The sequence below is a fragment of the Variovorax brevis genome (assembly GCF_030317105.1).
GTDB lineage: Bacteria > Pseudomonadota > Gammaproteobacteria > Burkholderiales > Burkholderiaceae_C > Variovorax > Variovorax brevis.
The window spans coordinates 225124-282794 of record NZ_JASZYG010000003.1; the positions used below are offsets into that span (position 1 = coordinate 225124).

At 65.2% G+C, this 57671-nt stretch carries 42 protein-coding genes and 1 tRNA gene (2 of these 43 only partly in view); 16 read left to right on the forward strand and 27 right to left on the reverse strand.

What is annotated here, in order from left to right:
• From carB to rpsB, 18 genes are all read right to left on the reverse strand, one after another.
• Positions 1 to 1346 carry the 5' end (the start) of a carbamoyl-phosphate synthase large subunit gene (gene carB / locus QTI66_RS09895; protein WP_286559332.1) on the reverse strand. Its footprint begins 1894 nt before the window's first position, so only the first 1346 of its 3240 coding nucleotides appear in the window; its start codon is at positions 1344 to 1346; the stop codon falls past the left edge of the window.
• Positions 1339 to 2511, reverse strand: a complete 1173-nt coding sequence (gene carA, locus QTI66_RS09900) for a glutamine-hydrolyzing carbamoyl-phosphate synthase small subunit (RefSeq protein ID WP_286559333.1) — start codon at positions 2509 to 2511, stop codon at positions 1339 to 1341. The genes carB and carA overlap by 8 nt, the downstream gene beginning before the upstream one ends.
• 119 nt (positions 2512 to 2630) lie before the next feature.
• Positions 2631 to 3440, reverse strand: coding sequence for a TrmH family RNA methyltransferase (locus tag QTI66_RS09905; RefSeq protein ID WP_286559335.1), 810 nt, complete (start codon positions 3438 to 3440; stop codon positions 2631 to 2633).
• Positions 3437 to 4144 carry a ribonuclease HII gene (rnhB, locus tag QTI66_RS09910; RefSeq protein WP_286559336.1) on the reverse strand — a complete coding sequence of 236 codons (708 nt, stop codon included), beginning with the start codon at positions 4142 to 4144 and terminating at the stop codon, positions 3437 to 3439. The genes QTI66_RS09905 and rnhB overlap by 4 nt, the downstream gene beginning before the upstream one ends.
• The gene (gene lpxB / locus QTI66_RS09915; RefSeq protein WP_286559337.1) at positions 4116 to 5261 is read right to left on the reverse strand and encodes a lipid-A-disaccharide synthase; all 1146 of its coding nucleotides are present in this window, start codon (positions 5259 to 5261) and stop codon (positions 4116 to 4118) included. The genes rnhB and lpxB overlap by 29 nt, the downstream gene beginning before the upstream one ends.
• An 8-nt stretch (positions 5262 to 5269) precedes the next feature.
• Positions 5270 to 6058, reverse strand: coding sequence for an acyl-ACP--UDP-N-acetylglucosamine O-acyltransferase (gene lpxA / locus QTI66_RS09920; protein ID WP_286559338.1), 789 nt, complete (start codon positions 6056 to 6058; stop codon positions 5270 to 5272).
• A gap of 13 nt (positions 6059 to 6071) precedes the next feature.
• Entirely contained in the window at positions 6072 to 6515 is a 444-nt protein-coding gene (fabZ, locus tag QTI66_RS09925; protein ID WP_286559339.1) for a 3-hydroxyacyl-ACP dehydratase FabZ, read from the reverse strand.
• Positions 6512 to 7498, reverse strand: a complete 987-nt coding sequence (lpxD, locus tag QTI66_RS09930) for a UDP-3-O-(3-hydroxymyristoyl)glucosamine N-acyltransferase (protein ID WP_286559340.1) — start codon at positions 7496 to 7498, stop codon at positions 6512 to 6514. The genes fabZ and lpxD overlap by 4 nt, the downstream gene beginning before the upstream one ends.
• A 26-nt stretch (positions 7499 to 7524) precedes the next feature.
• Positions 7525 to 8094: an OmpH/Skp family outer membrane protein gene (locus QTI66_RS09935; protein ID WP_286559341.1), complete on the reverse strand. Its 570-nt coding sequence runs from the start codon at positions 8092 to 8094 to the stop codon at positions 7525 to 7527.
• On the reverse strand, positions 8094 to 10502 hold the full coding sequence (gene bamA / locus QTI66_RS09940; RefSeq protein WP_286559343.1) for an outer membrane protein assembly factor BamA: 2409 nt from the start codon (positions 10500 to 10502) through the stop codon (positions 8094 to 8096). The genes QTI66_RS09935 and bamA overlap by 1 nt, the downstream gene beginning before the upstream one ends.
• Before the next feature lie 42 nt (positions 10503 to 10544).
• The gene (rseP, locus tag QTI66_RS09945) at positions 10545 to 11915 is read right to left on the reverse strand and encodes an RIP metalloprotease RseP (protein ID WP_286559345.1); all 1371 of its coding nucleotides are present in this window, start codon (positions 11913 to 11915) and stop codon (positions 10545 to 10547) included.
• Positions 11916 to 11939: 24 nt separating this feature from the next.
• Positions 11940 to 13130, reverse strand: a complete 1191-nt coding sequence (gene ispC / locus QTI66_RS09950; protein WP_286559347.1) for a 1-deoxy-D-xylulose-5-phosphate reductoisomerase — start codon at positions 13128 to 13130, stop codon at positions 11940 to 11942.
• Entirely contained in the window at positions 13127 to 13972 is an 846-nt protein-coding gene (locus QTI66_RS09955) for a phosphatidate cytidylyltransferase (RefSeq protein ID WP_286559348.1), read from the reverse strand. Before QTI66_RS09955 ends, ispC begins: the two co-directional genes overlap by 4 nt.
• 5 nt (positions 13973 to 13977) lie before the next feature.
• Positions 13978 to 14715 carry a polyprenyl diphosphate synthase gene (gene uppS, locus QTI66_RS09960; RefSeq protein ID WP_286559349.1) on the reverse strand — a complete coding sequence of 246 codons (738 nt, stop codon included), beginning with the start codon at positions 14713 to 14715 and terminating at the stop codon, positions 13978 to 13980.
• A gap of 1 nt (position 14716) precedes the next feature.
• On the reverse strand, positions 14717 to 15283 hold the full coding sequence (frr, locus tag QTI66_RS09965; protein WP_286559350.1) for a ribosome recycling factor: 567 nt from the start codon (positions 15281 to 15283) through the stop codon (positions 14717 to 14719).
• 65 nt (positions 15284 to 15348) lie between these two features.
• A complete protein-coding gene (pyrH, locus tag QTI66_RS09970) occupies positions 15349 to 16071 on the reverse strand; it encodes a UMP kinase (RefSeq protein ID WP_286559351.1) in 723 nt (240 codons plus the stop codon).
• A gap of 77 nt (positions 16072 to 16148) precedes the next feature.
• Entirely contained in the window at positions 16149 to 17081 is a 933-nt protein-coding gene (tsf, locus tag QTI66_RS09975; protein WP_286559352.1) for a translation elongation factor Ts, read from the reverse strand.
• 78 nt (positions 17082 to 17159) lie between these two features.
• Positions 17160 to 17915: a 30S ribosomal protein S2 gene (rpsB, locus tag QTI66_RS09980; RefSeq protein ID WP_286559354.1), complete on the reverse strand. Its 756-nt coding sequence runs from the start codon at positions 17913 to 17915 to the stop codon at positions 17160 to 17162.
• A 215-nt stretch (positions 17916 to 18130) separates the two neighbouring features.
• Here rpsB and QTI66_RS09985 point away from each other — a divergent pair, with 215 nt between their 5' ends.
• The 5 genes from QTI66_RS09985 to QTI66_RS10005 all read left to right on the forward strand — a co-directional run bounded on the left by QTI66_RS09985 (position 18131) and on the right by QTI66_RS10005 (position 24424).
• On the forward strand, positions 18131 to 19468 hold the full coding sequence (locus QTI66_RS09985) for an amidase (RefSeq protein ID WP_286559355.1): 1338 nt from the start codon (positions 18131 to 18133) through the stop codon (positions 19466 to 19468).
• Between the two features lie 87 nt (positions 19469 to 19555).
• Positions 19556 to 20047 (forward strand): MarR family winged helix-turn-helix transcriptional regulator, encoded by a 492-nt coding sequence (locus QTI66_RS09990; protein ID WP_286559356.1) that lies wholly within the window; start codon positions 19556 to 19558, stop codon positions 20045 to 20047.
• On the forward strand, positions 20044 to 21612 hold the full coding sequence (locus QTI66_RS09995; RefSeq protein WP_286559357.1) for an MFS transporter: 1569 nt from the start codon (positions 20044 to 20046) through the stop codon (positions 21610 to 21612). Before QTI66_RS09990 ends, QTI66_RS09995 begins: the two co-directional genes overlap by 4 nt.
• Before the next feature lie 99 nt (positions 21613 to 21711).
• Positions 21712 to 22968 carry a D-amino acid dehydrogenase gene (locus QTI66_RS10000; RefSeq protein ID WP_286559359.1) on the forward strand — a complete coding sequence of 419 codons (1257 nt, stop codon included), beginning with the start codon at positions 21712 to 21714 and terminating at the stop codon, positions 22966 to 22968.
• Positions 22969 to 22990: 22 nt separating this feature from the next.
• On the forward strand, positions 22991 to 24424 hold the full coding sequence (locus QTI66_RS10005) for an NAD(P)H-hydrate dehydratase (RefSeq protein WP_286559360.1): 1434 nt from the start codon (positions 22991 to 22993) through the stop codon (positions 24422 to 24424).
• Between the two features lie 25 nt (positions 24425 to 24449).
• Here QTI66_RS10005 and QTI66_RS10010 read toward each other — a convergent pair whose 3' ends face one another.
• Both QTI66_RS10010 and rnr read right to left on the reverse strand, forming a co-directional pair.
• Positions 24450 to 25214 (reverse strand): SDR family oxidoreductase, encoded by a 765-nt coding sequence (locus QTI66_RS10010; protein WP_286559361.1) that lies wholly within the window; start codon positions 25212 to 25214, stop codon positions 24450 to 24452.
• A 16-nt stretch (positions 25215 to 25230) separates the two neighbouring features.
• Positions 25231 to 27477: a ribonuclease R gene (gene rnr / locus QTI66_RS10015; RefSeq protein ID WP_286559956.1), complete on the reverse strand. Its 2247-nt coding sequence runs from the start codon at positions 27475 to 27477 to the stop codon at positions 25231 to 25233.
• A 99-nt stretch (positions 27478 to 27576) separates the two neighbouring features.
• Here rnr and QTI66_RS10020 point away from each other — a divergent pair.
• A tRNA-Leu gene (locus QTI66_RS10020) sits at positions 27577 to 27661 on the forward strand.
• 251 nt (positions 27662 to 27912) lie between these two features.
• Here QTI66_RS10020 and rimO read toward each other — a convergent pair.
• From rimO to QTI66_RS10035, 3 genes are all read right to left on the reverse strand, one after another.
• Positions 27913 to 29310, reverse strand: a complete 1398-nt coding sequence (rimO, locus tag QTI66_RS10025; protein WP_286559362.1) for a 30S ribosomal protein S12 methylthiotransferase RimO — start codon at positions 29308 to 29310, stop codon at positions 27913 to 27915.
• 115 nt (positions 29311 to 29425) lie between these two features.
• Positions 29426 to 30001, reverse strand: coding sequence for a polyhydroxyalkanoate synthesis repressor PhaR (gene phaR / locus QTI66_RS10030; protein ID WP_286559363.1), 576 nt, complete (start codon positions 29999 to 30001; stop codon positions 29426 to 29428).
• 99 nt (positions 30002 to 30100) lie between these two features.
• Positions 30101 to 30469 (reverse strand): hypothetical protein, encoded by a 369-nt coding sequence (locus QTI66_RS10035; protein ID WP_286559364.1) that lies wholly within the window; start codon positions 30467 to 30469, stop codon positions 30101 to 30103.
• A 209-nt stretch (positions 30470 to 30678) separates the two neighbouring features.
• Between QTI66_RS10035 and QTI66_RS10040 the strand changes: the two genes are divergently transcribed.
• Both QTI66_RS10040 and QTI66_RS10045 read left to right on the forward strand, forming a co-directional pair.
• Positions 30679 to 32958: an ATP-dependent DNA helicase gene (locus tag QTI66_RS10040; RefSeq protein WP_286559365.1), complete on the forward strand. Its 2280-nt coding sequence runs from the start codon at positions 30679 to 30681 to the stop codon at positions 32956 to 32958.
• A 115-nt stretch (positions 32959 to 33073) separates the two neighbouring features.
• Entirely contained in the window at positions 33074 to 33397 is a 324-nt protein-coding gene (locus QTI66_RS10045) for a hypothetical protein (protein ID WP_286559367.1), read from the forward strand.
• A 32-nt stretch (positions 33398 to 33429) separates the two neighbouring features.
• Here QTI66_RS10045 and QTI66_RS10050 read toward each other — a convergent pair whose 3' ends face one another.
• The 3 genes from QTI66_RS10050 to QTI66_RS10060 all read right to left on the reverse strand — a co-directional run bounded on the left by QTI66_RS10050 (position 33430) and on the right by QTI66_RS10060 (position 36994).
• Positions 33430 to 35502, reverse strand: coding sequence for an NAD(+) synthase (locus tag QTI66_RS10050; protein ID WP_286559369.1), 2073 nt, complete (start codon positions 35500 to 35502; stop codon positions 33430 to 33432).
• A gap of 95 nt (positions 35503 to 35597) precedes the next feature.
• Positions 35598 to 36449: a GDSL-type esterase/lipase family protein gene (locus QTI66_RS10055; RefSeq protein WP_286559370.1), complete on the reverse strand. Its 852-nt coding sequence runs from the start codon at positions 36447 to 36449 to the stop codon at positions 35598 to 35600.
• Positions 36450 to 36610: 161 nt separating this feature from the next.
• Positions 36611 to 36994 (reverse strand): hypothetical protein, encoded by a 384-nt coding sequence (locus QTI66_RS10060; protein ID WP_286559372.1) that lies wholly within the window; start codon positions 36992 to 36994, stop codon positions 36611 to 36613.
• Positions 36995 to 37243: 249 nt separating this feature from the next.
• Here QTI66_RS10060 and glgB point away from each other — a divergent pair, with 249 nt between their 5' ends.
• The 8 genes from glgB (at position 37244) to QTI66_RS10100 (ending at position 55517) form a co-directional block, all read left to right on the forward strand.
• Complete coding sequence (gene glgB / locus QTI66_RS10065; protein ID WP_286559373.1) at positions 37244 to 39133, forward strand: 1,4-alpha-glucan branching protein GlgB; 1890 nt, start codon at positions 37244 to 37246, stop codon at positions 39131 to 39133.
• Positions 39126 to 41186 (forward strand): alpha-1,4-glucan--maltose-1-phosphate maltosyltransferase, encoded by a 2061-nt coding sequence (locus QTI66_RS10070; protein WP_444814978.1) that lies wholly within the window; start codon positions 39126 to 39128, stop codon positions 41184 to 41186. The genes glgB and QTI66_RS10070 overlap by 8 nt, the downstream gene beginning before the upstream one ends.
• Before the next feature lie 11 nt (positions 41187 to 41197).
• The gene (gene treS / locus QTI66_RS10075) at positions 41198 to 44518 is read left to right on the forward strand and encodes a maltose alpha-D-glucosyltransferase (protein ID WP_286559375.1); all 3321 of its coding nucleotides are present in this window, start codon (positions 41198 to 41200) and stop codon (positions 44516 to 44518) included.
• A 25-nt stretch (positions 44519 to 44543) separates the two neighbouring features.
• Positions 44544 to 45338, forward strand: coding sequence for a mechanosensitive ion channel family protein (locus QTI66_RS10080; RefSeq protein ID WP_286559376.1), 795 nt, complete (start codon positions 44544 to 44546; stop codon positions 45336 to 45338).
• Positions 45335 to 47467, forward strand: coding sequence for a glycogen debranching protein GlgX (gene glgX / locus QTI66_RS10085; protein ID WP_286559377.1), 2133 nt, complete (start codon positions 45335 to 45337; stop codon positions 47465 to 47467). The genes QTI66_RS10080 and glgX overlap by 4 nt, the downstream gene beginning before the upstream one ends.
• Complete coding sequence (treZ, locus tag QTI66_RS10090; protein ID WP_286559378.1) at positions 47464 to 49320, forward strand: malto-oligosyltrehalose trehalohydrolase; 1857 nt, start codon at positions 47464 to 47466, stop codon at positions 49318 to 49320. Before glgX ends, treZ begins: the two co-directional genes overlap by 4 nt.
• Complete coding sequence (gene treY / locus QTI66_RS10095) at positions 49313 to 54211, forward strand: malto-oligosyltrehalose synthase (protein WP_286559379.1); 4899 nt, start codon at positions 49313 to 49315, stop codon at positions 54209 to 54211. Before treZ ends, treY begins: the two co-directional genes overlap by 8 nt.
• 922 nt (positions 54212 to 55133) lie before the next feature.
• Entirely contained in the window at positions 55134 to 55517 is a 384-nt protein-coding gene (locus QTI66_RS10100; RefSeq protein ID WP_286559380.1) for a hypothetical protein, read from the forward strand.
• Between the two features lie 49 nt (positions 55518 to 55566).
• Here QTI66_RS10100 and QTI66_RS10105 read toward each other — a convergent pair whose 3' ends face one another.
• Positions 55567 to 57671, reverse strand: the 3' portion of a protein-coding gene (locus QTI66_RS10105) for a response regulator (RefSeq protein ID WP_286559381.1). It continues 112 nt past the right edge of the window; 2105 of the gene's 2217 nt are visible here — the last part of the coding sequence; its start codon lies beyond the right edge, outside the window — the gene reads right to left on this strand; the stop codon is at positions 55567 to 55569.

Here is a 57671-nt window from a genome sequence, read left to right on the forward strand (position 1 = left end):
GCGAACACTTCATCCACCGACATGCCTTGCGCGAACGCGTCGCCCACGTACCAGATGCGCTCGGGGCCGGGCTCACCCAGTTCCTTCTCGAGCACTTCGCGGTCTTGCGTCTTCTCGTTCATGCCGTCGACGCCGACTTCGAGGCCACGAAGCGCCTTCTGGAACGATTCCTGGAAGGTGCGGCCCATGGCCATGACTTCGCCGACGGACTTCATCTGCGTCGTCAAGCGCGAGTCGGCCTGCGGGAACTTCTCGAAGGCGAAACGCGGGATCTTGGTGACCACGTAGTCGATCGACGGCTCGAACGACGCCGGGGTCGCGCCGCCGGTGATTTCGTTGCGCAGTTCGTCCAGCGTGTAGCCGATGGCGAGCTTGGCCGCGACCTTGGCGATCGGGAAACCTGTCGCCTTCGATGCCAGCGCCGACGAACGCGACACGCGCGGGTTCATCTCGATGACGATCATGCGGCCGTCCTTCGGATTGACCGAGAACTGAACGTTCGAACCGCCCGTGTCCACGCCGATCTCGCGCAGCACAGCGAGGCTGGCGTTGCGCATGATCTGGTATTCCTTGTCCGTCAGCGTCTGCGCTGGCGCGACCGTGATCGAGTCGCCCGTGTGCACGCCCATCGGGTCGAGGTTTTCGATCGAGCACACAATGATGCAGTTGTCCGCCTTGTCGCGGACCACTTCCATTTCGTACTCTTTCCAGCCGAGCAGCGATTCTTCGATCAGCAACTCGTTGGTCGGCGAGGCTTCGAGACCGCGCTTGCAGATGACTTCGAACTCTTCCGGGTTGTAGGCGATGCCGCCGCCGGTGCCGCCGAGCGTGAAGCTGGGGCGAATCACGGTCGGGAAGCCGACGGTCTTCTGGACGCCCCACGCTTCTTCCATCGAATGCGCAATGCCCGAGCGCGCCGAACCGAGACCGATCTTGGTCATCGCGTCCTTGAACTTCAGGCGGTCTTCTGCCTTGTCGATGGCTTCGGGCGAGGCACCGATCAGCTCGACCTTGTACTTGTCGAGCACGCCGTTGCGCCACAGGTCCAGCGCACAGTTCAGCGCGGTCTGGCCGCCCATGGTCGGCAGGATCGCGTCGGGGCGTTCCTTGGCGATGATCTTCTCGACCGTCTGCCACGTGATCGGCTCGATGTAGGTGACGTCGGCGGTGGCCGGGTCGGTCATGATCGTCGCAGGGTTGCTGTTGATCAGGATGACCTTGTAGCCCTCTTCGCGCAGCGCCTTGCAGGCTTGCACGCCGGAGTAGTCGAACTCGCAGGCCTGGCCGATGATGATCGGGCCAGCGCCGATGATGAGGATGCTTTTGAGGTCTGTGCGCTTAGGCATTTTTGTGTGTCTCCATCAATGCCGTGAAGCGGTCGAACAGATAGCTGATGTCGTGCGGGCCCGGCGAGGCTTCCGGGTGACCCTGGAAGCAGAAGGCCGGCTTGTCGGTGCGCGCCAAGCCTTGCAGCGTGTTGTCGAACAGGCTGATGTGGGTGGGGCGCAGGTTGGCGGGCAGCGTCTTCTCGTCGACTGCGAAGCCGTGGTTCTGGCTGGTGATGCTCACGCGGCCGTTGTCGAGGTCTTTGACCGGGTGGTTCGCGCCGTGGTGGCCGAACTTCATCTTGAAGGTCTTCGCGCCTGAGGCGAGCGCCATGATCTGGTGGCCCAGGCAGATGCCGAAAGTCGGAATGCCGGTTTCGATCAGCGTCTTGACAGCCTTGATCGCATAGTCGCAAGGCTCCGGATCCCCGGGGCCGTTGGCCAGGAAGATGCCATCAGGCTTGAGCTTGAGCACGTCCTCGGCCGAGGTTTGCGCCGGCACCACCGTGATGCGCGCGCCGCGCTGGGCGATCATGCGCAGGATGTTCTTCTTGACGCCGAAGTCGAATGCGACGACGTGGAACTTCGGCGTGATCTGCACGCCGTAGCCCGAGCCGAGCTTCCACTCGGTTTGCGTCCACTCGTAGGTTTGCTTGACCGAGACGACCTTGGCCAAGTCGAGACCCGCCATGTTCGGCGCGTCCTTGGCGGCGGCGATAGCCTTGTCGATCAGCGCCTGCGTCACCGTCTCGCCTTGCGCCAGGCCCAGGATGCAGCCGTTTTGCGCACCCTTGGTGCGCAGGTGGCGGGTGAGCTTGCGCGTGTCGATGTTGGCAATGGCAACGGTCTTGCCACGCACCAGGTAGTCGTTCAGCGTGGAAGTCTTGCGGAAGTTGGACGCAACCAGCGGAAGGTCCTTGATGATCAGCCCTGCGGCGTGGATCTTTTCAGCTTCGATATCTTCCTCATTGACGCCGTAGTTGCCGATGTGCGGGTACGTGAGCGTCACGATCTGCTGGCAGTAGCTCGGATCGGTGAGGATTTCCTGATAACCGGTGATGGCGGTGTTGAACACCACCTCGCCGACGGTGGCGCCAGCGGCGCCAATCGAATTGCCGAGAAAGACCGTGCCGTCTGCGAGCGCCAGGATGGCGGGCGGGAAAACTCCCTTGAGAGACAAAAGCACTGGGTTCTCCGGATGGATGACGCCCAAAGCGAACCCAAGACGTGACTCGGGGCTTGCAACTTTCGTCGAAGAGTTGGCTTGCGTGCGCGGTGGGCGGGGTGTAGCGGGATAGCCTCTGATTATAACCGGGCGATTAACGTTTCTACTGATCCTGCCGCACTGGCATGTAAGCAGATGGCGGCGGCGGCGGCCACGTTCAGGGACTCCTCGCCGCCCGGCTGCACGATGCGGATGAGGTGGGTGGCCCGGGACTGCAATTCGTGGGAGACGCCCTGCCCTTCGTGGCCCAGCAGCCAGGCGCAGGGATTGGGCAGGGTGCGACGCGCCTGCGCCTCGTGCAGCCACTGGCCGTCGTGCGAACTGGTGGCCAAAAGCGGCACCGCCAAGGTGTCCAGCGCGGCAATGTCCGCGCCCTCGATGAGGCGAAGCCCGAAATGCGCGCCCATGCCCGCCCGCAGCACCTTGGGCGCCCACAGCGCGGCCGTGCCCTTGAGGGCGATGACCTGCTTGAACCCGAATGCCGCAGCGCTACGGAGCACGGAGCCCACGTTGCCGGCGTCCTGCAGGCGATCGAGCACCACCGTCGGCGCATCCGCCGCCACCGCAGCCGGCGCGGGCAGATCCAGCACGAATCCCATGGGCGCTGGCGATTCGAGCCCGCTGATGCCCTGCAACAGCGCGTCCGGCATCACGACGGTTTTGTCGGCGCAACCCGCCCATTGCACGCGCGCCGTTTCCCAGAGGGATTCCGCAAAGATCGCAATGGCCGGCCGCACACCCCGCTCGCGCGCCGCCCGGCACAGGTGGTCGCCTTCCAGCCAGATGCGGCCCAGCTTGCGGTATGCGCCCGGGTCTTGCGCCAGCTTGCGCAGGTCTTTCAGGAGCGGGTTGTCGCGTGAAGTGACCTGGGTGACGTCCGGATTGGTCATGGCGAAACCGCGATGCTCGCCACCGTGACGTCATGCGTCGTCATGATCGACGCCATCTGCGTGGTCATGACCGCCGCCGTCCTTTGCGTCGCCATCACCGCCGCCACCGGACTGAAGGAGCGCCGGTGATGCACGCAAGCGCCGTGGATTCGCAGCGCCTCCAGGTGCTCGGGCGTACCGTAGCCCTTGTGCCCGGCAAAGCCGTAGTGGGGATATTCGGCGTGGAGTTGCTCGCACAGCCGGTCGCGGTGAACCTTGGCAAGTATCGACGCGGCAGAAATCGCCTTCACAAGGGCGTCCCCCTTGACGATGGCTTCCGCCAGCACGTCGAGCGTGGGCAGCCGGTTCCCGTCGACCAGGACTTTGCCCGGCTTCAGCCGCAAACCCTCGACCGCGCGCCGCATGGCGATCATCGTGGCCTGCAGGATGTTGTGCGTGTCGATTTCCTCGACCGTGGCCTGCGCCACGGAGCAGCACAGCGCCTTCGCCAAGATCTGGTCGTGCAGCTTTTCGCGCTGCAAGGCCGTCAGGGTCTTGGAATCGGCGAGGCCGCGAATCGGGCGCATGTCGTCCAGGATGACGGCCGCCGCCACGACCGGCCCGGCCAGCGGTCCGCGCCCCGCTTCGTCGACGCCCGCGACCAGGCCCGGCGTCTCCCAGACGAATGACGCCTGCTCAGCCTTCAAGAACTTTTTCGATCGCATCGGCGCAGAGTGTGGGCGTGTCGCGCAGCAATTCGCTGTGCAGTTCAGTGAATCTTTGTTGCAGTGCTTGCACCTTGTCAGGAGAGCGCAGCCAGTCGAGGGTCGCCGCGGCGAGTGCCTCCGGCGTCATTTCGTCCTGGATGAGTTCGGGCACCACGAATTCGCCGCAGAGGATGTTGGGCAGACCCACCCAAGGCTGCAACTGCTTGCGGACCATCAAGCGCAGGGTGAGCGAGTTCATGTTGTAGCCAATGACCATCGGCCGCTTGAAGAGGGCGGCCTCCAGCGTCGCGGTGCCACTGGCCACCATCGTGGCATCGCACGCAGCCAGCACCGCGTGCGACTGGCCTTCGACCAGCTTGACGTGGTCCTGCAGTCCACTGGCCTGCAGCATCTGCTGGGCCTCGGCGCGCAGGCTCGGCAGCGTCGGCATCACGAAACGCATCGTCGCGTCCTCTCGGCGGAGCAGCGCGGCGGCCTGGAAGAAGCGCGAAGCGATGTAGCGCAGTTCGGAGCGTCGGCTGCCCGGCAGCAAGGCCACGACCGTCGCCGCTGGATCCAGGTCGAGCGCGTTGCGCGCCGCAGCGCGGTCCGGCACCATCGGAATGACCTTGGCCAGCGGATGGCCCACATAGCTTCCCGACACGCCCTGCTCGGCCAGCAGGGCAGGCTCGAACGGGAAGATGCACAGCACATGGTCTGCTGCCGCGCGGATCTTTTCGATGCGTTCGGGCCGCCAGGCCCAGATCGAGGGGCACACGAAGTGCACCGTCTTCATGCCCCGTGAACGCAGCCCGGCCTCGAGGTCGAGGTTGAAGTCCGGCGCATCGACGCCAATGAAAATTTCCGGCCACTCGCGCAATACGCGCGCCTTGAGTTGGCGCCGGATCGCGGCGATTTCGGGGTAGTGGCGCAGCACCTCGATGTAGCCGCGAACGGCCAGCTTTTCCTGCGGCCACCAGCTTTCGAACCCACGCTCGATCATTCGGGGACCGCCGATGCCGGCCGCCTTCATGTCGGGCCATCGGGCTTGCAGGCCATCCATCATCAGGCCGGCCAGCAGGTCGCCGGATGCCTCGCCTGCGACAAGCGCGAATTGCCGCTGCTTCGCGTCCATGCCGGGCGTCAGCGGGCAATGCCGCGCGTCGCGCCGGCGAGGAAGGCGTTCATCATCTCGATGTCGGCCACGGCCTCCGGCATCTCGCCGGAAAGCGCAGTGATGGCGGCGCGTGCTTCTTCCAACGTTTTGCCCTGGCGGTACAGCAAGCGGTGCATCTGCTTCACGGCCGCCATGCGCTCCGGTGAGAAGCCGTGGCGGCGCAGGCCGATCGCGTTGAAGCCACGCACGGCCAGCGGGTTGCCGTCCACCAGCATGTAGGGCGGAATGTCCTGCGTCACTGCACTGGCAAACCCGATCATGGCGTGTGCGCCGACCTTGACGAACTGGTGGATGCCAACGAGGCCGCCCACCGTGACCCAGTCGCCGATTTCCACGTGGCCGGCCAGCGTTGCATTGTTGGAGAACGTGGTGTTGTTGCCGACCAGGCAGTCATGCGCGATGTGCGTATAGGCCATGATCCAGTTGTCATTGCCAATGCGCGTGACACCGCCGGCCGCCGGCACACCCAGATTGAAGGTGCAGAACTCGCGGACCGTGTTGCGGTCGCCGATGACAAGTTCGGTGTCTTCGCCCGCGTACTTCTTGTCCTGCGGCTTGGCGCCAATCGACGAGAACTGGAAAAACTGATTGTCCCTTCCGATCGTCGTCCGGCCTTCGACGATGCAATGCGGCCCGACCGTCGTCCCGGCGCCTATGCGCACCTTGGCGCCAATCAGCGCATAAGGACCCACGACGACCGTCTCATCCAGTTGTGCACCGGATTCGACAATCGCCGTCGAATGAATCTGCGTCATGCCCGCAAACGCTTCAGTTGATCTGGCGCATCGCGCACATCAGGTGCGCCTCACAAGCGAGTTCTGAGCCCACCAGGGCGCGGCCCTTGAACTTGGAGATGCCCGCCTTCATGCGCTCGATTTCGACTTCGAGCGTGAGTTGGTCGCCGGGTTCCACGGGACGCTTGAAACGCGCGCCATCGATGGCCGCGAAGTAATAGACCATGTTTTCGTCCGGCACGATGTCCAGCGAGTGGAAGGACAGCAGCGCGGCGGCCTGCGCCATGGCTTCGAGCATCAGCACGCCTGGCATCACCGGACGATGCGGAAAATGGCCATTGAAAAAAGGCTCGTTCATCGTGACGTTCTTGAGCGCCTTGATGCTCTTGCCCTTCTCCATCTCGAGCACGCGGTCGACGAGCAGGAAGGGATAGCGATGCGGCAGCAGCTTGAGGATTTGATGGATGTCGAGCGTCATGATGTCTTGTCTTGCGGAAGGCTTTTTTCGAGCGCCTTGATTCGCTCCCGCAATGAATGGAGGTGCCGCAGCGTCGCAGCGTTCTTCTCCCAGGACGCATTGTCGTCGATGGGGAACACGCCAGTGTATTGACCCGGCTTGTGAATGGAGCGCGTGACCAGCGACGCGGCCGAGATGTGCACGCCATCCGCCAGCGTCAGATGGCCGAGAACCATGCCTGCGCCCGCCACCGTGCAGTTCGCGCCGATGACGGCGCTGCCCGCGACGGCCGAGCAGCCCGCCATCGCCGTGTTCTTGCCGATGCGCACGTTGTGGCCGATCTGGATGAGGTTGTCGAGCTTGACACCGTCTTCGATGATGGTGTCGTCGAGCGCGCCGCGGTCGATGCAGGTGTTGGCGCCGATCTCGACGTCGTCTCCGATGCGCACGGCACCCAGTTGCTCGATCTTGACCCACTGGCCTTCGTGCGGCGCGAGGCCGAATCCGTCCGCACCGATGACCACGCCCGGGTGCAGCAGGCAACGGGCGCCAATCACGCAGTCTTCACTGATCGTGACGCGCGACTTGAGCACCGTACCCGCACCGATGCGCGCACCCCGCTCGACGACGCAGAGGGCCCCGATTTCGGCCGTGGGGTCGATGTCCGCATCGGGATCGATGACGGCGCTCGGATGGATGCGCTCTCCCCGCTTCGTCGAAAGACGTGCCTTCCACAATTGCGTGAGGCGCGCGAAATACAGGTAAGGGTCCGCAGTGACGATGAAGTCACCCCGCGCCGCCGCGGCGTCGCGCATCGCCGGCGAGACGATGACGCAGCCCGCGTGCGAGGCGGCCAGATCCTTCTGGAACTTGGGACTGCTCAGGAAGGCGAGTTCCGCCGACGTCGCCCGCTGCAAGGGGGCCAGACGCTCGATGGAACGGGTCGGATCGCCCTGCAATTCGCCCCCAAGGGCTTCAACGATGGCTGCGAGTTGCAGTGCCACGCCAATTCGCCAGCCTCGGCTGGGGCCTACCTGTTGCCGGCGGGTGCGCCGGGCGCGGCTGCCGCAGGCGCAAGAGGTCCGTTGCCGGAGGCGTTCAGCGCCTTGATCACCTTGTCGGTGATGTCGTGCTTGGGATTGATGTAGATCGCTTCCTGCAGGATGGCGTCGTACTTCTCGGCTTCGGCCACTTGCTTGACCACACGGTTGGCGCGCTCGTAGACCTGCTGGAGTTCTTCGTTCTTGCGGGCGTTGAGGTCTTCCTGGAACTCGCGGCGCTTGCGCTGGAATTCGCGGTCCTGGTCAATCAGCGCGCGCTGGCGTGCAGCGCGCTGGGATTCGGCCAGGGTCGGGGCCTCGCGCTCGAACTTCTCGGACGCCGCCTTCAATGCTTCGCCCTGCGCCTGGAGATCCTTGTCGCGCTTGGAGAACTCCGCTTCCAGCTTGGCCTGGGCGGCCTTGGCAGGTTGCGCCTCGCGCAGCACGCGGTCGGGGTTCACGAACCCGACGCGAAAGGTCTCCTGCGCCTGCGCCGGGCTGGCGCAAATGGCGAAGGCGGGTATCAGCAGCGCCGCGGCAGCACGATGCAATGAATTCATTAAAAGGACGTTCCGATCTGGAATTGCACGCGCTGAATTCTATCCTCGGGGATGTTATTCACCGCATCGAACTTCTGGTATTTGACCGGGAACGCATAAGCCAGGCGCAAGGGGCCCAATGGCGAGACCCAGCTAATGCCGATACCGACGGACGAACGCAGCATTCTTTGCGCTTCCCAGGCGGCGTCCGACATGCCGACGGTCCGGTCGGTGAACACATTGCCGATGTCGAAGAAGCCATACAGGCGCAGAGTCCGGTCATTGCCGGCGCCCGGGAATGGCGTATTGATTTCGGCATTGAAGATGGCCTTCTTGGTGCCGCCGAGCGCAGCTTGCGTCACGCTGTCACGCGGGCCCAGGGAGTTCTGTTCAAAGCCACGAATGGATCCCAAGCCGCCGGCATAGTAGTTCTTGAAGACCGGGAAGTCGTTCTTCACACCCTCCGTGGAGCCGTAGGCTTTGCCATAGCCAACCTCGGCATTCATGGCAAAGGTGTATTGCTTGCTCAACGGGATGAACTGCTGGATCTGGTAGCCACCCTTGAAATATTTCAGATCACCGCCCGTGCCGATCTCCAGGTTGGCGCGCTGCAAGCGCCCGCGGGTCGGTACCAGTGCGCTGTCGCGCGCGTCCCGCGCCCAGCCGATGGTGAATGGAATGCCCCAGACGCTGTCATTGGCGCAATTGGTAATGAACTGGCCGTCTGGCGAGGTCGCGCACTTGAAGAAGTCGCGATAGGCCTGTGGCGTGCCGCTGGCGATATTGGTCCCCGGATCGAAGCGATAGCTTTCGGCGCCAAGACCAAAGAAGACGGTATCCACTTCACTGAATGGCACGCCGAAGCGCAGCGTTCCACCCTGGTTCACCAAGGTGTAGTCACCGTCCTGTGCGTAGTACGGCCGCGTCGTCCGGTAGTAGACGTCGAAGGTGCGCGAGATCCCGTCCTTCGTGAAATACGGATCCGTACTCGTGATCTGGATGGTCCGGTTGTACTTGCTGGTGTTGACCTGCAAGCCCAGGTAGTTGCCCGAGCCGAACACGTTTTCCTGCGAGATGCCGAAGTTGAACGAGACCTTTTCGGCCGTCGAGAAACCTGCACCCAATTGCAAGGTGCCCGTAGGCTTTTCGACCACCGTCATCGCCAAGTCGACTTGGTCAGGCGAGCCGGGCACCTCCTGCGTTTCCAGATTGACTTCGGTGAAGTAACCCAGGCGGTCCACGCGGTCGCGCGAGAGCTTGATGCGGTCGCCGTCATACCAGGACGCTTCGTACTGACGGAATTCGCGTCGAACGACTTCGTCGCGGGTGCGGTTGTTGCCGTTCACGCTGATGCGGCGCACGTAGACCCGGCGCGAGGGCTCGGCCTGCAAGGTCAGCGCGACGCGGTTGTTGACGCGATCCACCTCCGGGCGCGCCTGCACGCGGGCAAAGGCGTAGCCGAAGGTACCGAAGTAGTCCGTGAACGCCTTCGTGGTTTCCGTGACCTGCTCGCCGTTGTAGGGCTCGCCTGGCTTGATGGTCACCAGCGACTTGAACTCCTCGTCACGCCCCAGAAAGTTGCCCTGCAGCTTGACGCCCGACACGACGAACTTCTCGCCTTCGGTGATGTTCACCGTGACGGACAGGTCCTGGCGGTCCGGCGAGATCGCCACCTGGGTCGAGTCGATCCGGAACTCGAGGTAGCCGCGGGTCAGGTAGTACGAGCGCAGCGTTTCCAGGTCGGCGTTGAGCTTGGCGCGCGAGTATTGGTTGGACTTGGTGTACCAGCTCATCCAGCCACCGGAATCCTGGTCGAACAGTCCGAGCAGGGTCGATTCGCTGAAGGCCTTGTTGCCAACGACATGGATCTCGCGGATGCGCGCCGTATCGCCTTCCGACACGGTGAAGGTCAGGTTGACGCGGTTGCGCTCCATGGGCGTCACGGTCGTGACGATTTCGGCGTTGTAGAGGCTGCGGCTGATGTACTGGCGCTTGAGTTCCTGCTCGGCGCGATCGGCAAGTGCCTTGTCGTAGGGCCGTCCGTCGGCCAGACCAACGTCGCGCAGCGCCTTCTTCAGCACGTCCTTGTCGAACTCCTTGACGCCCGCGAAGTCCACGTCCGCGATGGTCGGGCGCTCCTCGACGATGACCACGACGACGTTGCCGTTGACGTCGATGCGAACGTCCTTGAACAAGCCCAGATCGAACAGCGCGCGGATGGCGGCCGAGCCGCGTTCGTCGTTGTAGGTGTCGCCCACGCGGATGGGGATGGACGCGAAGATGGTGCCCGGCTCGACCCGCTGCAAACCTTCGACCCGGATGTCGCGAACGACGAAGGGCTCAACGGCCCAGGCTGCCAGCGTGGCGAATGCGCCTGCTACGAGTACGGCAACGCTGCGCAAGCGGAAGCGGCTGATTGTTGTTTTCATCTGAGAGTTTGGGACCGGCGCGCCAGAGGCGCCGGCAGGTAGTTAACCGAAAAGCCGAGTCACGTCGTTGAAGAGCGCAATCGACATCATGATCAGAAGCAGCGCGACGCCACCACGCTGAAATCGTTCCATCCATTCGTCCGAGACGCTCTTCCCCGTGAGGCCTTCCCAAAGATAATACATCAGGTGCCCCCCATCGAGGACCGGGAGTGGCATCAGGTTCAGCACGCCAAGGCTCACGCTGATGAGCGCGAGAAACACCAGGTATTGCGTGAGACCCAGGCTTGCGGACTTGCCCGCATAGTCTGCAATGGTGAGCGGCCCGCTGAGGTTCTTGAGTGAGGCCTCGCCGATGAGCATCTTGCCCATCATGCGCACCGTGAGCGCAGACACCTCCCATGTACGCACCAGGCCAAGCCACGGACCGTCGATGGGCCCCTGGCGCACCGTGACCGTTTCAGGCGGCGCGCCGACGTAGGCGCCGATGCGGCCCATCTTGACGCCAGCCTCGTCGCGCACATCTGGCGCGACATCGATGTCGACCATCCTGCCCTCGCGCTCGACGCGCCAGCGCTGGGAAACGGGCTTGTCGCCCGCGATCGACGTACGGATCACTTCGCGCAGTTGTTGTCCGTCGACGATGGGCGTGTTGCCGACGGCGCGGACCAGATCGCCGCGCTGCAGGCCCGCACGCTCCGCGGCGCCGCCGGACATGACTTCGCCAATCTCCGGGCGCGTCAGCGGAGCCAGGAGGCCGATACGCCTGAACATCTGCGCGTCGGCATCCTTGGCCTCGATCTGGCTGAGCGGCAGCGTGACCATGCGGATGCCGCCACGGCCTTCCTGATCGACTTCGAGTTCGAGATCGCGGCGCTCGAGCGCCCCGCGTGTGATGCGCCAGCGCAAGTCTTCGAAGGACTGGACGGGCTCCAGCACGCCCTCGAAGCCCGCGCGCAAGACGTGCTCGCCGCCGTGCAGTCCCGCCTGTTCCGCCAGCGACGAAGCCACCGGACGTGCGAGGCGCGCCACCGGCTCCTCCACGCCGATCCAGTTCACGGCCGTGTACAGCACCACGGCCAGCAGCAGGTTGGCGATCGGCCCCGCAGCGACGATGGCTGCGCGATTGCGCAGGCGCTGGGTGTTGAATGCGCGGTGCCGCTCCTCCGGGGCCACAGGCCCTTCACGCTCGTCGAGCATCTTGACGTACCCGCCCAGCGGGAAAGCGCCGATCACGAACTCGGTGTCCTGGCCCGGATGCTGGCGCTTGGGCTGCCAGCGGTAGAGCGTCTTGCCAAAGCCGATGGAAAAGCGCAGCACGCGCACCCCGCATGCCACGGCGACCCGGTAGTGACCGTATTCATGCACTGCGATGAGGACACCCAGCGCCACGATGAAAGCTACAACGGTAAGCATGTGGCCTCCGGATTGAATGCCGTGTCAGGCGGCAAATCGCAGCACCGCCGCGTTGGCTGCCGCGCGCGCGCTGGCGTCGAGCTCCAGCAGGTCGGACAGCGATCCCGGCTTCGCGGGCGCGACCGATTGCAATGTTTCCATGTTGACCGCGTGAATGCGATCAAAGCGCAGGCGGCGGTCAAGGAAGGCCTCGACCGCGATCTCGTTGGCGGCGTTGAGCACGGCCGTCGTGCCAGGCGCCGCGCGCAGCGCCTGCCACGCGAGGTCGAGCCCAGGGAACAGGGTGGCGTCGGGCGCCTCGAAGGTCAGCGCCGACAGGCTGCGGAAGTCGAGCCGCGTCGCACCGCTTTCAAGGCGCTCCGGCCAGGCGAGCCCGCAGGCGATGGGCACGCGCATGTCCGGCGTGCCGAGCTGCGCGATGACCGACGCGTCGGTGAACTGCACCATCGAATGGATCACGCTCTGCGGATGAATGACCACCTCGATCTGCTCGGGCGTGACGCCGAAGAGATAACGCGCCTCGATCACTTCGAGCGCCTTGTTCATCATGGTGGCCGAATCGACCGAGATCTTGCGGCCCATCACCCAGTTGGGGTGCGCGCACGCCTGCTCCGGCGTGACGTCGCCCAGCGATTGCGGATCACGCGTGCGAAACGGGCCACCCGACGCCGTGAGGATGATCTTGTCGATGCGTCGGGGCCACGTTTCCGGGTCTTCGGGCAGTGACTGGAAAATGGCCGAATGCTCGCTGTCGATGGGCAGCAGCGCTGCACCGCCCTGTCGAACAGCGTTCATGAAGAGATCGCCGCCGACCACCAGGGCTTCCTTGTTCGCGAGCAAGAGACGCTTGCCCGCACGGGCGGCAGCCATGCAGGGTGGAAGGCCCGCCGCGCCGACGATGGCGGCCATCACCGCATCGACCTCGTCGTGCGAGGCAATGATTTCCAGCGCGTCAGCGCCGGTCAGCACCTCGGTTTGCAGGTCGTTGTGGCGAAGTTTTTCGGCCAGCAAGGCGGCGTGGGGCGCACTCGCCATCACGGCAAAGCGGGGCGAAAAGCGGGCGCACTGGGCCAGCATGTCGTCCACCCGCGTGGCGGCCGACAGGGCGAACACTTCGAAGTGGCCGGGGTGGCGCGCGATGACGTCGAGCGTACTCACGCCCACCGAGCCGGTGGAGCCCAGGATCGTTACGCGTTTCTTGGTGGTCGGGTTCACAGGAAAGCCAGCATCATGGCAAGGGGAAGGGTTGGCAAGAGTGCATCTACGCGGTCGAGCACGCCGCCGTGGCCCGGCAGCAGGTTGCTGCTGTCCTTGGCGCCGGCGCTGCGCTTGATGAGCGATTCAACGAGGTCGCCCACCACGCTCATGGCCGACAGGAACACTACTCCAATCAGCAGCAGCCACCAGCCGCGCGCCAGCAAGCGCGTGTAAAGACTGGCAACCGAAGACTGCGCCGCACTGTCCGCCCAGATCCAGCACGCGGCCAGCACCACGACGCCCACCATGCCGCCCCAGACGCCCTCCCAGCTCTTGCCCGGGCTGATGGACGGCGCCAGCTTGCCCTTGGTAAAGCGAAGGCCGAAGGCGCGTCCGGCGAAATAGGCAAAGACGTCGGCCACCCACACCAGCACCAGGATGGACAGCAGGAAATTGATGCCGATCAGCCGCGCCTGCACCGCCGCCAGCCATGCCACCCACAGGGCCAGCAGCCCGCCCACCAGTCGCACGGCGCGAGGTACGGTGGGCCAGCCCGGAACGGCCGCCCGCAACAGGAGCGCGCCGCCCAGCACCCAGGCAGCGCCTGCAATGGTCCAGACGAAAGGCAATGGCTGCTCGAGCAATCCGAGCCACCACGACAGGGCGCACAGCGCCACCGCCTCCACGCCCAGGAAGACCGACACGCGCGGCCCGCAGCCATTGAGGCGACCCCACTCCCACGCCCCCGCGCCGATCAGCACCAGCATGACGCATGCGAAAGGAACGTAGGAGCGATAGAAAAGCGCAGGCAGCAGGATGGCCAGCAGGACCGCGGCCGTGATGATGCGTTGCTTGAGCATCGGGCTCAGGCAGACAACCGGGCGCGGGGCCCCGAAGCCTTGACCTGTGCGGAGGTCTTGCCGAAACGGCGCTCGCGGTTCTGGTAGGCGGCGATGGCCTCGTCCAGCCGGGCCGCGTCGAATTCGGGCCAGAGGCAGTCGCTGAAGAAAAGCTCGGAATACGCGCTTTGCCACAGCAGGAAGTTGGACAAGCGCTGCTCGCCACCGGTACGAATGAAAAGGTCGGGATCCGGCACATGCGCGAGCGACATGGCGCGGTCGAGGTTGGCCTCGGTCAGCGGCTCGCCGCGTTCGACCAGCTGTGCAGCCGCACGGGCGATATCCCAGCGTCCGCCGTAGTTGAAGCAGATGTTGAACAGCAAGCGCGTGTTGTGCGCCGTCGCGGCCTCGGCCTGCACGAGCCCCGAGATCATCTTCTCGGACAGCCCACGCCGCTCGCCGATGAAGTGCATGCGCACGCCGTCTTCGCAAAGGCGGGGCACTTCACGGTTGAGCGCGACGACCATGAGTTCCATCAAGCCGGAGACTTCCTCGATCGGCCGGTTCCAGTTCTCGGACGAAAACGCAAACACCGTCAGCACGCCGACACCGCGGTCGGCGCACGCCTTGACGCAGCGACGCAGCGCCTCGACCCCCTGCTTGTGCCCGGCAACGCGCGGCAGAAAGCGCTTGGTCGCCCAGCGACCGTTGCCATCCATGACGATGGCAATGTGGTGGGGGATGGACGCTACCTCATCGCTCATGTCATACCGCCATGATCTCCGCCTCTTTCGCCGTCACGAGCTTGTCGATTTCGGTGATGTGGCGGTCGGTCACTTTCTGGATATCCGCTTCGGCGCGCTTCTGGTCGTCTTCCGAGGCCAGCTTGTCCTTGACAAGCTTCTTGACCGCTTCGTTCGCGTCGCGGCGCAGGTTGCGCGTGGCGATCTTGGCGGCTTCGCCTTCGTTGCGAACCAGCTTGGTCATTTCCTTGCGGCGTTCTTCGCTCATCGGCGGCATCGGCACGCGGATCAGGTCGCCCATCGACGCCGGGTTCAGGCCCAGGTCGCTTTCGCGGATGGCCTTTTCGATCTTGGCGCCCATGCCCTTTTCCCAGGGCTGGACGCTGATCGTGCGCGAGTCGATCAACGAGACGTTGGCGACCTGGCTGAGCGGCACCGAGGAGCCGTAGTAGTCGACGTGCACCGTGTCCAGCAGCGCCGGGTTGGCCCGGCCGGTGCGGATCTTGGTGAGGTTGTTCTGGAAAGCAGCGAGCGACTGATCCATCTTGGTATCGGTCGCCTTGCGAATCTCGGCAATTGTTGTCGTCATCTCAATAGTTCCTGAAAGACTGGCGCCGAGCCGCCACCAGAGCGCTCGGCAGGCGCCATTTTGTATCAGGCATGCACAAGCGTGCCTTCGTCTTCGCCCATCACGACACGCTTGAGGGCGCCGTTCTTGAAGATCGAGAACACCTTGATGGGCAGCTTCTGGTCGCGGCACAGCGCGAAAGCCGTGGCATCCATGATGCCCAGATTCTTCGAAATGGCTTCGTCAAACGTCAAGGTCGAATAGCGCGTGGCCGAAGGATCCTTCTTGGGATCTGCGGTGTAAACACCATCGACCTTGGTGGCCTTGAGCACCAGTTCGGCGCCGATTTCCGCGCCACGCAGCGCGGCGGCCGTGTCGGTGGTGAAGAAGGGGTTGCCAGTGCCTGCCGCGAAAACGACGACCTTGCCTTCCTCGAGATATTGCAGCGCCTTGGGGCGCACGTAGGGCTCGACCACCTGCTCGATGGCGATGGCCGACATGACGCGGGCCACGAGGCCCTGCTTGTTCATGGCGTCTGCCAGGGCCAGCGAGTTCATCACCGTGGCGAGCATGCCCATGTAGTCGGCGGTGGCGCGGTCCATGCCGACCGAGCCACCCGCGACGCCGCGGAAGATGTTGCCGCCGCCGATCACGACGGCGACCTGCACACCCATGTTCACCACCTCGGCCACCTCTTCGACCATGCGAACGATGGTCGCGCGGTTGATGCCGAAGGCGTCGTCACCCATCAAGGCCTCACCCGACAGCTTCAACAAGATTCGCTTGTGGGCTGGGCGGGCGTCGTGCATGGGCTTTTCCTTCAATGGTGGCTGGGTGTGAAATTCGGAGGTGGAAGCGATGACGCCGCTTTCGCGGCGCCTGTCGTTCAGGAGGGGGCCTTTTCGCCCTTGGCCGCGGCGACTTGCGCTGCCACTTCGGCGGCGAAGTCGTCGACCTTCTTCTCGATGCCTTCGCCCACGATGTACATCGTGAAGCCCTTGATCGAGGTGTTGGCGGCCTTGAGCATCGCTTCGACGGTCTGCTTGTCGTTCTTCACGAAAGCCTGGTTGTGCAGCGAGACTTCCTTGAGGAACTTCTGCACCGCGCCTTCGACGCGCTTGGCGACGATCTCAGCCGATTGCGCCGGCTTGCCAGCAGCTTCGGCGGTCTTGCGGTCTTCTTCGGCCTTGCCAGCGGCAACGGCACGCTCTTTTTCGATCAGGTCGGCCGACACGTCGGCGGTCGACAGCGCGACGGGCTTCATGGCGGCGATGTGCATCGCGACGTCCTTGGCAGCCGTGTCGTCGCCTTCGTACTCGACCAGCACGCCGATGCGGGTGCCGTGCAGGTACGAAGCCAGCTTGGCGCCGGAGCTGAATTGCTTGAAGCGGCGGAACGTCATGTTCTCGCCGATCTTGCCGATCAGGCCCTTGCGCACGTCCTCGAGGGTCGGGCCGAAGCCGTCTTGCTCGTAGGCCACGGCGCCCAGCGCAGCCACGTCGGCGGGGTTGTTCTTGGCGACCAGTTCGGCAGCAGCCTTGGCCATGGCCAGGAAGCTGTCGTTCTTGGTGACGAAGTCGGTTTCGCAGTTGATTTCGATCATGCCGCCGACGTTGCCGTCGACATAGGCGGCCACAACGCCTTCAGCCGTCACGCGGGCCGAAGCCTTGCCAGCCTTGTTGCCCAGCTTGATGCGCAGCAGCTCTTCGGCCTTTTCCATGTTGCCTTCGGCCTCGGTCAGGGCCTTCTTGCATTCCATCATGGGCGCGTCGGTTTTTGCGCGCAGTTCGCCAACCATGCTTGCGGTGATTGCTGCCATTTCTAACTCCGTAAATCAGTATTCAGATTAAAAAAAAGGGGCAACAAAGCCCCTTCTTCAGGCTCCAGAGGGAGCAGATCAGGCGGAAGCGCCTTCTTCGACTTCGACGAATTCGTCGTTGCCGCCTTCGGCCACGGCCTTGACGACGTCGTTCACGGCGTCAGCACGGCCTTCGATGATGGCGTCGGCGATGCCGCGGGCGTACAGCGTGACGGCCTTCGACGAGTCGTCGTTGCCGGGGATCACGTAGTCGATGCCTTCGGGCGAGTGGTTGGAGTCGACCACGCCGATCAGCGGGATGCCCAGCTTCTTGGCTTCAGCCACGGCGATCTTGTGGAAGCCCACGTCGATCACGAAGATGGCGTCGGGCAGCGCGGTCATGTCCTGGATGCCACCGATGTCCTTTTCGAGCTTTTCGATTTCACGGGTGAACGTGAGTTGCTCTTTCTTGCTCAGGCTTTCGAGGCCAGCTTCTTGCTGGGCCTTCATGTCCTTCAGGCGCTTGATGGAAGTCTTGACCGTCTTGAAGTTGGTCAGCATGCCGCCGAGCCAACGGGTGTCGACAAAAGGCACGCCGGCGCGGCGGGCTTCAGCCGCCACGATTTCACGGGCCTGGCGCTTGGTGCCGACCATGAGGATCGTGCCGCGGTTGGCGGTGAGTTGCTTGGCGTACTTCATCGCGTCCTGGAACATCGGAAGCGACTTTTCCAGGTTGATGATGTGAATCTTGTTGCGATGGCCGAAGATGAACGGGGCCATCTTGGGGTTCCAGAAGCGGGTTTGGTGACCGAAGTGGACACCGGCTTCCAGCATTTCGCGCATGGTGGTCGACATTGAATTTACTCCAAAGGTTATGTCTAAAATCCGGCCCGTTTTGCGCCTCGGGATGAGGTCGCAACACCTTGAGGGGACCGGTTTGCGGATGCGTTTCAGGGCTGATGCTGTAAAAGCGGTGCTTGCCTCAAAACAGGAAAACACACAATCAGCGAAACCGAGCGAGTATAGCACTCCAATCCTTCGCCTTCTCCCCCTCCTCCCCTCGACCAGACATGCAACCAGACCTCTACGAAACCCGCCTTGCCATCCAGTCCGGCGCGACCAGCGCGCGCACCGAAATGGAGCGCGCCGTGGCAGTTGCCGCGTCGCCGGCCTGCGAGCACGCCTTCGTCCGGCCGATGTTTGAGCAGGCGCTGGAAGCCGCCGCGGCCGCCGGATCCGACCAGGCGCTGGCGGGACTGGCGGTCTCGGTCAAGGACCTGTTCGACATCGAGGGGCAGGCTACGGCCGCAGGCTCAGTCGTCCTGTCCCATACGCCGGCGGCGCGGGCTGACGCGATGGCGGTGGCGCGCCTGCGTGCCGCTGGCGGCGCGGTGATCGGTCGGACCAACATGACGGAATTCGCGTTCTCAGGAGTGGGCGTCAATCCGCATCACGGAACGCCTGCCAATGCGGCCGGCGCCGCAGACGATCCGGGGCCGCGGATTCCGGGCGGCTCGTCGTCTGGCGCCGCGGTGTCGGTGGCGACGGGCGCCGCCTTCGTCGGACTGGGGTCGGACACCGGTGGCTCGATCCGGATTCCGGCTGCGCTCAACGGCATCGTCGGCTTCAAGAGCACGGCGCGCCTTGTTCCCACCGCGGGCGCGACACCGCTGTCGACCACGCTCGACACGGTCTGCGCCATGACGCGCTCGGTGCGCGATGCCGTCACCGTTCATGAGGTTCTGGCAGCGCGGCGCGTGGAGGCCAATGCCCGCCCGCTTGCCGAATGCCGCCTGGCCGTCGTCAAGAACGTCTTCCTGGATGCGCTGGAACCCTCCGTGGCGGCGGCCTTCGAAGGCGCCGTGCGACGCCTGCGGGATGCCGGAGCGCGCATCGACGAAATCGAGCTACCCCCATTGGCGGACCTCGCGTCGATCAACGCGACCGGTGGCTTTTCCGCAGCCGAGAGCTACGCCTGGCATCGCCACCTGCTGGAGCGCAGCGCGGCCGGCTACGACCCGCGGGTGGTCATGCGCATTCTCAAGGGCGCGTCGATGACGGCGTACGAGTACATCGACCTCATCCACGCGCGTGCGGACTGGATCGCACGCATGGAGACGGCGCTCCAGCCCTTCGACGCGGTGCTTTCACCCACCGTGCCGATCACGGCCCCGCTCCTCGCCAGCGTCGCGCCGGGCGAAGAACGCGACGAGGAGTTCTTCCGCGTCAACGCCCTGCTGCTGCGCAATCCCTCCATCGTCAACATGCTGGATGGCTGCGCGCTCTCCCTGCCGTGCCAACCGGCGGGCGATCTGCCCGCGGGCCTGATGATCTGGCATGGCGCGATGCATGACGACGCCGTGCTGGGCATCGGGTTGCAAGTCGAGAAGTTGCTCGCCAACCGATAGCTCTCCGTCCCGCCGCCCTTGAGCGGAAAGGACAAGCGACATTTGATTTCAAACGATATAATTTCGTTTGAAATCATATTAAACGCCATGAGCCGCCCATCCCGCCTCGATCGCCTGCTGTCCGGCAGGCCACCTGAAGTTGCCAACGCGATCGCCGCGTCGCGCATGCTGTTTCGGGTCGCCCACCTGCTGGAGGCCCGCATCGACGAGGCCTTGAAGCCCCTGGGCATCGACATGCGCGAGTACCTCGCGCTGGTGCTCATTGCCGACGATGCGGTCGAACCCGTTCGCCCGTCCGACTTGAGCACGACCCTGGACGCGACGCGCACCCAAGTCACTCGCCTGCTGGACGGGCTCGAGAAGAAGGGACTCGCGCAGCGCCTGCCGGGCCGCGGCGACCGCCGCAGCCTCGAACTGTCGCTGACCGACGCAGCGCGCGACCTGTTGCGCCGGGCCGCGCCAAGCGTCCATGAGGGCTACCAAGCCGGCTGGGGCGCCATCGGCGCCGAGGGCACCCGCCAGTCGCTGGGCGTCCTGCGCCGCCTCCACAAAGAGCTGGCGCCGTCCGACGAATCATGAGCGCCGAGACTTCGCCCCGGGCCGCGCAACCGGAAGCGGCCGGTCTTTGGCGCGCCGACAAGAAGCGCCTCCTGATGCTTCTGCTCGGGCTCATCGTGGGCGTCGAGTTTCTCGAGAACGGCATGTTCGTCTTCGCCGCCAGCCACATCGTGGGCGCCATCGACGCGGCCCCGCGCGAATTCGCCCAAGTGCAGGCGGCGTATGCGATCGGCAGCATGCTGATGATCGTGCTGCAGCAGTGGCTGTCGAGGCACTTCGGTTATCGGCGCTATCTCAGTGCGGCACTCGGCTTGTTCCTCGTGGGCGCCTTGGCCTCGGCCGCGTCGAACGACCTGCCTACGCTGACCTTGGCGCGCCTGGTCCAGGGCTTCGGCGGAGGCGCATTCTTCACGAGCTGCCGGATCCTGGTCCCGATGCTGTTCGCCCCGAAAGACCGCCCGCAGGCACTGAAGCGTTTCATGCTGGTGGCCTTCGGTTTGGTCGCCACCGGCCCACTGCTCGCAGCCACGCTGGTCGACGCGTGGGGATGGCGCTGGGTGTTCCTGGCCATCGTTCCGCTCACGGGCCTTTCGCTCGCCGGCGCGTGGCTCCTGCTGCCCGACGACGTGGGACGCGGCGGCGAGCCGGTGAAATGGGCGGCGGGGCCGCTGCTCCTCTTCGCCGCGGCCATCACGCTCGTGCAGTTGGGCTTGTCGCAGGCGCGCTACGATTTCTTCGCGCATCCCTTGCATCTGCTGGTCATCGCGGTGGCGGGCGTCGGCTTGCTGGGCTGGTTCCTGACGCACCAATGGGGGCACGACGAACCGCTCCTGCGGCTGCGGGAACTGCGCCACCCGGCGTACATCACCGGCCTGGTGCTGTACTTCCTGAACTACTGCCTCTCGAATGCGAGCGGCTACCTGTTTCCGATCTATGCCGAGCGCGGGCTGGGCATTCCCATCCACGCCACCGGCCTGCTCAACACCTTCGCCGCGCTGGTGAGCTTTGGCTTCGCCTACCTGTACATCAAGCGCGGCGCGCGATTGCCGCAAAAGAAACCGCTGATGGTGACCGGCGCCCTGGCAATGGCGATCGCGGCGTGGCTGTTCGCGAGCATGCCGACGGGTGTGCCCTCCTCCGCCTTGCTCGCGGCGCTGGTGGCCAAGGGTGTCTTCGGTGTGCTGCTGGTCTTGCCGGTCGCGGGCCTGACCTTTCGCGAGCTCGGCGACGAACGCTTTGCCCACGCTTATCAGAGCAAGAACCTGATGCGGCAGATCGCCGGATCGTTTTCAACCGCCATCGCGGCCATCGCCTTGCAGGACTTTCAGTTTGCCAACTATTCACAGCTGGCCGCCACGCTCAGCCCTGCCAATCCACAGGCCACGGGCTGGCTGGACAGCTTGCAAGCGGGCTTCGTGGCGCACGGCCTTTCAGCCGCCCAGGCCCACGGCGCCGCGATGGCCGAACTCGCGCGCATCGTGGAGCAACAGTCGCTTCTCGTGTCCTGCGAAAACCTGTACCGCGTGCTGGCGGCGCTCGCGCTGGCCACGGCGGCTGTCGTGCTGCTGCAGCGCAGACTGAAGTAATAGGCACCAAAGCGGACAAAAAGCCTGTCCGCTCGTCTATGCTCGACACCTGTATGGGCGGGCCGACGGGGCTCGCTTTCTCTGTCCATCAAACATCCAATGAAGATCGCGATCGTTGGCGCCGGCATCATCGGCGTCACCACCGCCTGGGAGTTGACGGTCGACGGGCATGAAGTCGCCGTATTCGAACGCCGCAACGCGGCTGCTGAAGAATCCAGTTTTGCCAATGCGGGCGTCGTGGCGCCCGGCTACGTCACCCCCTGGGCCGCTCCCGGCATGCGCGGCAAGGTGCTGCGCTCCCTGTTGTCCACCCACGGCGCCGTCAAGTTGCGCTGGCCGCTGACGTCCAATGACTTCCGCTGGATGGCGCGCTGGCAGCGGGCCTGCGCGCTCGAAACTTATCTGCAGAACCGCTCGCGTATGCAGCGACTGGCCTTCTACAGCCGGCTGCGGCTGCGCGAGATCGTTCAGGAACGTGAACTGAACTACGAGCGCAGCGACGGCTACATGGTGCTGCTGCGTTCCAAGCGCGACCGCAAGATGGTGCAAGCCGGCCTGGAACTGCTGCGCAACGCCGGCACCAAGTTCCATGAGGTCGATGCCGACGAAGCACGCAAGATCGAACCTGCCCTGAGCACGGAAACCGACCTGGCCGGCGCCATTCACCTGCCGGACGACGAAGTCGGCAACTGCCGGCAATTCGCGATGCTGCTCAAGCGCGAAGCGGAGTCGTTGGGCGCGCAGTTTCATTTCGGCTGCGACATCGCGCCGCTCAATCGGGCGGCGCCGCGGTCCTTGTCACTGGCCGGCGGCTCGCCCGCGCACGAGTTCGACGCCGTCGTGATCTGCACCGGGCTGGCGTCGGCCGAGATGCTGCGTCCGCTTGGCTTGCAGATCCCGCTGGCGCCGGTGTACGGCCACTCGATCAGCGCGCAGATTCGCGAGCCGCTCAACGCCCCGCGCAGCGCCGTGATGGATGAGCGCTTCAAGGTCGCGATTTCGCGCCTGGGCATGCGGGTGCGCGTGGCCGGTGGAGCGGAACTGGGCGGCGTGCGCGACCAGATCAACCCTGCTGCACTGCAGACGCTGTACAAGGTTTTGCACGACTGGTTTCCGGGTGCCGTCGCCCTGAAATCCGGCGTGCAGCAATGGAAAGGCGCCCGCCCCATGCTGCCGGACGGGCCGCCCGTGATCGGCGCCAGCGGCATTCCTGGTATCTGGCTGAACCTGGGGCACGGCTCCAGCGGCTGGGCCCTGTCCTGCGGCAGCGCACGCGTGCTGGCCGACTTGGTCGGAGGGCGTGACGCCGGCATCGACATCGAGGGCCTCGGCGTCGAGCGCCTGCTCAACGGCTGACCTCAACAGCTTCGTCCACGCCATGCGCCGCATCACCACGGACAGCACCGCGCAACTCTTCGACGTGGCGGCGACGCGGCGCATCGAACAGGCTGCCGCGTTGAACTTGCCACCCCATGCGCTGATGCGACGTGCGGGACTGGCCGTGGCCAATCTGGCCGCAGCACTGGCACCTCACGCACGCACGATATGGATCGCCTGCGGGCCCGGCAACAACGGCGGCGACGGATTCGAAGCCGCCGCCGAGTTGCAGCAGCGCGGCTTTGCGCCCATCGTGACCTTTGCAGGCGACGCGTCGCGCCTGCCGGCGGACGCGCTGGATGCCTTGCAACGCGCAAAGGCTGCAGGCGTGAGCATCGTGGATGAGCCGCCCGCCACCTTTGACCTGGCCATTGATGCCCTGCTCGGCATCGGCGCGACGCGCACGCCCGCAGGCGTCCTTGCGCAATGGCTCGAACATATGGACAAGGGCGCGGTGTTGAGCGTCGATGTGCCTTCCGCGTTGAATGCCGACACCGGCGCTTCGAGCCTGGCCCTGCGAAGCAGCGCCCCACGCTACTGCCTCAGCCTGCTCACGCTGAAGCCCGGCCTCTTCACCGCACACGGTCGAGATGCGGCGGGCGAGGTGTGGTTCGAGGACCTGACCTGCGCGCCAGGCACGGAGCGCCCCGTTGCGCAACTGAATTCGGCGCCGGCCTTGGCGGAGCGACCACATGCATCCCACAAGGGAAGCTACGGCGACGTCGCGGTGATCGGTGGCGCGCCCGGCATGAGTGGCGCCGCCCTGCTGGCGGCCTCCGCGGCGCTGCATGCAGGCGCAGGCCGGGTGTTTGTCGGCATGCTCGATGGCAGCCGCACCATGCTCCATCCACTGCAGCCGGAACTCATGTTTCGAAGCGCTGATGCATTGGACCTCGCAGACCTCGCCACTGTCTGCGGGTGCGGCGGCGGCTTCGCCGTTCGCACCGTGCTGCCGCGGGTGCTCTCCACGGCAAGGCGCGCCGTCTTCGATGCCGATGCACTCAATGCCATCGCGAACGTCGGCAACCTGCAGACCCTCCTGGCCGCCCGCGGCAAGCGTGGATGGCAGACCGTGCTCACGCCTCATCCGCTCGAGGCGGCGCGGCTGCTGGGCACAGGCACGGACAGCATTCAGAAAGACCGTTTGGCGGCGGCCAATGCACTGGCGACGCGCTTCGAGGCAGTCGTGGTCCTGAAAGGCTCAGGCTCCATCATTGCCGGGCCGAACGCCACGCCCGCCATCAACCTGACAGGCAATGCCAGGCTCGCCACCGCCGGTACCGGCGATGTGCTCGCCGGCATGGTGGGCGCCGCACTCGCCAGCGGCCAGGACGCCCTCACCGCCGCGCGCGGTGCGGTATGGCGGCACGGCGCACTGGCGGATGTGTGGCCCGAAGGCCGGCCACTCACGGCCGGCGCCCTCGCGCAAAGCTAAGACCGGCCTGCTTCGCGCAGCGCGATCAACCGCGGCCGACGAAGGGCATCTTCGTGGCCATCACGGTGTGGAACAGGATGTTGGCTTCCAGCGGCAGGTTCGCCATGTAGAGCACCGACTGGCCCACGATCTTCACGTCGATCAGGGGTTCGATGGCCAGCTCGCCATTGGCCTGCGGCACGCCCTTGGCCATGCGCGCAGCCAGTTCCGTCATCGCGTTGCCCACGTCGACCTGCCCCACGGCGATGTCGTACTTGCGGCCGTCGAGCGACGCGGTCTTGGTGAGTCCCTTCACCGCATGCTTGGTCGACGTGTAGGCGGCCGAATTGGGACGCGGCGTGGTGGCCGAGATTGAACCGTTGTTGATGATGCGCCCACCCATCGGGCTTTGCGCCTTCATCGTTCGGAAAGCCGCCTGCAGGCAATAGAACATGCCGTTCAGGTTGATGTCCACCACGCCCTTCCACTGCTCGGGCGTCCAGTCTTCAAACGGGCCGGGAGGGTTGCCCACGCCGGCGTTGTTGAAGAGCAAGTCCACGCGCCCGAAGCGCTCGACGGTCTTTGCAAACAGCGCTGCGACCGACTGGGGGTCGGCCACATCCGTCGGCACGGCCAGCACCCGATCTCCCGCACCCGACTCGCTCGCCACCGCATCGAGCGGCTCGCTGCGACGCCCTGCGAGCGCGACGCTCCAGCCGTCGGCGAGCAAGGCGAGCGCCGCGGCGCGGCCGATGCCGGTGCCGGCGCCCGTCACGATGGCGATGCGGCTGTTGTTGGTTCCTGCTGTCATCGATTGAATCTCCTGTTTATCGGCGCGCGGTGCGCCCTTTGGTTTTCATCTTGTTGGCGGCCTTCTTGACGGCGGCCCGCAGCGCCTGGATGGGCGATTGCCCCGTTGTGCGCGTGGACTCCTTGGCGCCTTCCTTCTTGCGGCCCGAACGCTTGTCGGCAGCCTTGGTCGGCACGCCCTTGGGCGCCGGCAGGCCCTTGTCCTTCATGGCGCGGTTGGCGAGCTCTTCGCCCTCGCGCACCAGGCGGAAGTCGATCTTGCGGCCATCCAGGTCCACGCGGCTGACCTGCACGCGAACGCGCGAGCCGATGGCATAGCGGATGCCCGTGCGTTCGCCGCGCAACTCCTGCCGCGCCTCATCGAACTTGAAGTATTCGCCGCCCAGTTCCGTGATGTGCACCAGGCCTTCGACGTACATCGCGTCCAGCGTGACGAAGATGCCGAAGGTGGTCGCAGCCGTGACGACACCGCCGTATTCCTCGCCCAAGTGCTCGCGCATGTACTTGCACTTGAGCCAGGCCTCGACGTCGCGGCTCGCTTCGTCGGCGCGGCGTTCGTTGGCGCTGCAATGCAGGCCTGCGGCTTCCCATGCCAGCGTTTCCTTGCTGGGTGCTGCGGTCACCTTCTGCGGCTTGCTGGTCGGTGCCTTCACGCGCGCAGCCAGCCGCTTGGCCAGCTTGGCGTGCGCCTCGCCGGGTGTCGGCAGCATGGGCAACTGGTACTTCGTCTTGCCCAGGATCGCCTTGATCACGCGATGCACCAGCAAATCCGGGTATCGCCGGATCGGACTGGTGAAGTGCGTGTAGGCCTCATAGGCCAAGCCAAAGTGGCCGCTGTTGATGGGCGTGTAGATGGCCTGCTGCATCGAGCGCAGCAGCATCGTATGGATCTGCTGCGCGTCGGGCCGTTCCTTGGTGGCTTCGGCCACGGCCTGGAACTCCGCGGGCTTGGGATCGTCACTGATCGACATGCCCACGCCCATGGCCTTGAGGTAGTTGCGCAGGATTTCCTTCTTCTCCGGCGTCGGGCCTTCGTGCACGCGGAACAGGCCCGGGTGCTTGCCTTCGGCGATGAAGTCGGCACTGCACACGTTGGCCGCCAGCATGGCCTCCTCGATGAGCCGGTGCGCCTCGTTGCGCACGCGCGGCACGATCTTTTCGATGCGTCCCGCGTCGTCGCAGATGATCTGCGTCTCGGTGGTTTCGAAGTCAACCGCACCACGCTGGCCACGCTGCTTGAGCAAGGCCTTGTAGACGTCGGACAGGTTCAGCAGATCCTTCACGCGGTCCTTGCGCTTGGCTGCTTCGGGGCCGCGCGTGTTCGCAAGAATTGCCGCGACTTCGGTGTACGTGAAGCGCGCGTGGCTGAACATCACCGCCGGATAGAACTGATAGGCGTAGATCTCGCCGGTCGCCGTGACGAGCATGTCGCACACCATGCACAGGCGTTCGACTTCGGGGTTGAGTGAGCACAGGCCGTTGGAGAGTTTCTCCGGCAGCATCGGGATCACCCGGCGCGGAAAGTACACGCTGGTGGCGCGGTCGTATGCGTCGATGTCGATGGCCGTGCCCGTCTGCACGTAGTGGCTCACGTCGGCGATGGCCACCAAGAGGCGCCAGCCCTTCGCGCGTCCGACCTTGGCCGGCTCGCAATACACCGCGTCGTCGAAGTCGCGTGCGTCCTCGCCGTCGATGGTGACCAGCGGTATGTCCGTCAAGTCGACACGCGAGCGTTTGTCCGCGGGCCGTACCTTGTCCGGCAGCGCTTTCGCTTCCGCGAGGCAATCCTGCGAGAACTCATGCGGCACGCCGTACTTGCGCACCGCGATTTCGATCTCCATGCCGGGGTCGTCGATCTCGCCCAGCACTTCCTTCACGCGGCCAACGGGTTGGCCAAAGAGCGCCGGCGGTTCGGTGAGTTGCACGACTACAACTTGTCCCACCTTTGCGGGACCTGTTGCACCTTTGGGAATGAGTACGTCCTGGCCGTAACGCTTGTCTTCCGGCGCGACAAGCCAGACGCCGCCTTCGTGCAGCAGGCGCCCGATGATGGGCTGCTCCGGCCGCTCGGTGATTTCGACGACGCGCCCTTCGGGGCGACCGCGCCGGTCCTGCCGCACAACGCGCGCCTTGACGCGGTCTTTATGCAAGACCGCACGCATCTCGTTGGGGGGCAAATAGATGTCGGCCTCGCCGTCGTCCCGCTGCACAAAACCGTGTCCGTCGCGATGACCCTGGACGATTCCTTCAACTTCTTCCGGCAGAACGCCGGAGGGGCTTAAATTTTTGATATGATCTCCTTCTTTCCTGAAATACAAAACGTGTTGCAGGGTTAACTGAACAAGTTAATCAGCAGCATGTGGGCCCAGATGGCGGAATTGGTAGACGCACTAGTTTCAGGTACTAGCGAGTAACATCGTGGAGGTTCGAGTCCTCTTCTGGGCACCACCCCTACCAAACAAGGTCCCCTGCAATTCATTGAGTTGCAGGGGATTTTTGTTTTCTGTCGCTGACAAGTGCAAAGGTGCGCCTCAAGAATTCGTGCCGGATGCCGCTGTTGGACCCGCGCCACGGCCATCATGACACACGGCGCAGAAGGCTTGTAGCAATCCGTTCAGCATTCCTGCGCCGGCCACGAAGCATCGTGGCGTTGGCGCATCGGGCGTGCCCGTGCAACACGGGGCAAACAAGCGCAGGCTTCAGATGGGCACCGCGATCAGGTCGTGGCCTTCGGTGCCCACGATGCGAGCCCGCGTGAACTCACCCACCTTGAGTTGCTTGCTGATTTTTTCCGGCGGCAGCAGGCGCACGATGCCGTCGATTTCGGGCGCGTCCGCATAGCTGCGCCCCACTCCGCCCTTGCGTCCGAGTGCCGGCGCCGAATCCACCAGCACCTGCATCGTTGCTCCTATGCGACGGCGAAGGCGTGCGGTGGACACCTCTTCCGCCACTTCCATGAACCGCGAGCGACGCGCTTCGCGCTCCGCTTCCGGCAGCATGCCGGGGATGTCGTTGGCGGCAGCGCCATCCACGGGGCTGTAAGCGAAGCAGCCGGCGCGGTCGATCTCGGCGATGCGGATGAAGTCGAGCAGGTGCTCGAACTCTTCTTCCGTCTCACCGGGGAAGCCGGCGATGAAGGTGCTGCGGATGACCAGTTCGGGGCTGATCTCGCGCCAGCGGGCAATGCGCTCGAGGTTCCTTTCGCCGCTCGCGGGACGCTTCATGCGCTTGAGCACGGCGGGGTGGCTGTGCTGCAGCGGCACGTCCAGGTACGGCAGCACTTGGCCACTCGCCATCAACGGAATCACATCATCGACGCTGGGGTACGGATAGACGTAGTGCAGTCGCACCCATGCGCCGTAGGGCTCGGCGATTTCGCCCAGTGTGCGCACCAGGTCGAGCATGCGCGTCTTCACGGGCTTGCCGTCCCAGAAGCCCGTGCGGTACTTGATGTCGACGCCGTAGGCGGAGGTGTCCTGGCTGATGACCAGCAGTTCCTTCACGCCGCCTTCGAACAGCGCCTTCGCTTCCTTGAGCACGTCGCCGACCGGCCGCGAGACCAGGTCGCCGCGCATCGAGGGGATGATGCAGAAGGTGCAGCGATGGTTGCAGCCTTCGCTGATCTTGAGGTACGCGTAGTGCTTGGGCGTGAGCTTGATGCCCATCGGCGGCACGAGGTCGATGAAGGGGTCGTGCGGCTTGGGCAGGTTGGCGTGGACGGCGTCCATCACCTCCTGCGTGGCGTGCGGGCCGGTCACGGCCAGGACGCTGGGGTGCATCTGGCGAACCAGGTTGCCACCGGACTCGCCGGCCTTGGCGCCGAGGCAACCCGTGACGATCACGCGGCCGTTCTCGGCCAAGGCTTCGCCGATGGTGTCCAGGCTTTCCTTGACGGCATCGTCGATGAAGCCGCAGGTGTTCACGATGACGAGGTCGGCGCCTTCAAAAGTCTTGGAGGTCTGGTAGCCCTCCGCGCTCAGTTGCGTCAGGATCAGTTCGGAATCGGTCAGCGCTTTGGGGCAGCCAAGGCTGACGAAGCCCACCTTGGGCGCGGCAGACGGGGTTTCGGTTCGGGCGGGGGAGGCTACTTCACTCATATCCCCGTATTGTCCCAGCTAACGGGACGGCCGGCCGCGGCAGGGGTAACAGGGTCTGAACGAAGGGTGCTGCCATCACCCCGGCCCTCTCCCGCCCGCGGGAGAGGGAGCAAAGTCAGGGGCGCTTGATGCCGAAGGCGCCGAGCACCTGCTCGGTGTTTTTCTGCATCTGCTCCTGCAGTTGAATGAAGGCGTTCTTCGACTGCTCGGCGTAGTTGCCCATCAAGCCTTGCAGCATGGGCGACTGGATCGTCAGGAAGCGCGACCACATTTCGGGCGACAGGCTCTCGGCCTTTTCCGTAAGCTTGGCCTGCACCTCGGTCATGGCCTGGATGTTCTTTTCGAGATAGGGGCCCATGTAGCTTTGCATGGCCTGTCCATAGAAGCGGATGATGCTGGCGAGCACCTGCTCGCTGAACATGGGTGCGCCGCCCGCCTCCTCTTCGAGAATGATCTGCAGGAGGATGCTTCGCGTCAGCTCGTCGCCGGTCTTGGCGTCGCGCACGACAAAGGGGGTGCTGGACATCACCAGCTGCTTGATTTCGGCCAGCGTGATGTACGTGGAGGTTTCCGTGTCGTAGAGCCTTCGGTTCGGATACTTCTTGATCACGCGCTGCGCTGGCTTGCCGCCAGCCTTCTTGCTCTGCACTAGGAACTCCTTGAGGTATTCACGCCGATAGGCACAAACCATTCTATGGAGCGGTTTTGCTGCACCGCGACAAGGTTTACCCTGTTCGGGATTCCCTTAACCGGCTCTTGCGATACGCACACCCTCAAGCGTATTCCAGCGTCAATCCAGCGAGGTGGTGTATTCCGCGCCGCACACTTTGCAGTGGGCCGTTTCGGGCCGGTCCTCGCTCGCTTCGCGGTAGTGCAATGGATTCTTGACGCCATTGAAAACCCAGCAACGCGGGCAGTGCTCGTGGCCTGCCGCGGGAAGGTAGGCCCGCGCACGCTGCTCGGCCCGTTCGCGCGTCACCGGCACACCTTGTCGCTCGGTGCGCGCCACCTCTTCCGCCGCCATCGTGTCCGCCCGGCCGCTGGCGCGGTCGTTCAGGCCATACACCACCCTGGCGAATTCCAGCGGCGCCTGTCGCAGGAGCGCGGCAAGCCGCAACTCTTCCATCGCGGGATCGGGCGCGGCAGCAGGCGTATTCATCGTTTGGGTCGACATTCGGAATGGCCAAGTAGCGTTGCGGATCAAGTTAACACAACCTGCACGCCCGCGACTATCGGACGTTTTCGCTAGGGGCTCATGGGGCGCTATGCACATCGGCATAACCTGACCAACGCAAGCGCGGCACGACTTCACTGGATATGTGTACAGTTTGCCCCATGCCCGAGTCCGGCGCACCCGCAAAGCCCCCTGTGACGACGAACGACATCACCGTCTCGGTGAGGTCGCTGTGCGCGTTCGCGGCCAAGGCGGGAGACCTTGACCTGCGCTTCACGCCCGCGCCGAGCGCGACGGAAGGCGCCGCGGGTCATCGACTGGTGCAAATGCGCCGCGGCGCCGGCTACGAGGCCGAAGTCGGCTTGTCGTGGCGGGGCAACGGTTTGCACGTGCGTGGCCGCGCCGATGGCTTCGACGCCGCAGCCTCGCGACTGGAAGAAATCAAGACCTACCGGGGCGCCTTCGAGGCCATCAAGCCCAACCAGCGCGCGCTGCACTGGGCGCAGGCCAAGGCCTATGCGGCGATGCTGTGCGAAGAACGCGCATTGGCGGCCGTGAGCGTGGTGCTCGTCTATTTCAACCTGGACGACGACACGGAAACCTGCCTGCAGGAAGACATGGATGCGAGTGCCCTGCGCGAGCAATTCCAGGCGCTTTGCCGCGTCTACCTCGCGTGGGCAGGGCAAGAGGCGGCACGCGGTGAGCGCTTGACCCACGCCCTCGGCACACTGGAATTTCCGCGCAAGACCTTCCGTCCGGGCCAGCGTGAACTGTCCATGCGGATCTACCAGGCCGGCGTCGCGCGGCGGTGCCTGCTCGCACAGGCGCCCACCGGCATCGGCAAGACGCTGGCTTCGCTTTTTCCGCTGCTCAAGTGCAAGTCGACGCAGCGCATCGACAAGATCTTCTTTCTCACGGCCAAGACATCGGGCCGAGGGGTGGCGCTCGATGCGCTCAAGGAATTGCGCGGCGCAACGCTTCCGCTGCGGGTGGTGGAAATCGAGGCGCGCGAGGCGGCCTGCCTGCACCCGGGCAAGGCATGCCACGGCGACGCGTGCCCGCTGGCCAAGGGCTTCTACGACCGCCTTCCCGCCGCGCGGTCCGAGGCCGCGGAGGCCGGCTGGCTCGATCGCGCCAGCCTGCGCCGCATTGGCCTTGCACACGGCCTGTGCCCTTACTTTCTCGCGCAGGAAATGGTTCGCTGGGCCGACGTGGTCGTGGGCGACTTCAACTATTACTTCGACACCAGCGCCTTCCTGTACGCCATGACGCGGGAGGAAGACTGGCAGGTGGGCCTGCTGGTCGACGAATCTCATAACCTGCTGGAGCGCGCCCGCGCCATGTACTCGGCCACCGTGGCCACGGACATGATCGACAAGGCAATGGCCCTGGCGCCGCCCCGGATCCGGCGCGCACTGCAGTCGCTCCAGGCCGAGTGCAATCGCTTCGCACCCGGCGAAGGCGACTACCGCGTCGAAAGCGAGGTGCCCGAGCCGCTGGCCTTTGCCGTCAGCGGGGTTGTGGGCCTGATGTCCGAGCACTTCGCGGCGCATCCGCAGCTGAGCACCGGCGCGCTGCAGGAGGCTTTTTTCGAGATCCTGCACTTCGCGCGGATGGTCGACTCCTTCGATTCGCATTCCGTGCTGGAGTGGGCGGCGGCGACGGGCGCGTCGTCCGACCGGCTCTCCGTGCGCAACCTGATCCCCGCGTCCTTCTTGCGGCCGCGGTTTGCGGCGGCGCGGTGCGCGGTGTGCTTTTCCGGCACCTTGTCGCCCTTCGAGTTCTATCGCGACACGCTGGGCCTGGCGCAGGACACGGCCACTGTGGACATCGACTCGCCGTTTCGCGCGTCGCAACTCAAGGTCAGGCTCGTCACCGACCTCTCGACGCGCCAGAAGGACCGCGAAGGCTCGCTCGAACGGCTGGTCGACACCATCGGCGAGCAGTTCAATCGGAAACCGGGCAACTACCTCGCGTTCTTCAGCAGCTTTGCGTACCTCGAGACGGCGGCGAAGGCGTTTGCGATGCGCCATTCGGCGATTCCGGCGTGGCGCCAGACCCGGGGCATGCGCCACCACGAACGCGCTGACTACCTCGATCGCTTTCAGGTGGGCGGCCAGGGGGTGGGGTTTGCGGTGCTGGGCGGTGTATTCGGCGAGGGTGTCGACCTGCCCGGCGACCGCCTGGTGGGCGCTTTCATCGCGACGCTGGGCCTGCCGCAACACGACGCGCTCAACGAACTCATGCGCGAGCGCATGCACGAAAAGTTCGGCGAAGGCTACGCCTACACCTACCTCTACCCCGGCATCCAGAAGGTCGTGCAGGCGGCCGGCCGCGTGATCCGCAGCGAAAGCGACGAAGGCGTGGTCTACCTCCTGGACGACCGCTTTGCGCGGCCGGACGTCGCCCGACTTCTGCCAAAGTGGTGGGAGCCTGAACTTCTTCCGCTGCGCGAAACGCGACCCGCGCTCTGAAGCACGCTGAAAAGCCGTAGGGCCACGCCGACACCGATCAGGGACGGGTCCGCACAGGCAGATCGCCGCGGAAGGCGCGAAGTGAGGGTGTCCATACCTCAGTCAAGGAGACACCATGACAAAGCTCACCACCACGCTGTTGGCCACGTGCCTCGCTTTCGGATCAGCGGTTGCCGTTGCGCAAACGAGCGGCGCAAGCTCGACGCGCACTCCCGACCCGAATCCGACGGTGAACGGCCAGAAGGCGTCGAAACCCACGGATGGCGACCGCGACAAGACCGCCGCGGCCATCCAGCGTCCGGCGCCGAAGGATGCCACCACCAACGCCAAGGAAATGGAAGACATGGCCAAGAACCCGGCCGTTCCCAAGACGTCAGCGGACAGCACGGCTTCAACTGACGGCAGCGCAAGCGGCAAGACCACGCCGGCTCCCAAGTAAGCGAAGGCAGGCCCGCAAGGCCGCCGCAGTGCTCAGTCGCTCTCGGGAACGCCCCGCAAATCGTCAAGCCACACCGTGGCTTCTGAATCGCTGGGCGCACGCCAGTCCCCACGCGGGGACAGCGAGCCGCCGGAACCCACCTTGGGCGCGTTCGGCACGCACGAACGCTTGAACTGGCTGGTCTTGAAGAAGCGGTAGAGGAAGGTGCCCAGGTGGCGCTTGATGTCCGCCAGCACGTACTCGTTCTTTTCTTTGAGATCGTCGGGCCAGTTGCCGCGCGTGCGGTCACGCCACGCGGTGTACGCCAGGAACGCCACCTTGGTCGGCTTGAAGCCGTAGCGCAACGTGTAGTAGAGGTGAAAGTCCTGCAGCTCGTAGGGGCCGATGGTGTCTTCCGTCCGCTGGCCGGGTTGCGAGGTGCCCTCACCCGCTCCCGCTATCGTGGGGATGAGTTCCGGGCTGACTTCCGTCTCCAGGATCGCGCGCAACACGGCGCTGCCTTCGACGCCGATCACGCCCTTGTCCGCCACCCAGCGCACCAGGTACTTGATGAGCGTCTTCGGCACGCTGGCGTTCACGTTGTAGTGCGACATGTGGTCGCCCACGCCGTAGGTGCACCAGCCCAGCGCCAGCTCGCTCAGGTCGCCGGTGCCCACCACAATGCCGTTGTGGAAGTTCGCGAGGCGGAACAGGTGGCTCGTGCGCTCGCCCGCCTGCACGTTTTCGAAGGTGATGTCGAACTGGTCCACGCCCTCGCCATAAGGATGCTGCAGATCTTCCAGCATCTGCTTGCAGCTTTCGCGGATGTCGATCTCGCGCGCGGTGCAACCCACCGCGGCCATCAACTGGTGCGCCTGCCGCAACGTGCGCTCGCTGGTGGCAAAGCCGGGCATCGTGAAGCCCAGGATGTTGGCGCGCGGCAGGCCGAGCCGGTCCATCGCCTGCGCGCAGACCAGCAGGGCGTGCGTCGAATCGAGCCCGCCCGACACGCCGATCACCACCGTCTTGATGCCCGTGGATTCCAGCCGTTGCACGAGCGATTGCACCTGGATGTTGAAGACCTCATCGCAGCGCTCGTCGCGCATGCTCGCATTGGCGGGCACGTAGGGAAATCGCTCCACCCTGCGCTGAAGCGGGCCGCCTGTTTGGGCGGGCACGACGACGTCGAAAGGCACGGTGCGCCACCCCGTCAGCGCGGCCTTGTGCTTTTGCACCGACACGCCAAAGGAGTTCTGCCGCATGCGCTCGCGCGAGACGCGCTCCAGGTCGATGTCCGCCGTGATGAAGTGCGAGCTGTTGCCAAAGCGTTCGCTCTCGGCCAGCATCTCGCCGCTTTCGTAGATCAGGCCCTGGCCGTCCCACGCCAGGTCGGTGGTCGACTCGCCGATGCCCGCCGACGAATAAAGATAGGCCGCCAGGCATCGCGCCGAATGCAGGCTCACCAGTTGATGCCGGTACGCCGACTTGCCGATGGTGATGTTCGAGGCCGAGAGATTCACCAGCACCGTCGCGCCGGCCAGCGCCGCATAGCTCGAAGGCGGAATCGGCACCCAGACGTCTTCGCAGATCTCGACGTGCACCTTCATGAGCGGCAGTTGCCGGCACTGGAAAATGAGGTCCGAGCCAAAGGGCACGCGCTCACCGCGCCAATCGATTTCCGTGGCAAGGGCGCTGTCGGCGGCGCTGAACTGCCGACCTTCGTAGAACTCGCCATAGTTCGGCAGGTAGGTCTTGGGCTGCACGCCCAGCAAGCGGCCGCCGCCGACCACCGCCGCGCAGTTGAATAGCCGGTGATCCACCCGAAGCGGCAGGCCGACGATGGCCAGCGCGCCCACGGAGGCCGAGGCTTCGACGATGGCTTGCAGTGCCGCCTCGCAGGCATCGAGCAGCGCAGCCTGATGGAACAGGTCGTCGCAGGTGTAGGCCGAAAGACCCAACTCCGGAAACGCCACCACTACCGCGCCGCTGGACGCGGCGTCCCGGTACAGCTTGATGGTCTCCTGCGCATTGAAGGGCGCGTCGGCCACGCGGTTGCGCGGCACGCCCACGGCCACGCGGGCAAAACCATGGCGGTACGGGTTCAGAAACGGCAGCTCGGGCGTCATGCAAATCCTCCGGGTCAGGCGACGCGCGCATCCGATGCCGCCAAGGCATGGCGAATGCGCAGCGCGTCATCTTGCCATTGGATCGCAAGGAGGGTTCAAGCCCGCTTCAGCGCGTGCGCACTGGCGTGCCTTGCCTGCGCTTCTTCCAGCAGCAAATCCAGGCACACGAGTTCGCGTAGCCGCTCATAGCAGATGCGGTAGGCGGCGCCGGTCGGGTGCATGCCGTCCGCGGCGAAATAGAGCTTGGGCTCGCGAGAGAAAACGTCCTCCCCGCGCTCGTGGAAAAAGCTGACGAAGACCGCGTCGTGGCGCTGCGACACCGCGTCGAACAGCTGCCACACGCGCCGCGCGCGGGCCGTTGCCCACCACGACCACGGCGGCACCAGGAGCGGTGCGAGCCCGATGTTGCCGCTGCTGATCCACACCAGCTTGCCGGCCAGCTTGCGCAGGTCGGGCAGCAGTGCCTGCGCCTCCACCTGCAGCCGCGCCATGGGCGTGAGGCGCAGCACGTCGTTGCCGCCGACGAACAGCAGGATCAGGTCGTAGCCGCCCTCTTCGCGCTCTTGAGGCGAGAGCGCTTCGATCTGCGCCCGCACGTCCTGCAGGCGCGAGCCGCTGACGGCGCGGTTGGTGATGGCCACCTGCGGATGCGAAGCGCCAAGCATGCCGGCCAGCGAATCACGCGGATCGTCTGCTCCCAAGCCAACGGCGGTGCTGTCGCCCAGCACCAGCACGCGGGCGCGCGGGTTGTTCGGCCGGCTTTCGAAGGGTTTGAAGCCATCCGGCGCAAGGCGCGCGTTCTGCAACGCGCGACGCAAGCGCAGCCACTGGGTCGCTGATGCGGAAAGAATGCCGAGCGCCGTCAGCGCCGCTGCGGCCCCCGCGACAGCCATCAAAGGGTGCCTGAGCGGAATGCGCAGCGTGCGCCTCGGGGCAGTGGGATCCATTGGCATTCGCAAGTCCGTGCACGAGTCCAGATCCGCACAGTATCTCAATCGGGCATGCAGTGCCATGCCGGCGACTTGGGAGTCTTCACGCAGGACTGCGCCTTGCATCGGCGCTTGCCGGCCGTCGGTTCCGGAAGGAGGGCGACGGCCCCAGGGCGCTGTCAGGAGGCCGTCGAACCGACAGCCTGCCGGGCTTCGGGCCCTGACGGCTCCACCAGCTCCGATTGAGCGACAAGATTCGCCATGGCCAGCGTGCGAACCACGCTGGGCGCCAACCCGACGCGCCCGATTGCTTCGAAATCGATGGTTTCCAGAAGCACCGTGACTTCCGGCGCTTCCCGATGACGCTTCAGCGCCAGCGCGTTGATCACACTCGCGTTTTCGTAATAGGCATCGACCAGTGTGTCGCCCGCCCCTTCCGCACCGAACAGGTCGCGCAAGGGATCCTCGCCGATTTCCGCAATCACCCGGGTGCCGCCGGGGCCTTGGGGATAGACCGCGAACCGCACGGTCGCAGTGTCAAAACAGTAAATGGCGTCGCTCATTTCGCTTGTCTCTGCATTGGGTTTTGGGGGCCGGATCCAAAAGACTACACCCACTTCGTGACCCTTGGACCATCAGACTTTTTCAGGCGCGAATGTCGGCGCAGTCCTACAGCAAAAGCATGCGCCGGCGCGCCCGTCCATCGTCGGCGGATGCGTCAACGTCCGACAGGCAAACGGGCGATTCGACACGCGAATGCGGTGCGGCGCAGTCGTACAAGTGAGTGCCACCCACCGCCAGAAAAATTCCCCGTGAACACCCTCGCATCTTTCGGTGAGACAGACGCCTACCTGTTTCGCGAAGGCACCCACGCACGCCTCTACGAACGACTCGGCTGTCACCTCGACGCCGACGGCGAAGGGGCCACTTTTGGCGTATGGGCCCCCAATGCGTCGTCGATCTCGGTGATCGGCGACTGGAACGGCTGGGACGCCACAGTCGATGCGCTGCATCCCCGCCCCGACACCACCGGCGTGTGGGAAGGCCGAAGCGATGGCGCCCGGCGTGGCGACGCCTACAAGTACCGCATCGTCGATCGCGCGGGCCACGTCCATGAAAAGGCCGACCCGCTCGCGCTATGGAGCGAATTGCCCCCGGCCACCGCCTCGCGTGTGTGGTCGCTCGAATACGACTGGCGCGACGCCGAATGGATGGGCAGCCGCGCACCGCGCAACCGTCTCGATGCCCCGATGTCGATGTACGAGGTGCATCCGGGTTCGTGGCGGCGCAGGAACGGCGAGCCGATGAACTACCGCGAGCTCGCGCACGAACTGGCCGAGTACGTCGTGTCGCTGGGCTTCACGCACGTGGAGTTGATGCCGATCACCGAGCACCCCTTCTACGGCTCCTGGGGCTACCAGACCACCGGCTACTTTGCGCCCACCTCGCGCTATGGCACGCCGCAGGACTTCATGTACTTCGTGGATCACCTGCACCAGCGCGGCATCGGCGTGGTGCTCGACTGGGTGCCGTCGCACTTTCCGAACGATGCGCACGGCCTTGCCGAGTTCGACGGCACGCATCTCTACGAGCACGCCGATCCGCGCCAGGGCTTTCATCCGGAATGGAACTCGGCCATCTTCAACTACGGGCGCGACGAGGTTCGAAGCTTTCTCATTTCATCAGCCCTGTTCTGGCTCGACCGCTACCACATCGATGGCCTGCGCGTGGACGCGGTTGCATCGATGCTCTACCTGGACTACGCGCGAAACCACGGCGAGTGGATACCGAACGAAGACGGCGGACGCGAAAACCTCGAGGCCATCGACTTCCTGCAGGACCTCAACCGCGCCGTGTACCGCGAGCACCCTGACGCCTTCACGGTCGCCGAGGAATCCACCGCGTGGCCGCGCGTCTCGCGCCCCACCGACATGGGTGGCCTGGGCTTCGGCATGAAGTGGAACATGGGCTGGATGCACGACACCCTCGACTACATGCGCGAGGACCCGCTGCACCGGCGCCATCACCACACCCGCATCACCTTTTCGATGATGTATGCCTTTCACGAGAACTTCGTGTTGCCGCTCTCGCACGACGAAGTGGTGTACGGCAAGGGCTCGCTCATCAACAAGATGCCGGGCGATGCGTGGCAACAGTTTGCCAACCTGCGGGTGCTGTTGTCGTACATGTGGGCGCACCCCGGAAAGAAGCTTCTCTTCATGGGCGGCGAGTTTGCGCAGCGCCGCGAATGGACGCACGAAGGCGAACTGGAATGGTGGGTGACGGAGCAACCCGAGCACCGCGGCATGCAGCACCTGGTGGGCGAACTCAACCGACTGCTGCGCGAAGAACCTGCGCTGCACGAACTCGACTTTTCCCCTGAAGGCTTCGAGTGGATCGAAGCCGACGACGCGCCCAACAGCGTGATCGCCTTCCTTCGCAAATCACGCAGTGGCGAGAGCGTGCTGGTCGTGTGCAACCTCACGCCGGTGCCTCGCCAGAACCTGAACCTCGGCGTGCCCACGGGCGGCGTGTGGCGCGAGATCTTCAACAGCGACGCGGTGGCCTTCGGCGGCTCGGGCTGGGGCAACCTGGGCGCCGTGCGCGCGGCGCCGGTCCGCGCCAACGGCCACCCGCATTCCGTGTTCCTGACGCTGCCGCCGCTGTCCACCCTCTTCCTGAAAGTGGCCGCCGATGAATAGGACGTTGACACCTGCAACCACGGCCGGCGTGCCGCGCGCCCCCGCTTCGATCGACGCGCCGGACGGCCGCAGCCGGGTGGTCATCGATGCGGTGATGCCCGTGGTCGATGGCGGCCGCTTCGCCGCCAAGCGCGTGGCCGGTGAAACCGTGCGCATCACCGCGCACGTGTTCACCGACGGCCACGACGCGCCGCGCGTGATGCTGCAATGGTGGAAGGAAGGCGCCACCGAACGGCATGAGTTGCCGATGAAGCTGCGCTACAACGACGAGTGGCACGCCGACATCGTTCCGCCGGCGCCGGGACGCTACCGCTTCACGGTGTTCGCATGGGTCGACAGCTTCGACTCGTGGCATCACGAACTCGAGCGTCGTACGGATCCGGAAGACATCCGCATCGCCGCCCGGGTCGGCGCGATGGAGATCACCGGCGCTGCAGCGCGCACTGAAGGCGAAGACCGCAACGTGCTCGCACGCTGGGCACGCGCGCTGGAGGAAAGCGCCGCCGACTCCGAAATGGAAGCCGCAGCCCTCAAGGCCCTCGCGCTGGACGAAGTGCGCGGCGAGACGGCACGCCGCCATCCCGACCGCAGCCTGCAGGCGACCTTCCCGGCCGAACTGCCTCTGGTGGTCGACCGCGCTCGCGCGCAGTTCAGCACCTGGTACGAACTCTTCCCGCGCTCCGCGGGCACGCAGCTTGGCGCACACGGCACTTTTCGCGACGTGATCGAGCGCTTGCCGCTCATCGCATCGATGGGCTTCGACGTGCTGTACATGCCGCCCATCCATCCCATCGGACGCATGCAGCGCAAGGGCCGCAACAACGCGCTCGTGACCGAAGCGGGCGACGTCGGCAGCCCCTGGGCCATCGGCGCCGCCGAGGGCGGCCACAAGAGCATCCTGCCGGCGTTGGGCACGCCGGAAGACTTCCGCGCGCTGGTCGCGGCCGCGTCGCAGCACGGGATGGAAATCGCACTGGACATCGCTTTCCAGTGCGCCCCGGACCACCCCTATGTGAAAGAGCACCCGGCCTGGTTCCGCTGGCGCCCGGATGGCAGCGTGCAGTACGCCGAGAACCCGCCCAAGAAGTACCAGGACATCTACCCCTTCAACTTCGAAAGCGAAGACTGGCCGGCGCTGTGGAACGAACTCAAGAGCGTGCTCAACCACTGGGTGGCGCAGGGCGTGAACATCTTTCGCGTCGACAACCCGCACACGAAGTCTTTCGCGTTCTGGGAATGGGCCATCGGCGAGGTCAAGCGCGCACACCCCGGCGTGATCTTCCTGGCCGAAGCCTTCACGCGGCCGAAGGTCATGCACCGGCTGGCAAAGCTGGGCTTTTCGCAGTCATACACCTACTTCACGTGGCGCAACACGAAGGAAGAGCTGACGGAGTACTTCACCGAACTGTCGCAGGGCGAAGGCGTGGAGTACTTCCGCCCCAACGTGTGGCCCAACACGCCGGACATCCTGCACGCTGCGCTGCAAACCGGCGAAGAAGCCGTCTACAAGTCGCGCCTCGTGCTCGCTGCCACGCTGGCCGCGAGCTACGGCATGTACGGCCCCGCCTATGAGTTGATGGAACACCTGCCGCGCGGCCCGTCGAGCGAGGAATACCTCGATTCCGAGAAGTACCAGTTGCGCCATTGGGACTGGAGTCCGGATGCAGGACTGCGTCCCTTCATCACGCGCGTCAACGAGATCCGCCATGCCAACGAAGCCTTGCACGCCGACCGCAGCCTGCGCTTCCTGGACATCGACAACGATCAGCTCGTCGCGTACATGAAGGCATCGCCGGATGGCAGCAACGTCGTCGTGACGGTGGTCAACCTCGACCCGCACAACGCGCACCACGGCTGGCTCCACCTGGACCCCGCGCTGGTTGGCGTCGCGGCCGACAAGCCCTTCCAGATGCACGACCTCATCAGCGACCAGCGCTTCACCTGGCGCGGCACGCACCACTACATCCTGCTCGATCCGCAACGCCTTCCTGCGCACGTCTTTGCCGTGCGCCGCCGCGTGCGCGACGAGCGCGACTTCGACTACTACCTCTGAGCCGATCCACCATGAACGCCCCACTGCCCCGCCTTGCGCTCGAGACCACCGAGATCGACACCGCGGGGGATCCGACCTGGTACCGCGATGCGGTGATCTACCAGCTCAACGTGAAGGCCTTCTTCGACTCCAACGGCGATGGCGTCGGCGACTTCAAGGGCGTGGCCGAGAAGCTCGACTACGTGAAGGACCTGGGCGTCAACACCATCTGGCTGATGCCCTTCTATCCGTCGCCCCTGCGCGACGACGGCTACGACATCTCCGAATACGAAGACGTGCACCCGCAGTACGGATCGCTGCAGGACTTTCGCGACATGCTGGAGCAGGCGCACAAGCGCGAGCTGCGCGTGATCACCGAACTGGTCATCAACCACACCTCGGACCAGCATCCGTGGTTCCAGGCGGCACGCAAGGCAGCTGCCGGATCGCCGGAGCGCGACTTCTACGTGTGGAGCGACACCGACCAGCTCTACCAGGGCACGCGCATCATCTTCACCGACACGGAGAAGTCGAACTGGACGTGGGACCCGGTCGCCAAGGCCTACTTCTGGCATCGCTTCTTCAGCCATCAGCCGGACCTGAACTTCGACAACCCGGCCGTGCTCGAAGCCGTGTTTCGCACCATGCGCTTCTGGCTCGACATGGGCGTGGACGGCTTCCGGCTCGACGCGATTCCCTACCTGATCGAGCGCGACGGCACGACCAACGAGAACCTGCCCGAGACGCACGTCGTCATCAAGCGGTTGCGCGCCGCCATCGACGCGAATTACGAGAACCGCTTCCTGCTGGCCGAAGCCAACATGTGGCCCGAAGACGTGCGCGAGTACTTCGGCGAAGGCGACGAATGCCACATGGCGTACCACTTCCCGCTGATGCCGCGCATGTACATGGCCATCGCACAGGAAGACCGCGACCCGATCATCGAGATCCTGCAGCAGACGCCCGACATTCCCGACGGCTGCCAGTGGGCCATCTTCCTGCGCAACCACGACGAGCTCACGCTGGAGATGGTGACCAACCGCGAGCGCGATTACATGTACACGACCTATGCGGCCGACATGCAGGCGCGCATCAACCTGGGCATTCGCCGCAGGCTCGCACCGCTGATGGAGAACAACAAGGATTCCATCAAGCTGATGAACAGCATGCTGCTGTCGATGCCGGGCTCGCCCATCATCTACTACGGCGATGAACTGGGCATGGGCGACAACGTGTTCGTGGGCGACCGCAACGGCGTGCGCACACCGATGCAATGGAGTCCCGACCGCAACGCCGGTTTCTCGCGCGCCGATCCGCAGCGCCTTTACCTGCAGCCCATCATGGATGCGATGTACGGCTACGAAGCGCTCAACGTCGAAGCGCAGTTGCGCGACAAGAGCTCGCTGCTGCACTGGACGCGCCGCATGCTCGCGGTGCGCAAGACCAGCCGGGCCTTCGGACGCGGGCGCCGCACCTTCCTGAAGCCCGGCAATCGCAAGATCCTCGCCTACCTGAGCGAGCATGGCGAAGACATCATCCTCTCGGTCTTCAACCTCTCGCGCGCCGCGCAGCCGGTGGAGCTCGACCTGTCGATGTACAAGGGCCGGGTTCCGGTGGAGATGCTGGGCCGCACTTCCTTTCCGCCGATCGGCGAACTGCCTTACATGCTGACGCTGCCCTCGCACGGCTTCTACTGGTTCAAGCTGACCCATGAAGCGCCGATGCCCAGCTGGCACCAGGAAAGCGTCGCGCTGCAGGACCGGCCGGTGCTGGTGCTCTTCGACGGCTGGACGAGCCTGTTCAAGGAAAAGGTCGTGCCGTGGCGCATCGGCTTTGCCGATCGACTGCGCACGCAGTTCGAAACCGATACGCTGCCGCCGCACATCGAGGCGCAGCGATGGTTCGCCTACAAGGGCTCCACGATCTCGCGCGCACGGGTCATCGACCACGCCGTTTTCGAGGCCGATGGCCACAGCTGGATGTTGCCGCTGCTGGGCCTGGAAGGCACGCCCGAACCGGCCAACTATTTCATGCCACTGGCCCTCGCGTGGGAAGACCATGAAGAAGAGCGGATGAAGAGCCTGCAACAGGCGGCCATCGCCAAGATCCGCCAGCAGGCCAACGTCGGCGTGATGGGCGATGCCTTCTTCGACGAATCCTTCTGCCGCGCGGTGGTGCAGGCCATCCTTCGCGGCGCAACGCTGCCCACCTCGCGCGGCAAGCTGCACTTCCGCGCGACGGACATCGCGCGCCATCTCGACGCGGCAGAGGTCGACGCCATGCCTGTGAGCCGCCCCACGCCGCTCAGCAGCAACACCGTCGTGATGCTGGATGAAACGCTGTTCCTCAAGGGCTATCGCCAGATTCGTCCCGGGGTGAATCCGGAACTGGAAATGGGCCGCTTCCTGACCGAAGACGCCGGCTTTGCCAACAGCGTTCCGGTGGTGGGCGCCATCGAATACCTTGGCAACGACGGCACCGTGATGACACTCGCGCTGCTGCAAGCCTATGTGCCCAACCAGGGCGACGGCTGGAGCTATACGCTGGACTACCTCGAACGCTATCTGGGCGAGATTCGCGACACCGACGGCGAGCCGCGCGTCGATCCGCATGGCGCATTTCTTGCACTGATCCGTGTTCTTGGACAACGCACCGCCGAGTTGCACAACGCGCTCGCCAAGCGCACGGGCAATGCGGCCTTCGATCCTGAACCCATGACGCAGGAAGAGTTGCTATCGGTCCGCGACCACGTGCGCTCGGAAGGCCAGGCCACGCTGGCACGCCTGCGCAGCAGCGCAGCCGGCTTGCCCGCCGCGTCGCACGACGACGCGGCACGCCTGCTCGAGAGCACCGGCGTCATCGACCACTTCATCGATGCGATGCGCTTCAGCACTGCGTCGGGCCAGCGCACGCGCTACCACGGCGACTACCACTTGGGGCAAGTGCTGGTGGCACGCAATGATTTCGTCATCATCGACTTCGAAGGCGAGCCCGCGCGGCCACTGGAAGAGCGGCGTGCCAAGCATTCGCCGCTGCGCGACGTGGCCGGCATGCTGCGCTCTTTTGACTACGCACGCTGGAGCGCCTTGCGCAGGGCGGCGCAGAATGCGGATGAACTCAAGCGCCTGGGCGCGGCGGCTGAGGACTGGCAAGCACAGACCATCTCCGCGTTCCTGGACGCCTACACCGCAACGCTGGCACCGGCCGCAGGCGCGGTGGATTCGCAACTGCTCGCGCTCTTCGAACTCGAAAAGGCTTTCTACGAGCTTCGCTACGAACTGAACAACCGGCCCGATTGGGTGTCCGTTCCGCTGCAGGGCATCCTGTCCCTGATCGACCGCGCTTCGCGCTGACATAACGAATTGAGGGAGATCCTTCATGGACAGCCTTTCCATCCACCTGGAGCCCCTGCGCGCCTTCCTGTACCAGGTCGGCGCCTACATTCCGCGGCTGCTCTTTGCGGCGCTGGTCGTCATTGGCGGCTGGCTCATCGCCAAGGTGGTGCGCTTTGCGGTGATCCGCGCCTTGCGCGCCATCAACTTCCACGTGCTGACCGAACGCGCCGGCATCGACAGCTTCTTGCGCCAGGGCGGCATGGTGTCGGATGCGACGGTGGTCTTCGGCGTGCTCGCCTACTGGCTGGTGATCCTGGCCTCGCTCATCATCGCCTTCAACGGCATGGGGCTGAGCTACGTCACGGACCTGCTCGGGCGCGTGATGTGGTTCGTGCCCAATGTCTTCGTGGCCTTGCTGATCCTGGCCTTTGGCGCCTACTTCGCGAAGTTCGTGGGCGATGCCGTCACCACCTATGGCCGCAATGCCGGCATGCAGGACGCGCTGCTGCTGGGCAAGGTGGCGCAGTACGCGATCCTGCTCTTCGTCGTGCTCATTGCGCTGGACCAGATCAAAGTCGGCGGCGACATCGTGCGCCAGAGCTTCCTCATTATCCTGGGCGGGGTGGTGTTCGCGCTTGCCCTGGCCTTCGGGCTGGCTGGAAAGGAATGGGCCGCCGAACGCATCGAGGAGTGGTGGCCGCACGGCGGTCCCCGGCGCAAGGCGCGCGGCCTGAATCCGCTGGATAGCGTTCGACGCGACACACCGCCTCCGCCGACACGGGTCGGCGGCGCCGTGTGGCCGAGTCGGCCCGCCGATCAGGACCGGGCGCATCCGTGACGCGGCGCGTCCACCTTGCACTCGACGCTGTCTGGCCCGGCCGCCCCTATCCCCTGGGGGCGACCTGGGACGGCGAGGGGGTGAACTTCGCCATCTTTTCCAAGCACGCCGAAGGCGCCGAGCTGTGCATCTTCGACGACAAGGGCCGTCATGAGCGGCAACGCATCACCTTGCGTGAACGAACCAACGACGTGTGGCACTGCTACTTGCCGCAGGCACGGCCCGGCATGGCCTACGGCTATCGCATCCACGGCAAGTACAAGCCCGAGGAAGGCCACCGCTTCAACCCGCACAAGCTGCTGCTGGACCCGTACGCCAAGGACCTGGTGGGCGAACTGCGCTGGAGCGATGCGCTCTACGGCTATTCCGTGGGCAGCAAGCGGCAGGACCTGTCCTTCGACCGCCGCGACAGCGCCGCCTTCATGCCCAAGAGCCGCGTTCTGGAACCCGCCTTCACCTGGGGCGAGGACCGTCGCCCCGAAGTGCCGTGGCAGGACATGGTGATCTACGAATTGCACGTGCGCGGCTTCACGATGCAGCACCCCGGCGTGCCGGAGCATTTGCGCGGCACCTACGCGGCACTGGGCTGCTCGCCCGTCATCGACTACCTGCAGCGCCTGGGCGTGACGACCATCGAGTTGCTGCCCGTCCACGCCTTTCTGAACGACCGGCACCTGGCGGAAAAGGGGCTGCAGAACTACTGGGGCTACAACACGCTGGGCTACTTTGCACCGGAGGTGCGCTACAGCGCCTCGGGCAAGGTCAAGGAATTCAAGACCATGGTCAAGAGCCTGCACTCCGCAGGCATTGAAGTCATCCTCGACGTGGTCTACAACCATACCTGCGAAGGCAACCAGCTCGGCCCCACGCTGTCGATGCGCGGGGTCGACAACTCCTCCTACTACATCGTGAACGCGGAGCATCGCCGCTACTACGACGACTTCACCGGTTGCGGCAACACCGTCAACCTGGAATCGCCGCGTGCGCTGCAGCTCGTGATGGACTCGCTGCGCTACTGGGCCGACGAGATGCACGTGGACGGCTTTCGCTTCGACCTTGCATCGGCACTGGCGCGCGAGGCGGGCAAGGTCGAGAACCTGGGCAGCTTCTTTGCCGCCATCCGGCAGGACCCGACGCTCAACAAGGTCAAGCTCATCGCCGAGCCCTGGGACCTTGGCTACGGCGGCTACCAGGTCGGCAACTTTCCGCCCGGCTGGGCCGAATGGAACGACCGCTATCGCGACGGCGCCCGCGGTTTCTGGAAAGGTGACGCCGGCGTGGTGGGCGACCTGGCGCACCGCCTGGCGGGCTCGCAGGACCTGTACGGCTGGTCCGGCAAGGGCCCGCACGCGAGCATCAATTTCATCACCGCGCACGACGGGTTCACGCTCAACGACCTCGTCTCGTACAACGACAAGCACAACGAGGCCAACGGCGAGGACAACCGGGACGGCAACAGCAACAACCTCTCGTGGAACTGCGGCGCCGAGGGGCCGACGGACGATGCGGAAATCAACGCGCTGCGCGAGCGGCAAAAGCGCAACCTGCTGGCCACGCTGGTGCTGTCGCAAGGCGTGCCCATGCTGCTGGCGGGCGACGAGCGCAGCAACTCGCAGCAGGGCAACAACAATGTTTATTGCCAAGACAACGAAACCGCATGGCTCGACTGGTCGCCCGACCCCAAGGCCGATTCGCTGCACGACTTCGTGGCGCAGTTGATCCATCTTCGGCGGCAACATCCGTCGTTCAGGCGCCGCACCTTCTTCCGCGGTCAGGCGCCCGATGCGAACGCGGACAAGGACGTGATCTGGCTGCGACCCGACGGCGAGGAAATGACGCCCTCCGATTGGGGCGAGCATGTGCGCTGCCTCGGCATGCTGTTCTCCGGCACCGGCCTGGTCGACGTCGGCCCGCGCGGCGAATCGCAGCGTGACGACGACTTCCTGCTGCTGCTCAACGCCCACCACGACGCCCTGCCCTTCCTGATGCCGCCGCGGACGCGCACGACATGGATGCGGCTGGTGGACACCGCCCTCAACGGAACACCTCCCGCCGAATTTGCCGAGCCAATGTATCCGCTGCAGGGCCGCTCCCTCACGCTGCTTCGCGGCACGCTGGACCCGCCATGAAGCACACCATGCCTTTCGGCGCAGAGCTGCAGGAAGGCGGCGGCGTGCGTTTCGCACTGTGGGCGCCCGCCGTGCGAAAAGTCGTGCTCGAATGGCGGCGCGGCGATGGCGACTGGCATGACGTCGCCATGCATCCCGATCCCGATGGCTGGTACGAATCCACGGTGGACGAGGCGCGCGCCGGCGACACCTACCGATTCCGCTTGCCTGACGGCCTGCAGGTGCCGGACCCCGCATCGCGCGCCAATCCACAGGACGTGCATGGGCCGAGCGAGGTGATCGACCCGCTGGCGTTCACTTGGCAACACACGCAGTGGAAGGGCCGCCCGTGGGAAGAGGCGGTCATCTACGAAATGCACGTCGGCACCTTCACGCCGGAGGGCACCTTTGCTGCCGCGCAGGCACGTCTGGAAGAGTTGGCGGCCGTGGGCATCACCGCCATCGAACTCATGCCGGTTGCCGACTTTCCGGGCCGTCGCAATTGGGGCTATGACGGCGTGCTGCCCTTTGCGCCTGATGCAGGCTACGGCACGCCGGCGCAACTCAAGGGCCTTGTCGATGCCGCCCACGGCGCGGGCCTGATGGTGCTGCTGGACGTGGTCTACAACCACTTCGGGCCGGAGGGAAATTACCTCCATGCCTACTGCCCGCAGTTCTTCAACCCGGCGCACCAGACGCCATGGGGCGCTGCCATCAATTTCGACGGCGAGGATTCGCGCACGGTGCGTGACTTCTTCATCCACAACGCGCTGTACTGGATCGAGGAATATGGCTTCGACGGCCTGCGCATGGATGCCGTGCACGCCATTCGCGACGACTCTGCCTTGCACATCGTCGAGGAGATCTGCACCGTGCTCAAGAACGGTCCCGGCCTGCAGCGACACATCCACGTGGTGCTGGAAAACGACCTGAACGAATCGCGTCGCCTGGCGCGCGAAACAGACGGTCATCCCCTGGTGGCGACGGCGCAATGGAACGACGACCTGCATCACGCGGCGCACGTTCTTCTGACGGGCGAGACGGACGGCTACTACGCCGACTACGCCGACAAGCCGCTCGAACGCCTCGGGCTCGCGCTGGCACGTGGCTTCGTCTATGCCGGCGAGCCGTCGGCCTTCCGGAACGGTGAGGCGCGCGGCGAGCCCTGCGACGGTTTGCCGCTCAGCGCCTTCGTGTCCTTCATGCAGACGCACGACCAGATCGGCAACCGTGCCTTTGGCGAACGCATCGACGCGCTCGCCGATCCGGCGATGCTGCTGGCGGCCCGTGCCTGCGTGCTGCTGTCGCCGCACACGCCGATGCTTTTCATGGGCGAGGAGTTCGCGGCGTCGACGCCATTCGAATACTTCTGTGACTTCGGGCCTGAACTGGCAGCGGCGGTCGCCGACGGCCGGCGTGCGGAATTCGCACGCTTCGCCGCATTCGCCGATCCCGGCGTGCGCGCCTGCATTGCGGATCCGAATGGTGAGTCGGCCTTCTTGGCATCGAAACTCCTTTGGGACGAACGATTGCAAGCGCCGCACGGCGAGGTGCTTCGCGAAACGATCGCGCTCCTGAAGACACGGCGTGATGAGATCGTTCCGCGACTCGGCGGCGGCGCCACCGTGCAGCAATGGCGATGCGAAGGCGATACCCTGTGGATCACCTGGCGATTGGTGTCGCGCGACACGCCGACCACTGCCTGGCTGCTGCACGTCGTCGCCAACTTCGGCGCCAGCGAACTGAGCAGCGCGCGTCCGCTGGGACGTGAGATCCACGCCATCCGCGGCATGCAAGGCGACGACAGTGTGGTCGCCCTGCACCTGCCCCCAGGCGGCGTGTTCGCCACGCTGCAGGAAGCGCCTGATGCGTGACGAGGGCGCGCAGCCGGCCGGCGAGGCGCCCTCCGACGACGATCTGCTGCGCCAGTGCGAGCGCTTCGGCATCGACACGGAATATCACGACATCTGGGGCGAGCGGCACGTCGTGTCCGCCGCTTCGCTGCGCGCATTGCTTCGTGAGACCGGACATGACGCGCAAAGCACGTCGCAAAAAGCATACCCTGCCCTTCCGCCCATCGTGTTCCTGAAGGAGGGAACGACTTCCTTCACCATCGGCGCATGGCTGCCCGCGGAAATGTCCCGCATCCAGTGGCGCCTTGTGGAGGAAGACGGCGAGGTTCATGCCGGTGTGATGGAGACCGGCCAGTTCACGCGCTCCGAACCCCATCCGGTCAACGGCGCGATGGTCGCGCTTTTCGACTTGAGCATTTCCGTGGCGCTGCCGCAGGGCTATCACCGCCTCGACGTTGACGGCGCGCCGGGCGACACCCTTGTCGTGTGCGCGCCCCAGCGGTGCTACGAGCCACCGTCGCTGGCTTCGCAAGGGCGGCTGTGGGGCATCGCCCTGCAGCTCTACGGCCTGCGCTCCGGGCGAAACTGGGGCATCGGCGATTTCACCGACCTCGCGGCCTTCGCGGCACAGGCCGCGAGCCGCGGCGCGAGCGTGATAGGCCTCAATCCGCTGCACGCCCTCTTTCCTCACAACCCCTCGCACGCCAGCCCCTACAGCCCATCCTCACGCGCGCAACTCAATGTGCTGTACGTCGACGTGGAGGCCGTTCCCGACTTCCAGGATTGCGACGAGGCACGCACGCTGGTGCGCTCGAGCGCATTCCAGGCGCGCCTTGTCGCACTGCGTGCCGCGCCGCTGGTGGACTACCCCGGCGTTGCCGCGGCCAAGCATGAAGTGCTGGCGCTTCTGCACACCCGCTTCCTTCGCCGGTCCGAGAACGATCCCGAGGTCTTGGCATTCCGGCAATTCCAGTTGCAAGGTGGCGATGCCTTGCACCAGCACGCCGTGTTCGAAGCCGTGCAATCGCACCTGCACCAGGCTGACCCGCAGGTCTGGGGATGGCCGATGTGGCCGCAGGCCTTGCGTGAGCCGTCGAGCGCGCAGTTGTCCCGCTTCATCGACGACAACGCGCAGCGCATCGCCTTCTTCGAATACCTGCAGTGGCAAGCCGCACGCCAGCTCGAAAGCGTCGGCGCGCAATGCCGGGCACAGGGCATGTCCATCGGGCTGTACCTCGACCTTGCGGTGTCGGTCGACCGCGGCGGCTCCGACACCTGGCGGCACCAGGACACCTTCGCGCTGGGCGCCAGCGTCGGCGCACCGCCGGATTTCCACAACCGCGACGGGCAGGACTGGGGCCTGCCGCCCCTGCGCCCGGACCGCCTGCGAGAAAGCCGCTACGCCGTCTTCATCGAAGCGCTGCGCGCCAACATGCGCGGCGCCGGCGCACTGCGCATCGACCACGTGATGATGCTGATGCGCCTGTTCTGGATTCCGCCGGGGGGCAAGGCCCGCGATGGTGCCTATTTGCACTACCCCTACGAGGATCTGTTCGCCATCCTCGCGCTCGAAAGCTGCCGCCAGCGCTGCCTCGTGGTGGGCGAGGACCTTGGCACCGTCCCCGACGCGATGCGCGAGGCCATGCGCCGCTTTGGCGTGCTGTCGTACCGGCTGCTGTACTTCGAACACGACGATGCCGGCAACTTCCGCGCACCGGCCGACTTCCCGCGCGATGCGGTCGTGGCGGTCAGCACGCACGACCTGCCCACGCTGGCTGGCTGGTGGTCCGGCGCCGACCTGCACTCGCGCCTGGACCTCGGGCTCTACGCGCAAGCAGACGCCTTCGAACTCCAGCGCAACGAGCGGGATGCCGAACGCCCGCGCCTGCTCGCCGCACTGCGCCAGCATGTGCCGCAGGCCACCGACGTCCCGACCGAAACGCTCCTGCACGAGCGCCTGACACCGGGACTGGCCGCGGCGGTACACGGCTACCTCGCTGCCACGCCGTCGAGCATCGTGATGGTCCAGCTCGAAGACATGCTCGCCCAGCCGTGGCAGGCGAACATTCCGGGAACCACCGTGGAGCATCCCAACTGGCAGCGCAAGTACACGCTCGACGTGCAGGCCATGTGGCGCGCACCGCTGACGCGGCAGTTGAGCACCACCATCGCCCGCGTCCGGCCCCGCGCCGACTCGCCAGCCGCCGCGCTTGACGACAGCCGACCACGCACCCGGATTCCGCGCGCCACCTACCGCCTGCAATTGCACAAGGGATTCACTTTCGACGACGCCGTGCGTGTCGTGCCCTACCTGGCGCAGTTGGGCATCAGCCATGTGTACTGCTCCCCCATCCACCGCGCACGGCCGGGCAGCATGCATGGCTACGACGTCGTCGCGCATGACGAGATCAACTCCGAACTCGGCGGGATGCCGGCCTTCGAGCGCTTCACGCTGGCGCTGCAGGCCCATGGCATGGGTCAGCTCATCGACCTCGTGCCCAACCACATGGGCGTGCTCGGAGGCGACAACCCGTGGTGGAACGACGTGCTGGAAAAAGGCATGGACTCTGCGTACGCCAACCACTTCGACATCGATTGGCATAGCGCCACGCCGGGGCTGGCGGGCAAGGTTCTGCTGCCGGTGCTGGGTGACCACTACGGGGAGGTGCTGGCGCGCGGAGAACTGCGGTTGCAATGGGATGCGTCCGTGCCCAGGCCGCTCGTGCAGTACTTCGAGCACTTCTTCCCCGTCGCGGCGCATACGCTCCCGGACGCGCTGCGCCATGCCAACGCCGACGATCCCCAGGCCATCGCCAACGCGCTGGCGCCTTTCGACGGAACCGAAGGCCGCGACGCGCTGCACGCGCTGCTCGAAGCGCAGGCCTACCGACTGGCCTACTGGCGCGCCGCGGCCGACGAGATCAACTACCGCCGCTTCTTCGATGTCAATGAACTCGCCGCCTTGCGGACCGAGCGCGAGGACGTGTTCGAAGCGACGCACGCGCTCGCGCTCGACCTTGCAGCGCGTGGCTGGGTCGAGGGGCTGCGCATCGACCATCCCGATGGCTTGCAAGACCCCGCTGCGTACTTCGAGCGGCTGCAGCAAGGCTATGCATCGCGCGTGCGCGCGGCGACTTGGGGATTCGACACCCTCGACGCCGCGGGCCGGCCGCTGTACGTCGTGGCCGAGAAGATCGCTTCGTCCAACGAAGACGTTCCGCAGTCGTGGGCCGTGCATGGCACGACCGGCTACCGATTCGCCAACGTCGCCAACGGCGTGCTGCTGGACCACCGCGCGGCCGAGCGCATCACCGACACCTGGAAGGCGTTCACTGGCAACGACCAGGACTTTGCACAGATCGTCTACGAGGCCAAGCTCAACGTCGCCCGCGGCACGCTGGCGTCGGACCTTGAAGTGCTGGCCACTGCGCTGCTGAACATCGCCAAGAGCGACCGCCGCACGCGGGACCACACGCTCAACACCTTGCGCGACGTGATTGCGGCGGTGGCCGCCAGCCTTGGCGTCTATCGAACGTACAACGGCGACGACGCGACCGCGCAGGACAAGCGGCTGGTGGCCGAAGCCATCGACGCGACGCGCGAGCGGCTTCAGTTGCCGGACCCAAGCGTGTTCGATTTCGTGCAGGACGCACTGCTGGGGCAAGCAGCGCCCGGCGCGGAGCCTGCGCTGCAATCGGCCGTGCGCCAGTTCGCGCGACGCTTCCAGCAATACAGCGCGCCCGTCGCCGCCAAGGGTGTGGAAGACACCGCCTTCTATCGCTACTTTCCCCTGAGTTCCCTCAACGAAGTGGGCGGCGAGCCGGACCGCATCGGCATGACGGTCGAGCAGTTCCATGAGGCCAGCGACGACCGGCAGCGCCGCTGGCCGCAGACCATGCTCGCGTCCTCCACGCACGACAACAAGCGCTCGGAAGACGTCCGCCTGCGCATCGACGTGCTGTCGGAAATGCCCGGCATGTGGGAAGACGCGTTGCGCGGGTGGAAGTCTCTCAACGCCCCCCTGCGGGGCGCCGTGTCCGCCACGCACGAATACCTGCTCTACCAGACCCTGCTCGGCACACTGCCGGCCGGGCCCATGACCGCCGATGAATCGCAGGCCTATGCGCAGCGAATCGTGCAGTACATGCACAAGGCCGCGCGCGAAGGCAAGATCGGCACCAGCTGGACCCGTCCCGAAGCCGACTACGAAAACGCGCTCGAGCAATTCATTCAAGGCCTGCTGGCACCCGGACAGGGCAACGCTTTCCTGCAGGCGTTGCAGGCGCTCGCAGCACGCCTGGACCGCTATGGTGCGCTGAACGGCCTGAGCCTGGCGCTGCTCAAGTTCACGTCACCCGGCGTGCCCGACATCTATCAGGGCTGCGAGCTGATCGACCGAAGCCTGGTCGATCCCGACAACCGCCGGGCGGTGGACTTCGATGAACGCCAAGACGCCCTGCAATCGCTGCAAACCTTGCACGACACGCAAGAGGTGGAAGGCGCGGTACACACGCTGGTCGCCACCGCAACGAACGGCCGCGCCAAGCTGTGGACCATCTGGCGCCTGCTCGCATTGCGATCGCGCTTGCCGGCGATGTTGCGCGAAGGAAGCTATGAACCCCTTGAAGTGCTCGGCGCACGGCGCGAACATCTCCTGGCATTCCTGCGTCGTCATGAGGGTTACGCGCTGATCGTCGTGGTGGTGCGCCTGTTTGCCACCTTCGAGAAAAAGCACGGCGCGATGAGCGCCTCAAGCTGGAAAGATACCCGCGTGGTCTTGCCTGCTGATCTCGATGAGCGCCTTTGCGAAGACCAGATCACCACCACACGCTACAAGCTCGCACGGGAGATCCACGCAGCCGATGTTCTCGGGGTCTACCCGGGCGCGGTCCTCGTCCTTGCGACCTGCTAATTGCCTCGCACCACAGCCTTCGCGCAGGTGAACGCAACTCCAGCACTGCGACCAGGCGTCGTGGGCGTCGGCGCCTCCTGCTTCTTCGCGGCCGCTGGCGCGCGAACCAGAACAAAGGGAATCGGATCGCGGTCGGGTCGTGGCAGCGGAATGGGCATGGCGTTCTCCATTTCTTGTTGGATGCCATGAAGACTCGCTCCAGCGCCACGATGGCGGTGTAGGCAGCTGTCGCGCCGCGCTGTTGCAAATTGCAATGCGTTCAATAGGCCCAATCCCACACGCCTCAAGAGGGCTGCGCCCATGCCTGAAATAAATTGGCACCAAATGGTGCGGGCGACTGCCGTCAACGAGGCCGCGAAGGTGCGAACTTTTCAATGCATAAAACGGCCCGGATCTTGCAACAGTTGCTCGGCATGCATCTTTATCGTGCGCCTTGCTGTGTGAGTGGTCGATACAGATAAGGCTGCTTTGTATGTGGTGTAACAACATACTTTGGCCACAGGTTTCGCACCGGGGCAAATCGCTCGTTTGCGAGTGAATCCAGCAAGGGCAATCATCCGTAAACCGAAGGCGATTACCTCCTACGACATATGTAAGCCAAGCGCGTGATCGTAGACATTTTTCCCTTTGCCTAGAGAAAGGCTGAAGCAGGAGTTGAATCAATGTTTCTTGCAACCCACCACCCTTTCGAGCGCGTCACGCCTAGCCGCCTGTCCGCCGCGATGCGGGAGCCGTTATGGATGGCATAACGCATCCGAGCGTGGGTTCCAACGGAAGCCACGAGCAACGGTTTACCGGGATGAACCAACACTTTTCCGATCGTGAAGCCGTCGCTGCTGCGTTGGTCTCACTGGTTCGTGCCCGCTTGAGGGCAACCCGTTCGCACAAGACCCTGCGCACTGCACTGCATGCACGAGTTCCCGTGAGTGAACGCCCCTCGGTGAGGCGCGGCCTGGACGCGTTGATCGACCACGGCGTGCTGGCCATGAGTGGTGAGGACATCGGATTCACCGCCAAGGGCCGGATGCTGCTGGCGTATGTGCAGCAGGCACGCGGTCAGGCACCCTCAGCCTACGAACACGACGACGACAGCCCGGCGGAGTTGGCCTCACTGCTCAGGGCCATTGAGCAGGATGAGCGCTTCGACCCCTACACCAGCCTCGAAGAAGTCGAAACGCTGCCCGCCCGGCTCGAGGCCGAACGTCGGCGCGCACAAAAGAAAGCATCCTCCAGCTCGTCGAAGTGGATCCTTGCGCTGTTGCTGATCATTGGCGTGGCGGTGTACTTCTATTCGCGCCACTTCTGACGCCGCTTGACGTCGCCCACGGGGCGAAGAGGCGCAAACTCAGGCGCCCTTATTTGTGGGACACCACAGCAGCCGGCCACTCGTCAATGCAGGCGAGCAGCAGCGCCGCGTCCGCAGGCTTGACGAAATGCCGGTCGAAGCCCGCATCGGTGGCCGCCTGCCTGTCGCTGCTTTGCCCGTAGCCGGTCAAGGCGATGAGCAGCACGCCTTCGCCCTGGGGGAGCTTGCGAATGCGCCGCGCCACCTCATAGCCGTCGAGCAGCGGCAAGCCGATGTCGAGCACGACGACATGCGGTGAAAATTCGACCATGTCGGCCAGCGCCTGCCGGCCGTCGCGCGCCACCCTGACCTCGTGTCCGTCCAGTTCCAGCACTGCCGCTATGGCCACTGCGGCGTCGTTGTTGTCGTCCACCACCAGCACCCGCTGCATGGCCTTCCGCGAATCGGCGTGTACGCCCACCACGCCGCGGATGGCAGCTTCCGGGTCCGCTTTCACACCCGGCAGGAAGACGCGGAACTCGGAGCCCTTGTCATGCCCTGCACTGTGTACTTCGATGTCGCCGCCGTGCAGTTGCGCCAGGCGACGCGCGAGCGTCAAGCCCACGCCCAACCCACCCTGTGAACGGTCCAGCCCGCGCTTGCCTTGTGCAAACAAATCAAAGATGCGCGGCAGCAATTCAGGGTCGATGCCCATGCCCTGATCGACCACCGAGATGACGGCACTGTCGCCCTCCACGTGCGAGCGCAGCGCAATGGAAGACTCTTCCGGGCTGTATTTGGACGCGTTGTGCAGCAGGTTGGCCACCACCTGCGTGAGCCGTGCCACATCGCCGTCCAGCCACACGGGATGCGGCGGCAATTCGAGCAGGAACTTCTGGCGCCGGCTCTCGATGAGGCCATGCACCGTTTCCACGCCTTGCGCGATCACCGCGTTCAAGTCGAGCCGCTCGCGCTTGAGCACGATCTTGCCCTGGCTGATGCGGGTGACGTCCAGCAGTTCCTCGATGAGCCGCGTCATCTGCCGAAGCTGTCGGTTGGCAATGTCCAGCGCCCACGTCACCTTGGGCTGTGCGGTGACGGTGCGCCGCACGACTTCAACAGCCATCTGGATGGGCGCCAGCGGGTTGCGCAGTTCGTGCGACATCATGGCCAGGAACTCGTCCTTGCGGCGATTCGATTCCTGCAGTTCCTCCTGCGCGGCCATGCGCTCGCGCACTTCCTTCTGCAGCACGCCATAGAGCCGCACGTTCTCGAAAGCGCCGGCCGCGCGCGCGGCGATTTCCTCGAGCAGCATCGTCAGGTGCGACTTCCACGGATTCTCGCCGTCCGTCGCGATGAGGATCGCGCCCAGCACGCGCTCGCCCAACAGCAACGGCACGGCCATGAAGGAGTTCAGCGTCGACGGGCGCCATGCCGGCTCCGCCTCGTCGCCAGGCGCCCGCACCCACGGCATGCGAACGCCGTGCACCACGCGCCGTTGCCGGGACTCGACCACGTCCTGCAGCAGCTCGCGCAGCACGGGGTCCAACTGGTCATCGGGCCGTCGGGAGGTGTGCACGTGCCCGTCGGAAGTGGAGGCCAGCAGCGCGTCCGACTGACCGAAGTCGGGGTCGGTGAGTTGAACGACCGCAAAGGCGGCCAGTTCGGGAATCAGCAGTTCGGCGCACTGGCTCATTGCCACGTCGGCCTGCAGCGATCCGCTCAGCACACGGCTGGCTCGCGCGAGGAAGGCCGAGTAGCGGTCGTTCTCCTCGGCAATGCGGCGTGCAGCCTCGGCCGCCAGCACGGCGGCCTTGCCGTCGGCCTGCTTGCGGATCTGGCGCGTCATGCGATAGAGCGAGACGAACACGCCCACCTTGCTGCGCAGGATCTCCGGCACCACCGGCGACAGGATGTAGTCCACCGCACCCAGCGAATAGCCCTTGGCCGTCTGCACCTCATCGGCATAGGAGGTGATGAAGATGATCGGCGTGTGCGCCGAGCGCCGATGCTTGCGGATGAGCGCCGCGGTTTCGAAGCCGTCGATGTCCGGCATGTTCACGTCCAGCAGGATCACCGCGAACTCGTGCTTCAGAATCTCGCGCAGCGCCGCCGCGCCCGACTGCACCTGAACCAGGTTCTGCCCCAGCTCTTCCAGCACGGTCTGGAAGACCA

What these genes read in the sequence shown, in the direction of transcription:
- QTI66_RS10080 (WP_286559376.1), top strand. Translation starts at nt 44,544, where the DNA reads ATGGACAGCCTTTCCATCCACCTGGAGCCCCTGCGCGCCTTCCTGTAC.
- QTI66_RS10055 (WP_286559370.1), bottom strand. Translation starts at nt 36,449, where the DNA reads ATGGATCCCACTGCCCCGAGGCGCACGCTGCGCATTCCGCTCAGGCAC.
- QTI66_RS10045 (WP_286559367.1), top strand. Translation starts at nt 33,074, where the DNA reads ATGACAAAGCTCACCACCACGCTGTTGGCCACGTGCCTCGCTTTCGGA.
- fabZ (WP_286559339.1), bottom strand. Translation starts at nt 6,515, where the DNA reads ATGACGCTCGACATCCATCAAATCCTCAAGCTGCTGCCGCATCGCTAT.
- QTI66_RS10010 (WP_286559361.1), bottom strand. Translation starts at nt 25,214, where the DNA reads ATGACAGCAGGAACCAACAACAGCCGCATCGCCATCGTGACGGGCGCC.
- QTI66_RS09985 (WP_286559355.1), top strand. Translation starts at nt 18,131, where the DNA reads ATGCAACCAGACCTCTACGAAACCCGCCTTGCCATCCAGTCCGGCGCG.
- QTI66_RS09935 (WP_286559341.1), bottom strand. Translation starts at nt 8,094, where the DNA reads ATGAATTCATTGCATCGTGCTGCCGCGGCGCTGCTGATACCCGCCTTC.
- pyrH (WP_286559351.1), bottom strand. Translation starts at nt 16,071, where the DNA reads ATGCACGACGCCCGCCCAGCCCACAAGCGAATCTTGTTGAAGCTGTCG.
- QTI66_RS10070 (WP_444814978.1), top strand. Translation starts at nt 39,126, where the DNA reads ATGAATAGGACGTTGACACCTGCAACCACGGCCGGCGTGCCGCGCGCC.
- treY (WP_286559379.1), top strand. Translation starts at nt 49,313, where the DNA reads ATGCGTGACGAGGGCGCGCAGCCGGCCGGCGAGGCGCCCTCCGACGAC.
- rpsB (WP_286559354.1), bottom strand. Translation starts at nt 17,915, where the DNA reads ATGTCGACCACCATGCGCGAAATGCTGGAAGCCGGTGTCCACTTCGGT.
- QTI66_RS09990 (WP_286559356.1), top strand. Translation starts at nt 19,556, where the DNA reads ATGAGCCGCCCATCCCGCCTCGATCGCCTGCTGTCCGGCAGGCCACCT.
- frr (WP_286559350.1), bottom strand. Translation starts at nt 15,283, where the DNA reads ATGACGACAACAATTGCCGAGATTCGCAAGGCGACCGATACCAAGATG.
- tsf (WP_286559352.1), bottom strand. Translation starts at nt 17,081, where the DNA reads ATGGCAGCAATCACCGCAAGCATGGTTGGCGAACTGCGCGCAAAAACC.
- bamA (WP_286559343.1), bottom strand. Translation starts at nt 10,502, where the DNA reads ATGAAAACAACAATCAGCCGCTTCCGCTTGCGCAGCGTTGCCGTACTC.
- QTI66_RS09995 (WP_286559357.1), top strand. Translation starts at nt 20,044, where the DNA reads ATGAGCGCCGAGACTTCGCCCCGGGCCGCGCAACCGGAAGCGGCCGGT.
- QTI66_RS10000 (WP_286559359.1), top strand. Translation starts at nt 21,712, where the DNA reads ATGAAGATCGCGATCGTTGGCGCCGGCATCATCGGCGTCACCACCGCC.
- QTI66_RS09955 (WP_286559348.1), bottom strand. Translation starts at nt 13,972, where the DNA reads ATGCTCAAGCAACGCATCATCACGGCCGCGGTCCTGCTGGCCATCCTG.
- QTI66_RS10050 (WP_286559369.1), bottom strand. Translation starts at nt 35,502, where the DNA reads ATGACGCCCGAGCTGCCGTTTCTGAACCCGTACCGCCATGGTTTTGCC.
- treZ (WP_286559378.1), top strand. Translation starts at nt 47,464, where the DNA reads ATGAAGCACACCATGCCTTTCGGCGCAGAGCTGCAGGAAGGCGGCGGC.
- lpxA (WP_286559338.1), bottom strand. Translation starts at nt 6,058, where the DNA reads ATGACGCAGATTCATTCGACGGCGATTGTCGAATCCGGTGCACAACTG.
- QTI66_RS09905 (WP_286559335.1), bottom strand. Translation starts at nt 3,440, where the DNA reads ATGACCAATCCGGACGTCACCCAGGTCACTTCACGCGACAACCCGCTC.
- lpxB (WP_286559337.1), bottom strand. Translation starts at nt 5,261, where the DNA reads ATGGACGCGAAGCAGCGGCAATTCGCGCTTGTCGCAGGCGAGGCATCC.
- treS (WP_286559375.1), top strand. Translation starts at nt 41,198, where the DNA reads ATGAACGCCCCACTGCCCCGCCTTGCGCTCGAGACCACCGAGATCGAC.
- uppS (WP_286559349.1), bottom strand. Translation starts at nt 14,715, where the DNA reads ATGAGCGATGAGGTAGCGTCCATCCCCCACCACATTGCCATCGTCATG.
- QTI66_RS10035 (WP_286559364.1), bottom strand. Translation starts at nt 30,469, where the DNA reads ATGAATACGCCTGCTGCCGCGCCCGATCCCGCGATGGAAGAGTTGCGG.
- QTI66_RS10005 (WP_286559360.1), top strand. Translation starts at nt 22,991, where the DNA reads ATGCGCCGCATCACCACGGACAGCACCGCGCAACTCTTCGACGTGGCG.
- rimO (WP_286559362.1), bottom strand. Translation starts at nt 29,310, where the DNA reads ATGAGTGAAGTAGCCTCCCCCGCCCGAACCGAAACCCCGTCTGCCGCG.
- rnhB (WP_286559336.1), bottom strand. Translation starts at nt 4,144, where the DNA reads ATGCGATCGAAAAAGTTCTTGAAGGCTGAGCAGGCGTCATTCGTCTGG.
- phaR (WP_286559363.1), bottom strand. Translation starts at nt 30,001, where the DNA reads ATGGTTTGTGCCTATCGGCGTGAATACCTCAAGGAGTTCCTAGTGCAG.
- QTI66_RS10060 (WP_286559372.1), bottom strand. Translation starts at nt 36,994, where the DNA reads ATGAGCGACGCCATTTACTGTTTTGACACTGCGACCGTGCGGTTCGCG.
- rseP (WP_286559345.1), bottom strand. Translation starts at nt 11,915, where the DNA reads ATGCTTACCGTTGTAGCTTTCATCGTGGCGCTGGGTGTCCTCATCGCA.